Raw genomic sequence first — 57,671 nt, 5'->3', positions numbered from 1 at the left:
AGGAACGACAGCACGGCGTTGAAGAACGCCCCGTACAGGAACACGGAGTCATTGATCGTGAACTTCAGGGCGGCGAAGTTCGGCTGGCCGCCGATCGCCGCGATCAGCGGCGTGACGAGGCCCTTGACGAACGAGTTGACGACGGCGGTGAACGCGGCACCGATGACGACGGCCACGGCAAGGTCGACCACATTGCCGCGGAGGATGAAGGCGCGGAACTCCTTGAGCATGCTCGTGGCGTTCGCTACGAGCACACGAACCCCTCCGCCTCAGTATCCCTGGGTGAGGTTCACGGGCGCCAACAGTTCCTCGCCCGCGGCGTAGCGGCGCACGTTCTCCTGCACCCGCCTCGCCAGGTCGCGCGCCATCGTCGACGGCGGGTTGGCGACGTGCGGCGTGATCAGCGCATGCGGTGAGGCCCACAGCGGGTGGCCGTTGGGCAGCGGCTCGGGATCGGTGACGTCGAGCGCCGCGCCGCCGATGATCCGGCTCGCGAGCGCCTGGACGAGCGCCTCGGTGTCGATCAGCGAACCGCGGGCGATGTTGACGATCCAGGTGTGCGGCTTCATCACCCACAGCTCCGGCGCGCCGATCAGGTGCCTGGTGTCCTCGGTGGCGGGCGCGCAGACGACGAAATGGTCCGCCTGGCCCCAGATCTCGCCGATCCGCTCGACGGGGATCGTCCCGTCGCGCCCTGAGCGGGTGACGGCGAGGATCTTCACGTCGTGCGGCTCCAGCCGCTTGATCAGCTCGCGGCCGATCCCGCCCGCGCCGATCACCGCGACCGTCGAGCCCGAGAGCGTGCCGCTGTCCTGCGGGTCCCACGACCAGGCACGCGCGTATTGGTTGAAGTTGCGGATGCCGGCGATCAGCAGTCCGAGCGCGAGCTCGGCGACCTGCCCGGCGTAGGCGCCCGCGGCGGTCGTGAACTTCACGCCCGGCGTGGCGCGGATCCGCTCGACCCACGGCTCGATCCCCGCCGATTGCAGCTGCACCCACTTCACGGATGCGGGGAGCTCGGGGAGCGCGTCGGGATCGCCGACCCACACCACGGCCTCGGCCGCGTCGAGCTCCACGAGCTCGCCGCCGCCCTCCTGCACCGCGCGAACGAGGTGCTCCGGAGCCTCTGGGCCGATGTGAATCGCTGGTGCCATCTGGTGGATCGCGGTGCGGCTGGCTCGATTGCCGCCCGCACGGCGAGTCGCGACGCTAGCGGATATGCCGTCTGTTCCGCAGTTCGCCGCCCGTGGGCTGACCAAGTCCTTCGGCGGCCGATCGATCCTGCGCGGGGCCGATCTCGACGTCGAGGCGGGCTCGCGGATCGGCATCCTCGGCCCTAACGGCGGCGGGAAGTCGACCATGATGCGGATCCTCGCGGGGTTCGACGAGCCGGACGCCGGCAACGTCACCCGCCGGCGCGGCCTCGTCCTCGCGCACCTCCCGCAGATCGTCGACGGCGACGCCCGTGACCCGCTCCAGACCGTCCGCGCGGCGCGCCCCGAGCTGGCGATGCTCGAGGCCGACCTGCAGGCGGCCGAGCAGCGCCTGGCCGACCCGCAGCTCGCCTCCGACCTCGACAAGATGACCCGCGCGCTGGGCAACCACGAGCGGCTGCTGGAGCGCTGGACGCAGGCGGGCGGCGACCGGGCGGAGGGCGAGGCGCTCGGGCACCTGCGCGCGCTCGGGATCGACGGCGACAAGCTCCAGACGCCCACCCGCGAGCTCTCCGGCGGGCAGCGCAAGCTCGTGGCGCTCGCCGCCTGCCTCGCGCGCCGTCCCGACGTGCTCCTGCTCGACGAGCCCGAGGCTCACCTCGACATGTCCCGCCGCGAGCGCCTCGGCGCGCTGCTGGACGAGTTCGACGGCGCGGTGCTGATGATCTCCCACGACCGCCACCTGCTCGATGCGACGGTCTCGCAGATCGCCGAGCTCGACAAGGGCGTGATCCGGATGTGGCCGGGCAACTACAGCGCCTACGTCGTCGCCCGCCAGCTCGAGCTCGAGATCCAGCGCCAGCAGTACGTCACGCAGCAGAAGGAGATCGCGCGCCTCGAGGACGCGGTGCGCCGCTTCCGCCACTGGGCGCACATCCGCGTCAACGAGCGCGCGGCCCGTCAGGCGCGCGTCAAGCAGATGCAGATCGACCGCATGGAGAAGGTCGACCGGCCGGTGTTCGAGCGGCGCAAGATGGCGCTGGCGCTGCGCAGCTCCTCGCGCGGCGGGCAGCGCGTGCTGGCGCTCGACGGCGTCGACGTCGGCTATGGCGACGATCCCGTCCTGCTCGACGTCGAGCTCGTCGTCGCCCGCGGCGAGCGCGTCGGCGTCGTCGGCCCCAACGGCGGCGGCAAGACGACGCTGTTGCGGATCTTCACCGAGGAGCTCGAGCCCGTGGCCGGCACGCGCTGGGCGGGTGACGGCATCACGCTCGGCTACCTCTCCCAGGCCGCCGGGTCCCTGCGCGACGACGCGACGGTGCTCGACGCCCTGCGCGCGGGGCGCTCGCTCGCCGAGGACGCGGCCGTCCGGCTCCTGATGGCCTTCCTGTTCGACTACGAACAGTGCCGGCGCCCGGTCGGCACGCTCAGCGGCGGCGAGCGCACGCGGCTCGCGTTCCTGTGCCTGATGCAGGACGCGCCGAACTGCCTCGTCCTCGACGAGCCCACCAACCACCTCGACATCGACTCGATCGAAGCCCTGGAGGACGCCTTGGAACGCTATGACGGCACGGTCATCGCCGTGTCTCACGACCGCTACTTCCTGGATCGCATCGCCGATCGGATCGTGCTCGTCGCCGACGGGTCGGTCGAGGCGTTCGAGGGCGGCTGGTCCGCCAACGCCGACGTCGTCCGGGCGGCGGCATGATCGCCCGCTCCTGGCGCGGTGCGGTGCGTAGCGCCGACGCGGAGGCCTACGCGGCCTACATCGACGAGACCGGGATGCAGCACTACGCCCACACCCCCGGCAACCGCGGCGCCTGGATGCTCACCCGCGAGATCGGCGAGCTGACCGAGTTCATCACGTTCTCCCTGTGGGACTCCTACGACGCCGTGCGGGCGTTCGCCGGGGATGACTATGAGGTCGCGCGCTACTACCCGGAGGACGACCGCTACCTGGTCGAGCGCGATGATCGCTGCCACCACTGGGACGTGGTCCGAACCGCGGGTGGCTAGCATGGCGCGCCATGCCTGACGCCACCAACGGCGCGGGGCGGCCGCTGGTGAGCGTCGTCGTGCCCGTCTTCAACGAGGCTGCGACCGTGGGCCAGGTCGTCGACGAATTGCTCGCGCTCGACCTCCGGCTCGAGGTCCTGCTGGTCGACGACGGCTCCACCGACGAGTCGCCGCTGGAGCTCGTGCGGCTCGCCGAGCGCCACGGCGCGGTCAAGATCCTGACCCAGCCCCAGAACCGCGGCAAGGGCGCCGCGGTGCGCCGCGGGATCACCGAGTCCACGGGCGACATCCTGCTGATCCAGGACGCCGACCTGGAGTACTCGCCGTCGGACATCCCCGCGCTGATCGACCCGCTGCTGAGCGGCAAGGCCGACGCCGTCTTCGGCACCCGCCTGCGTGGTGGCGCCCACCCGCAGCGCGCCCATCTCTTCTGGCACTACGCCGGCAACCGCTTCCTGACGTTGCTCTCCAACGTCCTCTACAACACGACGATCTCCGACATGGAGGTCGGCTACAAGGCCTTCCGCGGCGACCTCGTGCGCGGGCTGACGCTGATCTCCGACGACTTCCGCATCGAGCCCGAGCTGACGGCCAAGGTGCTGCGCCTCGGCCCGGGCATCCGCCTCTACGAGGTGCCGATCTCCTACTACGGCCGCTCCTACGCCGAAGGCAAGAAGATCACATGGCGCGACGGCTTCGGCGCCGTCGGCGCACTGGTCCGCTTCCGCTTCTTCTAACGGCGGACTGACTCGCAGGAGTCGTTGACGAGCACGTCGTTCGGGTCGACCGAGACGACGTCGTAGCCGTCGCCGCAGTCGATGCGGTCGATCGAGCCGTCGACGGCGTCGATGCGGTCGTCGCCCGGGCCTCCGGAAACGCGGTCTTCGCCCTGGGTGCCCGAGATCGTGTCGTTGCCGTTGCCGCCGTCGACGTAGTCGTTGCCGAAGCCGCCCTCGATCTGGTCGTCGCCGTCGTTGCCGTAGACCTGGTCGTCGCCCTTGCGGCCGTAGACCTGGTCGTTGCCGTTGCCGCCCGCGACGTTGTCGTTGCCGTCCTCGCCGTCGACGTAGTCGTCGCCGTCGCCGCCGTAGAGCGTGTCGTCGCCGTCGGAGCCGAAGACCGAGTCCGGGCCAGGGGTCCCCATCAGGTTGTCGTTGCCGAACCCGCCGCGCACCACCGAGGGCGGCGGCTCGTCGGTGGACGCCTCCGGCGGGATCTTGAGCACGGTCTCGCAGGAGTCGAGCTGGTCGCGGTCCGGGGCGTCGTCCTCCACGTAGACCGTGTCCTTGCCGCGGCCGCAGAAGACGAAGTCGCGGCTCGTGTCGGCGACGCGGATCTGGTCGTCGCCGTCGCCGCCGAACACCTCGTCCTCGCCCGAGCCGCCGGTCAGCTGGTCGTCGCCGTCGCCGCCCGAGACGCGGTCGTCGTCGCCGCCGCCGTCCATGATGTCGTCGCCCTCGTGGCCGTACATCGTGTCCCGGCCCGCGTCGCCGCGGATCGTGTCGTCGCCGTCGTGGCCGAGCAGCACGTCGCCCGCGCGGCCGCCGACGATCGTGTCGTTGCCGTCCTGGCCGTCGAGCTTGTCGCCGCCGTTCTGGCCGTAGAGCTGGTCGTCGCCGGGCCCGCCGAGCACGAGCTTCTCGTTGCCGCGCCCGCCGTCGATCAGGTCGTTGCCCGGCCCGCCGTCGAGCAGGATGTCGTTGCCGAGGCCGGCCTCCTTGATGACGTCGTCGCCCTCGCCGCCGTAGATCGTGTCGTCGGCGTCGCCGCCGTCGAGCTTGTCGTTGCCCGGCCCGCCGTCGATCACGTCGTTGCTCAGCCCGCCGTTGGCGGTGTCGTTGCCGTCGCCCATCGCCATCCGGTCGTTGCCGGTCGAGCCGTAGCCGATGTCGTCGCCGTCGCCGGCGTCGATCAGGTCGTTGCCGCTCGAGCCGGAGAGCGTGTCGTTGCCCGGGCCGCCCTCCAGCCAGTCGTCGCCGCGCAGGCCGCGCAGGAGGTCGTTGCCGGCGAGGCCGATCAGGTGGTCGGCGCCGCGGGTGCCGTTGAGCGTGTCGTCGAGGTCGGTGCCGACCAGCAACGCCAGGCCGGGCTGCTCGACGACCTGGCCGGGCGTGCCGGCGATCGTCAGCGTGCGCAGGCGGTTGGCGGTCGCGGCGGACAGGATCGAGAGCGTCTTGCGGGTCGAGTCGGTGACGTAGAGGCGGGTGCCGTCGGGCGACCACGCCGCATGGCCGGGGCCGCCGCCGGTGGGCGGGCGGGCGAGGACGCGCTCGTGGGCGAGGTCGACGAGCGCGGCCTTGCGGTGGACGCCCTTGAGTTTCGCCCCGGGGGCGACGATGGCCTTCGTGGCGTCCGGCGAGATTCCGAGCCCGCCGCCGCCGTCGGTGCCGAGCGCGACCGAGCCGGAGATCCCGCCGTTGGCCGGATCGATCCGGATGAGCCGGCTCGCGGCCTTGCGCTTGCCCTTGCGCGGCGTCGTCGCCGACACCCACGCGTGGCCCTTGGAGTCCAGGCTCACGCCCGCGGCGCCCGCGATCTTCACGCGCCGCACCAACCGTCCCGTGGTGAGGTCGAGCACCGCGACCGCGCCGCCGGCCTGCACCTCGACCGCGCGCGTCGCCGTCACCACCAGCTCGATCGGCACGCCCGACAGCGGGCGCTCCCCCGACCGCTGCATGGTCGCGACGTCCATCGTCTCGATCCGGCCCTTGCGTGCGGCGTAGACCGTCCCGCCGTCGGGTGAGACGGCGAGCGCGACCGGCGAGCCGCTCATCAGCACGCTGCCCGCGCCGAGGCGCGAGTTGAGGTCGATCACCGAGATCGTCACGCCCGCCGCGACGAACGCGCGGCCGCCGTCGGGTGCCGCCGCGACGGCGCGGGTGCGGCCGGGCATGGCGACGGTCCCGGTGACGGTGTTGCTGCGGGTGTCCAGCAGGACGGCGTTCGGCGTGTTGGTCGCGACGACCACCACGCGCGCCTGGGCGGCGGCGACGGGAAGGGCGAGGAAAAGTGTGAGTCCGGCGAGGAGCGTGCGCACGAAACGGAATAACACCGTTGATTACGTGCAGTCGCGCAGTTTGTACACGATCATTTCCGGCCCGGGCCGGTGATACGCGCTCTCGACGTAGTTGAACGACTTGTCGACCTGGTAGTGCGGGAGCTTGTCGCCCTTGGCGACCGGGCTGACCTTGAAGGCGACCTTGGCCTGTTTGCGCAGCGCCTTGTAGTACTGAAGCGCTTCAGGGACGCGGTAGGACTCCACCCGCGCGCGGCCGTACTGCGACGATCCGGTGACCACCCAGCAGACGTGTTCGCGCCGGTAGACGTCGATCATCGCCGGGCTGAGCGTGCGTTCGTAGTTCTGGAAGTTCGCGGGATAGCGGGCGCCGCGGAAGTCCTTGCCCAGTTCGTCGATGATCGCCTGGCTGCGTTCGAAGCGCGTCCACTGACGCGCCGGGTCGGCCTTCGGGCCGCCGCCGGCCGTCACGCCGTACCACTCGGTGGGGGCGATCGGCTCGAACGCGACCTTGGTGCCCCGCGGCACGTTGGCCACCAGCCAGTCGCGGGTGAGCGTGCGGGTGTCCTCGCGACCGAGCACGAGCGCGTTGCGCACCACGAGGAACGTCGACGGCAGCAGCGCGAGCGCGACCAGCGCGCCGAACACCACTCGCTGGCGGATCTGCACGAGCGCGTAGGCGGCGAGGATCGCCAGCGCCGGGTACAGCGGCAGCATCCAGCGCGCGTAGAAGCGGCTCTGGCTGCCCATGTAGAGGTAGTAGAGGACGATCAGCGAGCCGAGCACGATCGCCTCGCGCCGCTTGCCCTTCACCAGCAGCGTGATGCCGCCGGCGAGCGCCAACAGACCGGGGACGACCCCGAAGGCCCAACTGCTGCTGCGCACGTAGTAGAACCAGCCGTTGCGCTCGGGCTGGCCGAGCAGCGGCGGCCCGGACGCGAACTTGCGCTGGCGGTCGAGGTCGTTCGTGAATGTCCCCCAGTCCGCGAAGATGTACGGGTTCGTGACGATCACGAACGCGCCGGCGATCAGCCCGGCGAAGACGAGGTGTTTGAACGCCTGCTTGAAGGTCAGCTCAGGGGAGAGAAGCGCCGCGGCGACGAGCGCGATCACGATCGCCCCGTCGGAGTACTTGAACGACGCCGCGGCACCGACCGCCGCCCCACCCGCCAGCAGCGCCTTCGTGCTGCCGGTCCGCAGCACGATCGCCGCGCACCACAGGGTCAGCGCGCACGGCAGCACCCCCGGCCCGTCGTTGAGCGCGAGCCGCGAGTAGAAGACCGGCATGAACGCGACGGCGATGATCGCGGCGGCCACGAGCCCCGCGGTCCGGCCGAACCAGGCCTTCCCGGCGGCGTAGGTGGCGGCGACGCTCGCCACCCCGAAGATCACCGAGACGGCGCGCGCGGCGAGGAACACGGCCTTCGGGTCGTTCGCGAACCAGCTCTCGACGCCGCCGAGGTGGATCACGCTCAGGTACGCGGCGAGGATGTACGTCAGCAGCGGCGGGTTGATGAAGTAGCCGGGATTGAGATCCCCGCCGGACATCGCCACCGCGTGCGGCACGAAGTGCGCCCGCTCGTCGAGGTTGTAGCTGTACGGCAGCCCGTGATCGAGGCTCCACACCCGCAGGACGGTCGCGAGGAGGAGGATCGCGCCGAGCCAGAGGGCGGTGGTGCGGCCGCGGCTCGGCACTTCGGCGGCTGCTGTGGCCGTGTCGTGCGTCGCGGTCAAAGCCGGGTCAAGGCTAGTAGGAGGCGAACGGGAATCACGCTCCGTGGTCGAACGTGCGCGTTTGCGGGCCAGATCGCGGGTTTCGATCAGGTTCGCACTGGTCGAATTGGCGCGCTGGTGGGGGTCCGTACGCTAAGTACGGTCAGGCCGCACTAGGAGTACGCACCCCCTTCGCGCATGACTTGTTGCTCGCCGAGACCGATCACCGAAAGCCCGGCGCGGATGGGGGTGTCAGTACCACGCCCGTAACTGTCGGTATACCGGCACGGCAATTCGGGCCAACAGAGCCGCGCACCGAGCGGGTCCACGGCAGCCCAGGACGAGTGGCACTGCCACTCCCTCCCCCCTCACCGGCGCAGTTGACGTTCAAGCACCTCGCCGATACGAGGTCTCCGCCACCACCGCTCCGTCGAACTCGACCCGCTGGCGCAACGACGAACCCGCCAGCGCGAACGTGGTCCGGTTCGTCCCCCGCGGCGACGTCCGCTCCAACACGAGCACGTCGCCGGAAAACCCACCCCGGGCGGGGATCTCCGGCGGGTAGCCGATGCTGTCGAACCAGTGCCACAACACCTCGTCGCCGCTGACGGAGAACACGCCGTGCCCCGTCAGCCCCGCGGAGCTCCGGTAGTCCTGCACGACCGCGAACCCGCCGGCGGCAAGGCCGAACGTCAGCGTCGCGGTGGCGGTTCCGCCCGCCGACCACGGCGAGGGAGCGAGCTCCTCGGTCCCTTCCCAAGTCCCCTCAAGAGCGGCGAGTCGTTCATGTAGCGCGTTCAATTCAGGCATGGTTGGAGCGTACCAACCATTGGTATGCTCCAACCATGCTCGAGGACCTGACCACCTACCTGCTGTCGATGAGCGGACGCGAGGCTCGCCGCCGCCTCGCCGACCAGGTCGCGCTGGACGAGTTCGCGCTCCTCGCGAGGCTCAAACAGCACGGTCCGTCCTCGCAAAAGGCGCTCGGCGAGCGGCTGCGCAAGGACCCGGCCGACATGGTCCGCCTGATCGACGCGGCCGAGTCGAACGGCGTGGTACGCCGCGATCTGGACCCGGCGGATCGCCGCCGCCGCGTGGTCTCCCTCACCCCGGAGGGCGAGAAGGCGCTGACCGCGGCGACCCAAACCGCACACCGCGTGCAGGACGAGCTGCTCGCGCCGCTGAGCGCGGCGGAGCGCCTCACCCTGCACGAGTTGCTAGAGCGGCTGCTCCGCTGACTTCGGCTTGTGGTCGCGCGGGCTCGGGTTCAGGAGCGTGCGCGCACCCACGACCGGGCCGAGGATCGCGGCCACCCACAGCCACGAGACGCCCCACGGGTCGGTGACGCTGGTGTCGGCGCCGAGGCAGATGGCGACCGAGATCAGCGGGTACAGCAGGAGCACGAGCGACTTCTTGGCGATCCCCGCCTTGCGCGCGCCGAGGACGACACCCACGTAGGAGGCGGCCGCCACGATCAGGCCGCCGTGGTCCTTGACCGCCCAGCGCTCGGCGAGCACCAGCACCCACGCGACACCGACGACCGCCCACACCATCAGGCGCGCCTTGTCACCGCGGGCCACCGTGTAGACCAACGCGAGGACGGTCGCGATGATCAGCAGGAGGTAGATGATCGAGCCGACGGCCGACGCGACCAGCCACGCGATCGCGGCGACGGCGCCCACGAGGATTCCCCCGCGCAGGGCGCCGTCGACGGTCTTGGCCGCCCGCGCACGGCGGCTCGGCTGTGAAGTGGTTCCGGTGAGGTCGGCGAGCGCTGCGGTGCCCATATGTCCAAGGTACACCGCAGGCGCCGAAAGTCACCTCTGGCTATCCCCCCAACCTATGCCGGGACCGCCACCCTCTCCTCCTCGCGCTCGAAGCGCAGCGAGCCGGACTCGGCGGCGACCTCGACGTCGATCGGGTCCGTGAGGTCGATCTCGCGCGGCGGCAGCTTCATCGCCGCGTAGCCGAGGCAGGTGACGGCGGCGAGGCCGTAGCCGAGGGCGATCTTCGGGTTCGAGAAGACGTGGACCTCGTCGGCGTGGATCAGCCCGACCAGCGTCAGGACGCCGCCGACGGTGCTGGCGATCGCCGCGTGGATGAACTTGCGGTCGATCAGGAAGACGCAGGTCGAGCCGAGGATCATGCCCACGAGCACCGAGCCGGCGCCGAGCGTGGCGAGCCCGCCGTAGAGCACGCCGCCGTTGGCCAGCGCGTCGACGCCGACCTTGTCGACGCTCGTGCCCGCGGCCAGTAGCGCGTCGTGGACCATGCCCGAGCCCCACTGCGCGAGCGACGGGATCGCGGCCAGCACGACCGCGGCGTAGTGAGCCTTGGGCACCGCACCGAACGCCTGCGAGCCGATGGCGAGGCCGATGAACAGCAGCACGGGGACGATCGCGGGGATCGGCAGCAGCGCGCCCAGCAGCGGGAACAGGCCGAAGATGCAGAGCAGGAAGATCAGGACCCCGGTGGCCAGCGAGTAGGAGATGCGACCGCCGGCGGCCTTCCAACCGGGCTGGCCGATGTAGACGGCGGGCGGGAACGGCGAGCCGAGGGCGGCGCCGACCACGGCACCGGTGCCGTCGGCCAGCAGCACGGCGCGCAGGTTGTAGTTGTCGCCCGCGGCGGCGGCCGACTCGACGTTGCTCATCGCCTCGGTGAAGTTGTAGATGCCGAGCGGGATCGCGGTCGCGAGCAGCGGTGAGATGCCGGACAGCCCGTCGGACAGCAGGTCGAGGTTCAGCGACGGGATGCCGACGGCGATCGCCTTCGCCGAGTCGGTGACCGTGGCGGTGTCCATGAAGCCGCCGATCCAGCCGATCGCCGTGCCGACCAGCAGCGCCGCAAGGCCGACCGGGAAGTTGCCCGGGAGTCGCACGCCGGCGATGAAGCCCGTGACGATGATGATGAAGACCGGCAGCGCGATCCACAGCGCGCCCCACATCTGCGCGCCCGGCCGCATCGAGATGAACGTGAGCGAGATGCCGGCGAGCGTGCCGAGCATCGCCGCGCGCGGCGTGAAATGGCGGATCGACGGGCCGATGAAGGCGCCGATCAGGATGATGCAGCCGATGATGAACGCCCACGCGAGGCCGGCGGTCCAGGCGGCCACCGGGTCCTTGGTCGCGAGGTACGTCGGCAGCATGATCACGAGCGTCACGATGAACATGTGCGGCACGCTCGGCCCGTAGGGCATCGCCGTGACCGTGTCGCGCCCCTCCTTCATCGCCAGCTTGCGCGCGAGGTAGAAGTAGAAGACGTTGCCGATCAGCAGCTCGACGCCGATCGCCGGCAGGACGACCTGGTAGACGTCGTCGGGCGCCATGTGCACCACGCCGATGCAGAGCCCGGCGAGCACCAGGACGTTGACCAGCATGTTGATCCCAAGGCCGAAGAAGGCGTTGAGATCACCGCGGGTCCAGAAGGGAACGGCCATGGTTGATCAGGCTCCTGCGGCGACGTTGACGGGAAGCATTTCCAGCAAGTCCGACGAGGTGCCGACCCAACCGAAGATCCCGCCCTGCGCGGCGATCATCCGCAGGGCGACCTCATGGAACTCGGGGAAGTAGGAGCCGCAGCAGTCCTCGAGGACGAGGCACTCGTAGCCGCGGTCGTTGGCCTCGCGCACGGTCGTGTGCACGCAGACCTCGGTGGTGACGCCGGTGACGATCAGCGACTTGATCCCCAGGTTGCGCAGGATCAGGTCGAGGTCGGTGGCGCAGAACGAGCCCTTGCCGGGCTTGTCCAGGACGATCTCTCCCGGCGCGGGCGCGAGCTCGTCGACGATGTCGTGGCCGTACTCGCCGCGGATCAGGATGCGGCCCTTCGGGCTGTCGGTGCCGATGAACTCGCCGCGCGCGAACTTCGCCGGCGGGCAATCGCTCATGTCGGGCCGGTGGCCCTCGCGGGTGTGGATGATCGTCATCCCGAGCTCGCGGGCGGTGGCCAACACCCGCTGCAGCGGCTCGACGGCACTCGACAGCAGCGAGACGTCGTTACCGAGCGCCGACCCGAAGCCGCCCGGTTCGAGGAAGTCGCGCTGCATGTCGATGATCACGAGCGCCGTGCTCTCGGGGTCGAACGCGTATGGGCCCGGCTTCGCGGGCACGAGCGTGGTCATGCGTCACCTTTCGTGAGGGCTGTCGCCAGAGCGATCAGCAGCGCCTCGCCACCCGGGCCCGCCACCAGTTGCAGACCCACGGGCAAGCCGTCGGTCGGGCACGGGATGGAGATCGCCGGAAAGCCGACGAAGCTCCAGAGGATCGCGTTGCGCGACAGGATCGTCAGGTACTCATCCGCCCGCTCGACCGCCGGCGCCAGGACGGGCGCGGTCGGCATCGCGAGCACGTGGTGCTCGCGGAACACCGCGAGCATCTCCTCCCTCAGCGACGCGCGGTAGCGCTGCGCGTCGATGTAGTCCGTGGCCAGGACGCCGTCGGCGGCGTTGAGCTGGTCGCGGACCTCCGCCCAGTACAGCGAGCGGTCCAGGCCCCGGGCGCGGTGGAACGTCGCCGCCTCGCAGCGCGAGACGAGCAGGCCCATCGCGTTGGCGCCGCCGAAATCGGCGGCGGTGGGGCGATCGGTCTCGCCCACCGAAGCGACGAGACCTCCCAGCTTGTCGATCTGGGCGGCGACCGCGGACTCGACCGCCGCCTCGGTGCCCTCCCACGCGGCGGTGGCGAGGCCGACGCGCAGGTGGCTGACGCGCCCGCCGGCGGCGGGGGCGATCGCGGTGCCGCCGGGGCGCAGTGCGTCGAGCGCGATCGCCGCGTCCTCCGCCGTGCCCGCCATCACCGCGACGTGGTCCATCGTCCAGCTCAGCGGCACGACGCCGCGGGTGGAGATCGTGCCGTAGGTCGGCTTCAGGCCCACCACGCCGCATAGGGCGGCGGGCACGCGGATCGAGGCCCGCGTGTCGGTGCCCAGCGACGCAAGACCCATGCCGGTCGCCACGGCGATGGCGCTTCCCCCGCTGGAGCCGCCCGGGATGCGGGTCGGATCGTGCGGGTTGCGCGCCTGCGGGCTCGTCACGCCGAGCGCGAACTCGTGCGTCGACGTCTTGCCGAGGATCACGGCTCCGGCCGCCCGCCAGAGGTCGACGCCGTCGGCGTCCTCCTCGGGCACGGCGTCGTAGGCGTCCGACCCGCAGCGGGTGTGGACGCCGCGGACGTTGATGACGTCCTTGACCGAGACCGGGATGCCGTGCAGCGGACCACGCCGCCGGCCCACCTTGAGCTCGGCGTCGCGCACGAGGGCCTCGGTCAGCGCGTCCTCGGCGCAGACCTCGACGAACGCGGTCCACTCATCGCCGGCGATCCGCTCCAACGCGCGCTCGGTGAGCTGGACGCAGGTGGTCTGACCGGCGTCGAGCGCGCGTGCCGCGGCGGCGATCGCCCCGGTCTTCGGCAACCCGCCGAGCGCCGGCAGGAACGCCGGAGGAGCGCCGAAGACGTCGTACGCCGGCCGCCGCTCGGGCGGGTCGACGACCTGCGCGCTCAACCGCTCCAGCGCCGACTCGAAAGCTGACGTGGCGATGCTCACGGGCGTTCCTCCTCGAACATGCGCGCGAGCAGGTCGCCCACTCTGCGCTCGACGACCTCCGCGCTGCGCTCGATGTGCACGCGCATCAGCGCGGCGGCGGCATCGGAGCGACCGGCGCGAACGGTCTCCAGGATCTCCAGGTGCTCTTCGATCGTCGCCTCGATCCGGTCCGGCGTCGTGAAGTCGTGGATGCGGATCAGCCGGATCCGCTCGTTGATGTCGCGGATGTAGCGCTCGGTGGCGCCGTTTCCGGACGCGCGGGCGATGCCCTCGTGAAAGGCCTCGTCGGCGTAGACGAAGTCGGGCGAGTCGTCGTGCTCGCCGCGCAGGTCCAGCCACTCGCTGATCAGCCCGTCGAGGTTGTCGGGGTTGGCGGTCCGCACCGCGAGGTCCTCGAGCACGACCCGCACGTCGTAGAGCTCGCGCATGGCCGACACCCGCGGCGGGTTGGGCCGCAGCCCGCCGGAGCGGTCGCGCACCACGTGCCCGTCGCCCTCCAGTCGCCGCAACGCCTCGCGGACCGGCGTGCGGCTGGTCGCGTAGCGCTCGGCGAGCTGTTCCTCGACGAGGCGCTGGCCGTACGGGTACTCGCCTCGCAGCAAGGCGGCGCGGAGCTCGCGGTGGACCTGTTCGGCGCGGGTCAACCGAGCGCCTCGACGGCCTCGTCGAACGCGTTCAGCGGCGGGTGGGTGATGCCGCCGCCGATCTGGCCGATGCCGGGCTGCTTGTGGGCGATGCCGGTGTGGACCGGCGGCGACAGCCGCGTGGCGGCGACTTTGCGCGCGTCGATCCCGAGGATCGACTCGCGGCCGTCCGGGAACTTGATGTCCGACGAGAAGCCCGCCGCGATCGAGCGGCACTCGGCGTCGATGCGCGCGACGTCCTCGGGCTTCAAGCCGACGGACGGGACGGAGAGCGGCGACGCGGCGACGGCCAGCGCGCCAAGGCCGTAGGTCTCGACGATCGCCGAGTCGCCCAGGTCCGGGTTCATGTCCCCGGGCGTGTAGTCGTCGTAGAGCTTCGCGGGGAACGGCCGTGCCGCGGGCCCGACGAACCAGCGGTCGCCGAGCCCGGAGACGCGGATCCCGACCTCGACCCCGTTGCGGGCGATCGCGGTCAGCATCGGCGAGCCCGGCACGTCCGCGGCGCAGTCCAGCGCGAGCTTGGAGAAGACCATCGCCAGGTTCAGGAAGAACTGGCCGTTGCCGGCGATGAAGGCGCGCACCTCGGGATGCTCGATCCCGAGCGCTGCAAGCGTGAGCGCGGTGCCTTCCTCGGTCCGGTGATGGGCCTCGTCCCCGAGCGCGAGCGAGCGCACGTGCAGGTCGAAGAGGTCGAGCGGCCCGCGCGCGGACAGCGCCGCCCTCAGCTCGGGCGCGAGCACGTCGCGCATCCACTTCAGGCGCTCGAGCACCTCCGGGCCGTCCGCGCCGTAGCGCAGGACCTTGCCCGATCCCTCGTTCAGCGGGCACCACGCGACCTTCCCGGTCGCCTCGTCGCGCGCCACCCACACCGGCATGCTCGGGTTCACGACGCCCGCCATCGGGCCGACGCCGCCGGTGTCGTGATTGGTCTTGAGCGGGATCTGCCCGTCCTCAACAAGCTTCAGCGCGTCGGCCGGGGACCCGGCGACGCCTTCGATGAAGAGCGCGGAGCCGAGCGCGGCGCGCATCGGCGGGCACATGCGCTCGGGCTCGATCGGCGGCCCGGCGTGCGTCACACCGCCGCCCGAGTGATGTTCGGAGATCTCCGAGGCCGGGACGACGTCGATCACCATCGGGCGCGCAGCGGCCAGCCGCGTCACCGCATCCGCTGCTGTATGCAGTGCTGCGTTCATAGTCGGCGACGCTAAATCGCCGGGCGCGCCCTGCAATCGGACCGCTGGTCACAACCGTCGCGACGAGCCTTGGACCGGCGGTACGAGGGAGTGGGTTCGGCCCACCCGTAGCCTCGAGCCATGGGCCTCTACGACCCTGCGTACGAGCACGACTCGTGTGGCGTCGCCTGTCTTGCTCGGCTCGACGGGCAGCCCGCGCACGAGACGATCTCGCGCGCCATCGAGACGCTCGGGAATCTGGAGCATCGCGGCGCTGAGGGTGCTGACGCCGAAACTGGCGACGGCGCCGGCATCCTCACGCAGCTCCCCGACGCGTTCTTGCGGGCGGAGGTCGAGTTCGCGCTGCCGGAAGCGGGTCGCTACGCCGTCGCGGTCTGCATGCTGCCGCCGGAGGTCGACCGGCGGTCCGCCGCCGAGACCGTGATCGAGCGGCTGGTCTCCGACGGTGGACAGCGGGTCCTGGGCTGGCGCGACGTGCCGGTCGACGCGCGCGTGCCCGGCTCAGGCGCTCGCGTGTCGATGCCCGTCATCCGCCAGCTCTTCATCGGGTCGCGCGAGGCCGGCCAGCTCGCGTTCGAGCGGCGGCTCTACGGCATCCGGCGCCGGGCGGAGCGAGGCCTGGGCGACGCCGTCGCGTTCCCGAGCTTCTCGTCGCGCACGATGGTCCTGAAAGGGATGCTCGGCGCGCCGCAGCTCCCGCGCTTCTACAAGGATCTCTGCGACCCGCGGTTCGCGAGCGCGCTGGCGATCGTCCACTCGCGCTTCTCGACCAACACGTTCCCGAGCTGGGCGCTCGCGCACCCGTTCCGCTTCATCGCCCACAACGGCGAGATCAACACGCTGCGCGGGAACGTCAACTGGATGCGGGCGCGGGAGCATTCGCTGGGCGAGTTCTCCGAGGTGCGGCCGGTGATCCCGTCCGGCGCGTCGGATTCCGCGTCCTTCGATGCCGTCCTGGAGTTGCTGGTGCTCGCGGGCCGCCCGCTCGCCCACGCGGTGATGATGATGGTGCCGGAGGCGTGGGAGGGCCGCGAAGACCTGCCCGAGCACCTTCGCGGGTTCTACGCCTACCACGAGAAGCTCATGGAGCCGTGGGACGGGCCGGCGTCGATCACCTTCTCCGACGGGCGGGTGCTCGGGGCGAAGCTGGATCGCAACGGGCTGCGGCCGGGGCGCTGGGCGCAGACCGACGACGGGTGGGTGGTTCTGGCGTCGGAGACCGGTGCGCTGCCGCTGGAGCCGGCGCGGGTGGTGCGGCGCGGGCGGCTGAAGCCGGGTGCGCTGTGGATCGTCGATCTGGATCGCGGCGCGCTGTTCGCCGACCGCGAGGTGGAGTGCGAGATCGCGTCGCGCAAGCCGTACGGGACGTGGGCGGCGGAGGCGACGATCCGGCTCGAGGATGTTGCGCCCGGCACGCCCCTCCCGCCCCCGGAGGAGTCCTTCGAAGCGCTGCGGATCGCCTTCGGCTACACCCGCGAGGACCTGGAGATCCTGATCGGCCCGATGGCCGAGGCCGGCAAGGAGCCGACGGGCTCGATGGGCGCGGATGCCGCGCTGCCGGCGCTCAGCGACATGGCGCCGCCGTTGTTCTCGTACTTCAAGCAGCGCTTCGCGCAGGTCACCAACCCGGCGATCGACTCGCTGCGCGAGGACCTCGTGATGAGCCTGACGACGTGGCTCGGGCGCGGGCCCGCGCTGCTGGACGACGTGCAGCCGACCGGCCGCCGCCTGCGGTTGGCCTCGCCGGTGCTGACGGGCGACGACCTGACGCGGGTGATCGCGTCGCCGCTGCCGTGGGTGCCGGTGGACATCACGTGGCCGGTGTCCCTGGGCGTCGCGGGCCTTGAAGCGGCGATCGAGCGGGTGGTGGGCGAGGCGTCGAGCGCCGCCGCTTCCGGGGCCGACATCCTCGTGCTCGGGGACCGGCGCGTCGGCCCGGGGCGCGCGCCGATCCCGTCGCTGCTGGCGGTCTCGGCCGTCCATCACTCCCTGGTCCGCGCCGGGCTGCGCACCCGCTGCTCCCTGGTCGTCGACTCCGGCGAGCCGCGCGAGGTGCACCACGTCGCCTGCCTCGTCGGCTACGGCGCGGACGCGGTCCACCCGTGGCTGGCGGGTGACGAGATCGTCCCCGCGCTCGGCAAGGGGTTGCTGAAGGTGATGTCCAAGATGGGCGTCTCGACCGTCAACGCCTACCGCGGCGCGCAGGTCTTCGAGGCGATCGGGCTCGGGCCGGAGCTGATCGAGCGCCACTTCGTCGGCACGCCGTCCAAGCTGGGCGGGATCGGGCTGCGTGGGCTCGCGCGCGAGGTGCTCGAACGCCACGCGCGGACGTATCTGCCGGCGGGTGGGCTGTACCGCTGGCGCCGCGACGGCGAGCGCCACGGCTGGAACCCGGACACGGTCGCCGCCCTGCAGCGCGGCGAGTGGCGGCGCTACGTCGAGGCCTCCGACGCCGCCGCCCGCCACGGCGCTTTGCGCGGCCAGCTCGCGTTCCGCGACACACCGTCGATCCCGCTGGAGGACGTCGAGCCGGCGACCGAGATCATGAAGCGCTTCGCCACGGGGGCGATGTCGCTCGGCTCGATCTCGCCCGAGGCGCACGAATCGCTCGCGCTGGCGATGAACGAGATCGGCGGGCGCTCGAACACGGGCGAGGGCGGCGAGGACCCGGCGCGGTTCGCCGATGCGCGGCGGTCCGCGATCAAGCAGGTCGCGTCCGCCCGCTTCGGCGTGACGGTCGAGTACCTGGTCAATGCCGACGAGCTGCAGATCAAGGTCGCCCAGGGCGCCAAGCCCGGTGAGGGCGGCCAGCTTCCGGGCCACAAGGTCGACGCGTTCATCGGCCGGCTGCGCCACGCCACGCCCGGCGTCGAGCTGATCTCGCCGCCGCCGCACCACGACATCTACTCGATCGAGGATCTCAAGCAGCTCATCCACGATCTGCGCTGCGCGAACCCATCGGCCCGCATCAGCGTCAAGCTCGCGGCCGAGGCGGGCGTGGGGACGGTGGCCGCGGGCGTCGTGAAGGCGCACGCCGACCACATCGTCATCGCCGGCCACGACGGCGGGACCGGCGCGTCGCCGCAGTCGTCGCTGGTCAGCACCGGCGTGCCGTGGGAGCTCGGGCTGGCGGAGACGCAGCAGACGTTGGTGCGCAACGGGCTGCGCTCGCGGGTCGTGCTACAGGCCGACGGCGGGATGCGCACGGGCCGCGACGTCGTCATCGCGGCGCTGCTCGGGGCCGAGGAGGTGGGCGCCTCGACGGCCCCGCTGGTCGCGCTCGGCTGCATCATGATGCGCGTCTGCCACCTCAATACGTGCCCGGTGGGGATCGCGACGCAGGATCCCGAGCTGCGGGAGCGCTTCGCCGGCAAGCCCGAGCACGTGGTGCGGTTCTTCACGCTGCTGGCCGAGGACGTGCGGGTGATCATGGCCTCGCTGGGCATCGCGCGGTTCGCCGACCTCGTCGGGCGCGTCGACCTGCTGCGGGTGGATCGCAACGAGAACTGGAAGGCCAGCGGGCTGGACCTGACGCCATTGCTCGCGGCCGGCGGCGACGGCGAGCGCTGCTCGCGCCCCGCGTCCTTCCGGCCGGACGCGCCGATCGACGAGCAGCTGATCGCGGCGTTGCCGGACGGGCGGGTGACGCTCCCGATCACCAACGTCGACCGCACGGTCGGCGGGATGCTCTCCGGCGAGATCGTCCGGCGCGGGATCGAGGTCGATCTCAAGGCCACGTTCCGCGGGTCGGCGGGGCAGAGCTTCGGGGCGTGGCTGACGAGCGGCGTCGAGCTCACCGTCTACGGCGACGTCAACGACTACGCGGGCAAGGGCCTCTCCGGCGGCGTGATCGCGGTCCGGCCGGACGCCGACGCCCGCGCCGGCGCGGAGGAGGACGTGATCGCCGGCAACACGACCCTGTACGGCGCGACGGCGGGCCGTGCGTTCTTCCGCGGGCTGGCGGGTGAGCGGTTCGCGGTCCGCAACAGCGGCGCGGACGCGGTGGTCGAGGGTGTCGGCGACCACTGCTGCGAGTACATGACCGGCGGACACGTCGTCGTGATCGGCCCGACGGGACGCAACTTCGCGGCGGGCATGAGCGGTGGGATCGCCTACGTGCTCGATGTCGACGGGGACTTCGCGACGCGCTGCAACCAGGGGCTCGTGGGGCTCGAGACACTCGACCCGGACGACACGCGGCTCGTGTACGGACTGCTGCTCGAGCATCGCCGGCGCACGGGCTCGCGGGCGGCCGCGAACCTGCTCGCGCACTTCGGGCTGGCGCCGTTCGTGAAGGTCATCCCGCACGACTACAAGCGCGCGCTGGAACGGTCCCACGCTCTGGCGGAGGCGGCGTAGATGGCCGATCCGCGGGGATTCCTCGAGGTCGAGCGCGTCGCGGCGCCGGAGCGCGACCCGCGCACCCGCACCGCCGACTCCCACGAGATCTTCGGCACGCTGCCGGCGGAGCAGTTGCGCGAACAGGGCCGCCGGTGCATGGACTGCGGCATCCCGTTCTGCCACCAGGGCTGCCCGCTCGGCAACCTGATCCCGGAGTGGAACGACCTCGTCCGCCGCGGCGAGTGGCAGCTCGCGCTGGAGCGCCTGCACGCGACCAACAACTTCCCCGAGTTCACCGGCCTGATCTGCCCGGCGCCGTGCGAGGCCGCGTGCGTGCTGGCGATCAATGACGACCCCGTGATGATCAAGTCGCTCGAGTGGGGGATCATCGAGCGCGGCTTCCGCGAAGGGTGGGTCGAGCCGAAGCGGCCGCTGGTGCGCAAGGGCTACTCGATCGGCGTGGTCGGCTCCGGGCCGGCGGGGCTGGCCGCGGCCGAGGAGCTCAACGCGCTGGGGCATCGTGTGGTCGTCTACGAGCGCGATGAAGGCCCCGGCGGGCTGATCCGCCTCGGCGTGCCGGACTTCAAGCTCGAGAAGTGGATCATCGACCGTCGCGTGGCGCTGCTCGAAGCGGCCGGGATCGCGTTCGAGTACGGCGTCGACGTGGGCTCCGGCGATCTCGGCATCGACGAACTGAACGCCCGCCACGACGCCGTCGTCCTCGCCCTCGGGTCGCGGATCGAGCGCGACGTCGCGCTGCCCGGGCGCGGGCTGGGCGGCATCCACTCCGCGATGACCTACCTGCTCCAGCGCAACCGCGACGTCTCAGGCTTTGCGGAGCCGGAGCTCACGGCGAGCGGCAAGCACGTGATCGTGATCGGCGGCGGCGATACCGCGGCCGATTGCGTGGCGTCCGCCCACCGCGAGCGCGCGGCCTCGGTGACCCAACTCGACATCTACCCGGCGCCCGCGGGGAAGAAGTTCTCCGAGCTGGCGCAGTGGCCGGACTTCCCGAAACGCCTCTGGTCGACCTACGCGCTCGACGAGGGCGGCGAGCGCAAGTCGGCCTTCAACGCCACCTCGTTCCTCGGCGACGGGCACGTGCGCTCGCTGCTCGGCGACCGCGTGGGTGATCCGCCGAACTTCGAACCGACCGGCGAGACCCACGAGCTGCCCGCCGACCTTGTCCTGATCGCGATCGGCTTCACCGGCGTCGAGCGTGGGCTGGTCGACCAACTCGGCGTCGACGTGGGCGAGCGCGGAGCGATCGCCTCGACCGAGTTCATGACCAGCGCCCACGGCGTCTTCGCGTGCGGCGACGCCCGCCGCGGCCAGTCCCTGATCGTCACCGCGATCGCGGAGGGCCGCCAGTGCGCGGCCGCGGTCGAGCGCTACCTGACCCGCGCGAGCTGAGCGACGACGTCGGCGGCGCTCGCGCCGCTGGCCCGCCACAGGTGGCCGGCGCCGTCCGCGAGCTCGCCACCACGTGTCTCCGCGCCGCGACCGTCGACGTTCTCGCGCTCTACTCGAGAAACTCGACGCTCGCCGAACGTGGCGACCATCCCGATCGCCCGATGGCCCGGCGCGAGCGCGACGTACGCGTCGTCCTCGCCTGGGTCGATCCGCAGCGCGTCGTGGAGGATCACGCCGTCTGGCCCCTCCACCCGCAGGACCGACTCGAGCCGCCCCGGTCCCTCGCCGGCACGGCCCAGCACCACGAGGTCGCGGACGATCGCGGACGCCCCGACGCCGAGCCGGATCGTCGTCGTCCGCAGCACGTCGGCACCCTCGGCGACGATCAGCGGTGCATCCTCGAGCACCAGTCGCGCCCCGTCGCCCACGGTCACGTCGAGCTCCAAGACGGTCCGCGCGAGCCCGGGGAGCGCGAGCGTCGCCGCGATCGGCTCGACGGTCAACACCCCGCTCTCCACGACGATCTCGACCCGGTCGTGATCCCCCGCGAGCGGCCCGGCCTGCGAGCGCAGCAGCGTGATCCGGCCAGGAGCGAGAACGCGCGGCGCGATCCGGGCCCCGCGCCGCAGCGTCGTGAACCCGGACTCAGTGGACGTGATCGTGGTGATGGTGATCCGGCACGCCTTCCATGCTCGAGTGAAGGTGGCCGTGATCGCGGAAGGCATCGAGCTTGCCGCGCACCCACCGCGCGACGGAGGTGACGTCCTCGCGGAGCGAGATCGCCGCCACCGGCAACCCGTCGCGGCGCTCGGACGCCTCGCGCACCATGCGCTCGACGTCTGAGCCGACGAACGGCGCCAGGTCGGTCTTGTTGATCACCAACAGGTCGGCGCGGGCGATCCCGGGGCCGCCCTTGCGCGGGATGTCGTCCCCTGCGGCGACGTCGATGACGAAGATCTGCACGTCCGCCAGGGCGGGGGAGAAGATCGCCGTCAGGTTGTCGCCGCCGCTCTCGACGAAGACGACGTCCAAGGGCCCGGTCGCCGCCTCGAGCTCCTCGACCGCCTCGAGGTTGGCGGAGATGTCGTCGCGGATCGCGGTGTGCGGGCAGCCGCCGGTCTGGACGGCGGCGATGCGCTCGACCGGCAGAACCCCGGTGGAGCGCAGGAACTCGGCGTCCTCGGTCGTGTAGATGTCGTTGGTCACGACGCCGAGGCGCGCCTCGGCCGACAGCGCGCCGCAGAGCGCGGCGATCAGGCTGCTCTTGCCGGACCCGACGGGGCCGCCGACACCGATCCGGAGTGCTCGTTCAACTGGCAAAGAGTCGCTCTCTCTGTTCGCGGTGGATGGGCGCCGCGAGCTCGATCGCGACCGCGGCGGCCGCCGGGAGCGGACCGCGGTCGAGCGCGACCGAGCGCGCCATCAGCGACAGCTGCGGGGCGAGGTCGGCGAGCCAGCGCGCGGTCACGGCAGGGTCGAGCGGCAGCAGCTTCAAAGCAGCGGACGCGACGGTCGCCGCGTCGTCGTACAACGCGAGCAGCGCGACGTCCTCGTCACCGAGGCCGGCGGCCGCGGCCACGACGCCCAGCGCGATCGGCCGCGGCGTCCCCGTCGACTCCACCCGGTAGCTCGCGATCACGCCCCCGGGCCACACCGCCGCCGCCGAGCGCAGCAGCTGCGCCCCCAGCCGCCGCGCACCCTCCCGCAGCACGGGACTCGGCGTCCGCGCCGCCCACTCGCGATCCAGCGCCCTTGTATCCCACATGTATACCGGGGTCTGACCCCGGTATACCGGTTGTATGCATGAGCGGCGGGCTTCGACGGCGAAGCGGGCGTCGGCCGCGGCGACGAGGCGCAGGCGGGCGCGGATGAAGGCCGGGACGTCGGTCAGGCCGTCGTTGACCGCCTGCTCGAGGCCGAGCGAGTGGGCGTAGGAGCCGGATGGGAAGCGGGAGTCCGCGAGCAGGAGGGCGAGCGGGTCCATCACTAAAAGAGCGAGTAGCGCTGGGCGAGCGGCAGTTCGGTCGCGGGGTCGGGGACGATCTCGTCGCCGTCGACCCAGACCTTGAAGGTGTCCGGCTCGACGCGGATCTCGGGGCAGGCGTCGTTGGCGACCATGTCGGCCTTGGTGATCGAGCGGGTGTCCTTGACGGCGACCACGCGGGATTGGAGTCCGAGGTCGTGCAGGGTCTCGACCGCGGTGTGGGAGACGAACGTCAGCGAGCAGCGCGCCGCCAGCCGCCCGCCGCCGGCGAACATCGGTCGCATGAGGACCGGTTGCGGCGTCGGGATCGAGGCGTTGGCGTCACCCATCGGCGCGTAGGCGATCGCGCCGCCCTTCAACACCAGGCGCGGCCGGATCGCGAAGTACGCCGGGTCCCACAGGACGAGGTCGGCGAGCTTGCCCACCTCGACGGACCCCACCTCGTCGGCGATCCCGTGCGCGATCGCGGGGTTGATCGTGTACTTGGCGACGTAGCGCTTCAAGCGCTCGTTGCCGTCACCCCCGCGTCGACGCGCCATCACGTGCGCGGTCTGCCACGTGCGGACGATCGTCTCGCCCACCCGCCCCATCGCCTGCGCGTCGGAGCCGATCATCGAGATCGCGCCCATGTCGTGCAGGACGTCCTCGGCGGCGATCGTCGTACCCCGCATGCGGCTCTCGGCGAACGCGAGGTCCTCCGGGATCCGCGGGTTGAGGTGGTGGCAGACGATCAGCATGTCGAGGTGCTCGTCGACGGTGTTGACCGTGTGCGGGCGCGTCGGGTTCGTCGAGGACGGCAGGACGTTCGGCACGCCGGCGACGGAGATGATGTCCGGCGCGTGCCCGCCGCCCGCGCCCTCGGTGTGGTAGCTGTGGATCGTCCGGCCGCCGATCGCCTCCAGCGTCGTCTCGACGTACCCCGCCTCGTTCAGCGTGTCGGTGTGGATCGCGACCTGCACGCCGGTCTCGTCGGCGATCCGCAGGCAGGCGTCGATCACGGCGGGCGTCGAGCCCCAGTCCTCGTGCAGCTTGAAGCCGCCGGCGCCGGCGCGGGCCTGCTCGCGCATCCCATCCAGCGACATCGTGTTGCCCTTGCCGAGCAGCAACACGTTGACCGGTAGCTCGTCCATCGCCAGCAGCATCTCCCGGATCGCCCACGGGGAGGGCGTGCAGGTCGTCGCCCGCGTGCCCTCCGCCGGCCCGGTGCCGCCGCCGATCAGCGTCGTCATCCCGGCCGCGACCGCCTCGTCGACGATCTGCGGGCAGATGAAGTGCACGTGCCCGTCGATCCCGCCCGCGGTGACGATCCGCCCCTCGCCGGCGATGATCTCGGTCGTCGGCCCGATCTCGAGGTCCGGGTGCACGCCGTCCATCACGTCGGGGTTGCCCGCCTTGCCCAGCGCCGTGATCCGCCCGGCCTTGATCCCGAGGTCGCACTTGACGATGCCCCAGTGATCGAGCACGACGACGTTCGTGATCACGGTGTCCGGGGCGCCGCCGGCCGACGTTCGCATGCCCTGGAGCATCGACTCGCGGATCGTCTTGCCGCCGCCGAAGACCGCCTCGTCGCCGCCCACGCAGCGGTCCTCCTCGACCTCGAGCCAGAGGTCGGTGTCCGCCAGGCGCAGCTTGTCGCCGACCGTCGGGCCGTACAAAGCCCCGTAGCGCTCGCGCGAGATCCTCATCGCAGGCCCGGCACCGTCTTGGACCCGCCGAGGGCGACGAGCGAGACGTCCTTCTCGGCACCCGGCTCGAACCGCACCGACGTGCCCGCCGGCACGTCGAGGCGGAAGCCGTCGGCGGCGCCGCGATCGAACGCCAGCGCCTCGTTGACCGCCGCGAAGTGAAAGTGCGAGCCGACCTGGATCGGCCGGTCGCCGGTGTTCATCACCCGCAGCGTCTTCGTCTCGCGCCCCGCGTTGAGCTCGAGCTCGCCCGGAGCTGTGACCAACTCACCAGGAATCATGCGATCGGCTCGTGCAGCGTCACGAGCTTGCGCCCGTCCGGGAACGTCGCCTCCACCTGCACCTCGTTCACAAGCTCCGGGACCCCCTGCATCACGTCGTCGCGCCCGAGCACCTCGCGCCCGGCGGACATCAGGTCCGCGACCGAGCGGCCCTCCCGGGCGCGCTCGATCACCCAGCACGAGAGCAGCGCGACCGCCTCGGGCTGATTGAGCTTCACGCCCCGCTCGCGCCGGTCGCGCGCGACCATGCCGGCGACGGCGAGCAGGAGCTTGGATTGGTCCGACGGCGACAGCTGCACTGAGCGCGCCACGCTAACCGCGGCCCCCGGACCACGCTATTGGACCGGGGGAGCAAATTCGGACCCGCGGCCTATACGGTCTGCAGCGACCGCCCGCGCTCGTGCGCCCACAGCCCGAGCAGGCCGCGGAAGTGGGCGAGGAACTTCTCCTGCTCGTGCACCGGGTAGGTCGTCTGGACGGTCTCGACCAGCAGCGCGTCGAACGCGGGTGAGGAGATCCAGTCGAGCATCAGCTCGTCGACGTCCTTCAGCGCCGTCGCGCAGAACTCCGTGTACTTGTCGACCTCGAAGTAGTGGTCGGCGATCTTGCGGTACTCGGCCAGCTTCTCCTCGTAGGAGAGATCCTCGCGGTCGCCGATCTCGAAGTACAGGTGCGGGTCGAAGTCGGCGGCGCGCGGCGGGCGCTCGGTGACGGTGCAGAAGATCGACCACTTCAACAGCGCGCTGATCGCCCACGGCCAGTAGTAGTGCAGCGAGGTCAGGGCGACGTCCGGCGACGCGTTGGCGTAGTCGATCGGATGCGCCTCGGTGCCGCGCACGAGCGTCTCGCAGGAGTTGAACTCCCAGCGGAAGAACGCGTTGATCAGGCGCGAGATCGTGAGGATCTCGTCGCCGGTCTCCGGGGTCAGGAAGTCGTGCGAGACCGCGTAGCGGTTGTGCATCGGCTCGTCCGGGCGGAAGTCCATGACCATCGTCTCGGCCCCGATGCTCAGAGACCGCGCGAAGTGGTCGAACCCCTCGACCGACGCCTGCAGGTGCATCAGGCGCTCGCCGGACTCGTCGTAGGTCTTGCGCAGCATCGCCTCGTCCTTGATGCGCGTCACGCCCACCCACTGCCCGCCGTCGTAGGGCTTCATGAACAGCGGGTAGCCGATCTTGGCCGCGATCTCCCCGAGGTCGAACGGCTTGTTGTACTTCGCCGCGGTGTACTCGAAGCGGGTGTTCTCCGGCGGGTTCTTGTGCGGGATGAGCACCGTCTCCGGCACCTTCAGGCCAAGGCGCAGCATCGCGCAGTACGCCGCGTGCTTCTCCATCGCCTGGAACGTGAACGGCGAGTTGAGCAGGTACACGTCGTTCATCAACGCGACCTTCTTCAGCCATTCGCGCGGGACGAAGTACCACCAGGCGAGCCGGTCGACGACGAGGTTGTAGCGCGGCTTGTCGCGCAGGTCGAACGGCTCGATCGTGATCCGCTCGGTCGTCAGGTTGTGCGTCGCGCCGTTGTACGTCACCGGCCCGATCCGCCCGAGCAGCGTCTCGAAGGCGCGCGGCCAGTCCTCCTCGGTGCCGAGCAGGAGGCCGATCAGATGGTCTGAAGACATCAGCAGAACCTCGGGAGATGGTGGGCGATCTGGGCGCGCCACGACTGCCAGTCGTGCGGGACGTCGTAGCCCCACAGGTCCAGTTCGTGACGGATGCCCTTCTCGGCGAGCAGGCCGGCCAGACGCTTGGTGGACTCCAGGGAGCCGGTGGTGTCCTCCCACTGCCCCTGCCCGCAGACGAGCAGCAGGCTGAGCCGGGAGCGGAGCCATTCGAGGTGGTCGCCCTCGAACTGGCCGACGTAGTCGAGCGGGTTGTTGAAGTAGGCCGCGTCTCCGCGCTCGCCCCACCCGTTCCAGGTCGACGGGTCGTAGTTGCCCGACATGCAGATCGCCAGCGGGAAGAGATCCGCCCGCTTGAGCGCGAAGTTGGCGGCGTGGAAGGCGCCGAGGCTGATCCCCGTGGTGATGATCTCGCCGCCGGCGTCGTGCTGGATGAACGGCACCACGTCGTCGACGATCCACGACTCGTAGCGCGCGTGGTGCCGCGCCCGCTCCTCGAGCGGGATCGACTGGTTCGACCAGGAGGTCGCGTCGAAGGAGTCGACGCAGTAGAGCTTCATCCGGCCGGCGTCGAGGAGCTCCGACAGCGCGCCGATCATCCCGTTGTCCTGCCAGTCGTACGCCCGCCCGCCCTCCGACGGGAAGGCGAGCACCGGCCGGCCGTAGTGGCCGTAGGCGACGACCGCGCCATGCGTGCCGATCGCGTGGGAGTACAGCTCGTGGTGGTGCGCGTTCATCGTCTCCAGGCTTTCTGCAGGAGCGCGGTCAGGTGCGGGTCCAAAGCATCCCGCCAACCGACGTAGTTGTGCAGGTCGGCCACCTCCTCCAAGGACACGTCGTACCCCTGCTCGGACAGCGCACGCGCCATCTCGCGATTGTTGTAGGCGTTCTCCTCCGCGCGGCCGACCGTGATCGCCGTCGGGACGGGCATGGCGTGCTGCCCGTCGTTGAGCGTCTCGCGGACGAAGCGGATGATCCGCGCGTAACGGCCGAAGCCGCTCTCCTGCGAGTCGAAGCGCGGGACGAAGAACGAGCCCGACTGCATGAACAGCGCGCCGAACGCCCGCGGAAAGCGCCGCTGCGCGTGCAGCATCGCCAGGCCGCCGAGGCTCGCGCCCATCGCCGCCGGCGTGCCGACCAGCCCGAACGCGTCGCGCAGCGCGGGCACGACGTCGTTGGCCAGCACCCGCGCGTAGACGGCCGAGGCCGAGTACCACTCGTTGCGGTCGCCGGGAGCGAGCAGGGCGACGCGGTGCTGCGGGAGCTCCCCCGCCGCGATCTTCGCCGCGCTGAAGCGCGTGAGCGACGCCATCGCGTCGTACTCCGGCCCGTCGTTGGCCAGCAACAGGCGCAGCGGCGTGCCGGGCGCGACGTCGGCCGGGCTCCACACCCGCATCCCGACCAGCGCCCCGAGTCCGCGGCCACGGATCACGAGCTCGTCGAAGCGGCCGGGCAGGGCCTCGGCGTCGAGCCACGCCGGCGGCGCGTAGCCCGGCAGCTCGATCACCGACTTCTCGCCGAACGCGCCCGGCGTGCGCTTCGGGTTGGCGGGGTCGAGGATCCACGCGTTGGTGCCGTCGCGGTGGAAGACCTCGAGCTTGTACTCGAGCCGCAGCACGTCCGCCAGTTCGAGCTCGAGCACCCAGTCGTCGCCCTCGCGTGTGAACGCAGCGCCCGAGATGTCGCTGGACAAGCGCACCGCGGTGTATTGCGCTTCGGGGTCGGACAGGCGGAACGCGGCGGACGGCAAGCGCCGGAACTTAGCCCTTCTTGGCGGTGAACTTCGCCGTGCCCGAGCAACTGCCGACCGACAGCTCGGCGATGCCGCCGCTGAGCTTGCGCTTGCCGATCTTCCCGCGCACCCGGATCGAGGTCGCCTCCTCCGGCACCGCCACGCCCACGAACGAGCCGTCGGGCGCGAGCCGGACCGTCTTCACCTTGGCCACGCCGATCTGGGTCGTGAACTGGCCGACCATCCCGGGCGTCGGGCAGAGCATCGCGACGCTCACGGTCAGAGAGCGCAGCTCGCGGCCGTGCTTGGCGACGGTGAACTTCGAGGAGCGCGAGCCCTTGTACGCGCCGTCGTCAGACGCCTTCGTCTTCCACGTCTTGGCCCTGAGCACCTTGACGCTCACCTCGGGGCTGACGACGGTCTGGGAGCCGAGCGTCACCTCCGCGGAGAGCTTCGTCGAGCCCGAGAGGGTCACCGTCGGCTGCGCGCTCTCGCTCGTCACCGTCCCCGCTCCGACCGTCGCCCCGCCGCTGCGCCGTACGGCCAGCGGCGTGAAGTTCGCCACGCCGGTGGCGGTCACCGGCAGGATGAACGGGTAGCCGGCGTAGATCGTCCTCGGCGGCTTGACCGCGAGCGTCGCGTTCGCCGTCAGCGTGAGCGTGCGGACCGGGCCGGTCTCGTAGCCGCTGGTGCACCCGCTGCAGAAGCGCCAGACCTGCCAGTAGTAGGTGCCGGGCGTCTCCTGCGGGCGCTGTGCGCCGCCCGCGGCGAGCACCCACGCGCACTGGTCGCCGCCCGGGGGCGGCGCCGAGCCGCCGCTGACGGTCGCTACGGGGTTCGTCAGCCGCCCGTCGGCGCCGAGCGCCGGCGCCGCCGACATCGAGAGCCCGTATTCCTTCGGCCCGCCGGGAAGCGTGAACTCGCCCGTCTTGTACTGCGTGTAGACGGGGCAGCCGAACGTCACCGGGATGCCGTCGGCGTTGACCGGCACCGACGCGCCGTCGGCGGGTGTGAGCGGCGCCGGTGGCGGCTCAGGCGGCAGGGCCTGGGCCGGCGCCGCCAGCCCGATCGTCAGCAGCAGGATCGAGACGCCCCAGCGCAGCATGGGGCGCATCCTGTCAAAGAACGATCAGCTTCAGCGTCGTATCGGCGCGGTAGAGCAGGACCGGGCCGGCGTTGAACGAGTTGGCCGAGACGGCCAGCGAGTTGACCTTCGCGCCCTGGGGCTCCAGCTCGCGGTCGCCCTTGCCATCGGTCAGGCGCAGGTTGCCGTTGCACGAGTACGCCATGCCGCCGTTCTTGTAGAAGACCGCGTCCTCGACGCCGCTGAAGTCCCCGATCGAGACCTCGTCGCAGGGCTTGGAGTTGCGCAGCGCGACGTGCTTGGAGGCATCCCACGTGCCCGCGGTCTGCGACTCGCTCGCGCCGCCCTCGAACTCGCGGATGATCCCGATGTAGCGCCCGCCGACGATCTCGATGTGGGCGCGCTCGATCAGGTCGAGCCCGAAGTCGCGCTGGAGGAAGAGCGTGAAGCGCCGGCCGGTGGTCGTCCAGCAGCCGTAGAGGCGGACGCGGCGGGTCTCGGAGTGCTGGGCCTTCTCCTTGACGGAGACGACGCGGGCGTTGCCGGACGCGGCGAGCAACGTGGCGCCGTCGCGCTGGCAGCTCGGCGCGGCGGCGTGGGCGGGAGCGGCGACGGCGAGAACGGCGATCAGGGAGCCGAGGGCGGCGATCGGGCGGAGCATGGCTTCGACGCTAAGGGCGCCACATGAGTGCTCGCCTCACCCTTGGGTGGTCTTCGCCTCCACCCGCTCGAGCCAGGCGACGACCGCGGCGAGCCCGAGCTCGAAGCCGAGGTCGTCGATGTCGTCGTCGCCGGCGGCGCGCAGGGCGCCCGCGAGGTGCGGGTAGTCGGGGTCGTAGGCGCCGGCGGGGCGGTCGAAGCCGCCCTTGAACGTCTCGATCGCCGAGCCGAGGACGAGGAAGTCGATCGCGGCCATCACGACGCTCGCGGTGTGGCCGTCCCAGCCGAAGCGCTCGAAGGCTGCGAACGCGCGGTCGTACGCGCGCAGTGCCACGTCGGTGCGGACCGCGCGGGCGCTGACGGTGGCGACGATGTGCGGGTGCGCGGCGAACGCGCGGCGGTAGGAGCGGGCGAACTCCACGAACCCGACGCGCCAGTCCTCGTGCTCGAGCGGCGCCGTGTCGATCTGCTCGCCGATCAGCGCGGTCATCTCGTCCAGCAGGTCCTCGCGGCCCGCCACGTGGTTGTAGAGCGACGGCCCTTCGACGCCGAGGCGCTTCGCGAGCTTGCGCGTCGTCAGCGCCTCGATGCCCTCCTCGTCGACCAGCGCGAGCGCTTCGACGGCGATCCCGCGGCGGGACAGAAGCGGCTTCGACGGGCGCGGCACCTTGACAAAACTAGCACTGTTAGTTCAGACTAGCGCCGCTAGTTTTCCCAAAGGAGAGACGATGGCGACCGTGACCGCAACTGAGACGTTCGATCCGCCCAGCGCAGACGGCGACGCGCGCCGCGTACAAGAGCTGGGCTACGAGCAGGAGCTCAAGCGGGGGATGGGGATCTTCGACTCGGTCGCGATGGGCTTCGCGACGATCTCGCCGGTCGTCGGGCTCTACGCGGTCGTGCTCGTCGGCATGGTCGTCGCAGGTGGAGCGTGGCTGTGGGTGCTGCCGGTCGCGCTCGCCGGCCAGTGCCTGCTCCTCAGCGTCTACTCCGAGCTGGCCGGCAAGTGGCCGCTCGCCAACGGCGCCTATCAGTGGACGCGCCGCCTGATCGGGCCGCGCTACGGCTGGTTCACCGGCTGGGTCGCGCTGTGTGCCTACGCCGTCGCCAACACGACGATCGCCTACCTCGGCGCGCCGTGGGCGCTGACGCTGCTCGGGATCACGCCGACGGCGCACGCGATCGTGATCACCGGCGCGCTGCTCGTCCTGCTGTGCTCGCTGGTGAACGCGGTGGGCGTGGATGCTTTGAAGCTCGCGCTGCGGATGGGCGTGGCGGCCGAGGCGATCGCGTCCGTGGGCATCGGTCTCGCGCTGCTGCTGGTCTTCCGCGAGCAGGGCTTCGGCACGCTCTTCGACACCTTCGGGGCGGAGTCGCTGAGCGGCGGCTCGACGTTCGCCGCGCTGCTCGCCGCGCTCGCCGTCGCCGGCTGGGCGTTCATCGGCTTCGACTCGACCGTGGCCGCCGCGGAGGAGACCAAGGGCGCAGCGAAGCACGTCCCGCGGGCGGTCTGGATGGCGCTGCTGAGCGTCGGCGCGCTCGTGATCCTCAACGCGTTCGCCACCACGCTCGCGCATCCCGATCCGGCCGCGGTGGTCGCGGGCAAGGACATCGACCCGGTCTCGACGGCGGTGGTGTCGAGCTTCGGCGACTGGTCGAGCAAGCCGTTCGCCGCGATCGTCCTGCTGGCGTTCATCGCCTGCGGCATGGCCGCGCAGGGCGGCACGGCGCGCGGGATCTACTCCGTCGCGCGCGACGGCGTGCTGCCGTTCTCGGGCTTCCTGCGCAAGGTCGACGCCCGCCAGGCGCCGATCGGCGGGATCGTCGCGACGACCCTCGTCGCCTGGCTCGGCCTCCTGCTCGGCCTCGAGGCGACCGCGATCGGGAGCCTGATCACGTTCGGCACCGCCGCGATCTACTGCGCGTTCCTGCTGGTCGCCGTCGCCGCGCTCGCCGGCCGCTACCAGGGCGTCCTCTCGCGCTCGAAGGCGCGTATCGTGCTCAATGTGCTGGCGGTGGCGTGGCTCGCGTTCGAGACGGTCAACGTCGCCTGGCCGCGCACGTCGCTCGCCCCGGTCGGCGCGCCGTGGTACCAGGTGTGGGCCGCGCCGATGGTCGTCACGCTGATCACGCTGGCCGGCCTCGCGTACCTCGCCGTCGCCAAGCCCGCGAAGGCGGTCTAGCGTGGCCGCCGAGATCGCGATCATCAACGCGCGGGTCCGCACGCTGGACCCCGCGCAACCCTTCGCCGACGCCGTCGCGATGCGCGACGGCACGATCGTCGCGGTCGGCGACACCGCCTCGGTGCGCGAGCACTGCGACGCCCGCACCGAGGTGCTGGACGCCCGCGGCAACGCGCTCATCCCGGGCCTGGTGGACTCGCACCTGCATCCGTTCTGGGGCGCCGAGCTCGCCCGCGGGACCGACCTGAGCCGCTGCCGGACGCGGGAGGAAGTGCTCGCCGCGCTGGCGGCGAGCGAGCCCCAGCGCGGGTGGCTGTTCGCCTGGGGGCTGGACTACGACGCGGCGCCCACGCCCGCGGAGATCGGCGAGGCCGTCGGCGGCGCGGCCGCGTTCGTGCGGCTCTCGGATATGCACACCGCGCTCGCCTCGCCGCGGGCGCTCCGGCTCGCCCAGGTCACCGGCCCGCACGCCTTCGGCGACAGCTCGGAGGTCGTCTGCGTCGACGGCGTCCCGACCGGCGAGCTGCACGAGACCGGCGCGCAGGACCTGGTGCTGCGCGCCGCGCCCGGGCTGCGCTGGCCGGAGCAGCGCGCTCGCCACGTCGAACAGCTCCAGCGCCTCAACGCGCTCGGCCTGACCGGCGCGCACGTGATGGACGGCGAGCCGGCGACCCACGACCTCCTGCGCGACCTCGAAGGGACCGAGGAGCTGACGCTGCGCCTGCGGGTGCCGCAGTGGCTGACGCCGGACATGAGCGACGAGGCGCTCGCCGCGCGAATCGCACTGCGCGACGCGCGCGGCCGGCTGTGGTGCGGCGGCGTCGCCAAGTTCTTCGCCGACGGCGTGATCGACGCCGGCACGGCGTGGCTCGAGGCGCCTGACACCCAGGGCGAAAGCACGGCGTCGTTCTGGCCCGACCCGGAGCGGATGGCGCGGGTGATGGAGCGCTTCGCGGCGGCGGGCTTCCAGCTCGCCACCCACACGATCGGCGACGCCGCGGCGCGCTTCACGCTCAACACCTACCTGCGCGCCCGCAACGGCACCCGCCATCGGCTCGAGCACCTCGAGACGCTCCCGGATGACCTCGTCGCCGCGATCGGGGCCAGCGGCGTGACGGCCTCGATGCAGCCCGTGCACCTCGCGGCCGTCAAGACCGACGGGAACTGGAGCACGCGGCTCGGGCCGGAGCGCGCCGCGCGGGCGTTCCGCATGCGCGATCTGATCGACGCCGGCGCCGTGCTGGCGCTCGGCTCGGACTGGCCGGTCGCCGACGCGGACCCGCGGCTCGGGCTCACCGCCGCCCAGTTGCGGCGGGTGGACGGCGAGCCGGTCGTCCCGGCGCAGGCGCTGACCGCGCACGAGGCGCTCGCGGGCTACACGCTCGCGCCCGCCCACGCGGCGGGTGAGGAGGGTGTGGCCGGGCGCATCCGCGTCGGGATGCGCGCCGACCTCACCGGTCTAGCGCTCGACCCGGTGGACGCGCCCGCCGCGGAGCTGCCGGAGAATCCGGTCTGGCTCACGGTCGTCGACGGGCGCGTGGTCCATCAGGGGGTGGTGGTGGACAGGGTGAACGTCAGCGTCTTGGCGTAGGCGCCGGTCCGCAGCGCGTCCGTCGCCTTCACCGGCTGCTTGAAGTTGACCGTCACCGCCTCGTTGGACGTGGGTCCGGTCCAGGTGGACTTGCTGAACGTCACCTGCAGCGGCTCCGGTAGCGCGAACGTGCCGTTCATCAGGTGGCCGGGGTCGGACACGGTCAGCGCGGCGTCGCCGGCGGTGGACGTCACGGTCGCGGTGGTCGCCGCCGTGTAGTCCTTCGCCACGCCCGGGGTGAACGGCCCGAAGGAGGCCGCGGCGCCCATCGTCAGCGCGAGCGTCGCCGGCACGGTGCCGCCGACGTCGCCGAAGGCCGCGCCGGTCGCCGCGGCGAACGCGGTGTTGCCACCCACGATCGGCAGCGAGACGTCACTGTGCGCGGTATCGACCGTCAGCTGCGTGCCGGGCGCCGGCCGCAGCGTGTGCTCGTTGTCGCTCGAGAGGATCATGAACGCCAGCCGGCGACCCGCCGGGATGACCATGTCCTTGGGCTGCAGGTCGAACGTCAGGTCGTAGAACGTGCCCGGCGTGATCGGGTCGCTGCGGTACATCGAGGCCCGGTTCTCGGGGTCCAGCCAGCCGCGCGACAGGATCGTCCCGTTGCCGCCCGTCGCCGGGTAGCTGATCAGGATGCCGGTCAGGTTCGCCTTCGCCTTGCTGAACGCGATCCGCAGGTTCAGCCACGGCGTGCCGCTGATCCGGACCGGCTGCGTGAGCGCGTTGGTCTGGTAGACGAGGCGCGTGCCGGACGTGGCGGCGTTCATCGACGTCGTCGCGGTGATCGACGCATTGTCGGTCAGCGTCTCGTTCGCGGCACCACCGGCCGTGAAGCTCAGGGCTCCCCGCCCGGGCGCGCCCGGGGTGAGCTTCTGAGTGACGGTCGCGGCCGTCGGGTCCGGCCACTCGGCGTAGGGCGTCGGGTTGGCGTTGCCGCACACGAGGTTCACGGTCGCCCCTTGCGCCACGGTGACCGCGCTGGCCAGCGTCAGCGTGTTGCCGGCGATGTTGGTGATCACGCGGGTGACGTTCCCGCTCGCCTGCGGGACCGTGAGCGTGAAGCCGAGCGGGAAGACGCTCGCGTCGGCGACGGTGATCGTGGTCGAGTTCGTCGCCGCGGCGGTGACGGTCGACTGCCGCGGCGGACAGGACGCGGCCTCGCGCACCACCCACGACTTCGGCAGCGTCTCGACGCCGTTGTTGACGCCGTAGAGGTACTTCGTGAACCAGCGGTTGACCATCACGTCGGGCGGCGCGCCGCCGTGGCCGCCCTGGTGGAAGAAGAACTGATGCGGGAGGCCCGCCTTCTTGACGGCGTCGTAGAACGCGGTGGCGTTCTTGGTCATCACGTTGTTGTCGTTGTTGCCGTGCGCGAGCAGGACCGCGGCGTGCATGTTCGGCACCAGCGCGTTCAGGTTGCGCTCGTCCCAGAAGGCGTTGCGGTTGCCGGAGACCCGGTCCTCGTCGCGGCCGATCTGCTCGATCAGCGGGCGGCAGATCATGCGCGGGTAGGTCTCGTCCTGGCGGGTGTAGACGACGTCGACGAGCACGTCGGAGTCCTCGCCCTGCCAGCCGCCCGGCCCGCGCACCATGCCGTTGGCGCGGTAGTACTCGTAGTAGTCGCTGACCGGGGAGATCGGGACGATCGCCTCGAGCCCCTGCACGCCGGTCGCGGCCGCGGCGATCGGCAGCGAGCCGTTGTAGGACGTGCCCATCATGCCGACCTTGCCGGTCGCCCAGTCGGCGACGATCGGCGTCGTGCCGGTGCGCGTCGTGAAGGCGGGAGCGCGGCCGTTGATCCAGTCGATCACGGCCTTCATCGCGTCGTTCTCGTTCGGCGCGCCGTCGGTCGGGCAGCCGTCGGAGTGCCCGGTGCCCGGGTTCTCGGCGTGCATCACCGCGAAGCCGCGCGGCAGCCACGCCGACTCGAACGTCGTCGCGATCTTCGGCGACGTGTTCTTGGTCGCGAAGTTCGGCTGGAACGGCCGCGTGGGCGGCTGCGCGCCGATCTCCAGGTCGACCGACCAGTTGCTGTTGGGCCCGAGGTTCGCGTAGTACGGGCTCGCCTCGAGGATCACCGGGACCTTGAGCCCGGTCGCTGTCTCCTTCGGCCGCGTGATGTCGAAGTGGATCCGATCCAGCTTCCCGTCGTGATCTGAGTCATACGTCGATTGGACCCAGCCCTCGCCGCGGATCCAGTCCGCGGTATTGGCCGAGAACACGTTCTGCGCGAGCCCGTTGACGAACGTCGGCTCCGCGGCCCCGGCCACCCCTACGCCGGTGGTCGCCACAATCGCGCTCAGCCCAGCGGCGAGCGCGCTCCATCCCCTCATCCTGCTTCCCCCTCTCGAAAGCTGACTGGTGGGAATCCAAGCGCCCTCAGCGGGGGCTCACCTCATGCAGATGTCTGAAGCTCCGCGAGTCTCATTTGCACGCGGGTGATGAGCTGGGACATGCCGCCGGCCTCGGCCTCGCGGAGCGTCTCCTGCAGCACCGCCGTCGCCCGTTCCCGCTCCCCGGCGGCCAGCAGGAACTCGGCGAACTCGCGCCGCATCAGCGCCACCACCGGGCGCAGCCCGCAGGCGGCGTTGCGCTCGAGCCCTTCGACGAAATGGGCCTCCGCGCGCGGGAGGTCGCCGGTCGCGGCGGCGAGCAGCGCGAGGAAGCGGTGGGTGGAACCGAGGCTCGCGGCCTGGCTGATCTGCACGAGCTTGGCCGCGTGCGGCTCGAGCAGGCGGTAGAGGACCGCGGCCTGCTCGGCGTCGCGCAGCAGCGCGCTCGTCTCGCCCAGCAGCGCGATCGCGGTGAACCAGAACATGTCGCGCGGGATCGCCGCGAACCGGTCTTGCGAGAGCGCCCGGAACTGCGCCACGCCGGCGGCCGTGTCACCCGCCATCAGGTGCGCCATCGGCAGGATCGCCCGCCACGCGCTCAACGCGGGGTTGCGTTCGACGTAGGCGGCGATCGTCGCGACGTGCTCCGAGAGCCCGTCTTCACGCCGGCGCAGGATCAGGTTCTGCGCCGTGAAGATCGTCTCGGCGTCGTGGGCGTGAGCGCGGACGCCGTATTCGAACGCCTCGCGCGCGAGCCGCTCCGCGTCCTCGACGCGGCCGGCCATCTGCGCCCACACGACCTCCCAGCCGAGCGCGAAGTGGTGATAGAGCGGCTGGCGCAGCGCCGCGGCGAGCGTGTTGAGCCGCCGATGGGCCGTGCGGGCGTCCTCGATCCGGCCGGCTTCCAGCAGGTCGTAGATGCGCCAGTGGTGACCGAGCGCTTCCAGCTCGGCCTCCTCCAGGCGCGTCGCCAGGTCGAGCAGCTCCTCGCCCAGGCGCAGCCGCTCGTCGAGGTGATCGACGTGCAACAGCGCGGCGTGCCGGGCTTCGAGCGCGACGAGGTGGGCGCGCGGGTCGCCCAGACGGTGCGCCATGGCCAGCGCGTCGGCGCTGAGCGCCTCGCGGTGCGTCTCCTCGTGCGAGAACTGCAGCGCTTCGACGAGCCGCGCCCGGAGCCGGACGGCGAGATAGCTGTCGTCGGGATAGGCGCTCAGCGCCTCCTCGAGCAGGGCGATGCCCTCGCGGTCGATCTCGCCCGCCGCCGCGTGGCGGCCGGAGTGCCCGAGCGCGGCCTCGGCGAGCGCGTCGCGGTCGCCCTGCTCGCGCGCCAGGCGCGCGGCGGCGGCGAACGTCTCGCGCGCCGCCGGGTCGCCGGCGCGGAGCTCGGCCGCGCCCAGGGCGAGGCGGGTGGCGAGATCGTCACCCGCGCGCCGGTAGTGCGCGGCCGCTTCCTCCCACGCGAGGGCGGCGGTCGCCTGCTCGGCGGCGGCGAGCGCGTACGCGACGGCCTCGCGCGCGTGGCCCTCGTGGAAGTGGTAGGCGAGCTCGGCGGGGTTGGCGGCGCCGCTGGCCTCCAGCGTCTCGCCGATCCGCCGGTGCAGCCGCACGCGGCGGCTCGTGCTCTGGCCTTCGTAGAGCGTCTCGCGCACGAGCGCGTGCGCGAAGGCGAACGTGTCGAGCTCGTCGGACTCGCGGATCAGGCCGCCCGCGACCGCCTCCTCCAGCGCGTCCAGGACGTCCCGGTCCAGGAGCGTCTCGAGCAGCGTGAGGTCGAATCGCCGCCCGACCACCGACGCGACGCCGAGCACCTGGTTGGCGGTCTCGGAGAGCTGCGCGAGCCGCCGGCCGATCAGCTCCTTGACGCCCTCGGGCACCGCGACCCGGCTGAGTGCGCGCTCCTGCAGCTCCGGCAGGCTGCGCAGCGTCTCCTCGATGAAGAACGGGTTGCCCTCGGTCTCATCGGCCAACCGCTGAACGAACCCGCTGGTGACGTCGTCGCGGGCGATCAGCGCGCGGGTCTCGTCCGCCGTCAGGCCGGTCAGCTCGAGCTTCTCGAACGCGCCCTGGCGGCGCAGGCGGGTGAGCAGCTCGCCCTCGAACGTCCGGGCCGTCCCGAGCACGAGCAGCCGCATCGGGGCGGCGTCCTGGAGCAGGTGGCCGAGCAGGAGCGTCGTGCTCGGATCGGCCCAGTGCAGGTCGTCGAGCAACAGCACGACCGGGCGCTCGCGCGCGGCGAAGGCCAGCAGGCGGGTGACGCCCTCGAAGAGCCGGTAGCGGCGCATCTCCGGCTCCTCCACGAGGGTCTGCTTGAGCTCAGGGACGTGCTTGCGCAGGCCGGGGACGAAGCGGGCGACCTCGGTCAGCTCCAGCGCCAGCTCGGGCGGCAGCCGCAGGTGCTCGCGGTGGGTGACGTAGTGGTCGAGCGCGGCGATGAACGGCTGGTAGGGGACGAGCGACTCGGGGTCGTTGCGGCCGTAGAGGACGGTCGCGCCGTCCTGGTGGGCGCGGCGGGCGAGCTCGGTCGCGAGGCGGGTCTTGCCGATCCCCGGCTCGCCCGCGAGGAGCACGAACTGGCGCGCGCCGCCCTGGGCGTCGGCGTAGCGGTTCGCGAGCACGTCGAGCAGCGCCTCGCGGCCGACGAACTTCCCGCTCCCGGTCTCGACCGCGAGTGCGGGCGGGAGCGGCGCGGACGGCTCCTGGTGCAGGATCGAGTCGGGCGCGGCGGCGCCGGCGGCGACGCTGCGCTCCTCGGCGCTGGTCCGGCGGTCCTGCGCGGCGGCGAGCGCGGAGCGGCCGAGGTCACCCGCCGACGGGTAGCGGTCGCGCGGGTCCTTCGCCATCGCCCGTCTTACGACCTCGCCGAGCAGCTCGCTCGCGTCGGGCAGGATCGAGAGGACGCTCGGGGGCGGCGAGTCGAGGTGGGCGAGCATCGTCGCCGCGGCGGTCTCGCGCGGGTAGGGGACCTTGCCCGTGAGCGCCTGGTAGAGCACGCCGCCGAGCGCGTAGACGTCGGTCCGCGCGTCGACCGGGCCCTCGTTGAGCTGCTCGGGCGCGAGGTAGTCGAAGGTGCCGATCACGCTGCCCGCCTGGGTGATCTGCGTCGTCGCCCGCAGGTCCTTCATCAGCCCGAAGTCGGTCAGCGTCGCGTGCATGCGGTCGCCGTCGACCTCGATCAGGACGTTGGCGGGCTTGACGTCGCGGTGGACGATGCCGTTCTTGTGGGCCGCGTCGAGCGCGTCCGCGACCTGGGCGATCAGATACGCGGCGGTGGTGGGCTCCAGCCGGCCCTCGGCCTGCAGGAAGCGGGCGAGGTCGGTGCCGTCGACGTAGCGCATCGTCACGTACAGCAGCCCGTCGTACTCGCCCGCGTGGTAGACCGGGATCACGTTCGGGTGCTGGATAGAGGCCGCCGCGCGGAACTCCCGCTGGAAGCGCTCGCGAAACTCGTGGTCGCGGGAGAACTCGTGCGCGATCACCTTCAGCGCGACCTCGCGATCGAGCGTGACGTGCGTCGCGCGGTACACCGTCCCCATGCCGCCACGGCCCGCGACGCCGCGGATCACGTGGTCGGCGAACTCGGTGCCGGGGGTGAGCTCAGACATCGCCCAGCCAGCGATCGACCTCGCGCGGGCTGCGCAGGCGCACGACGGGGAGTTGCGCCAGGCGCCGTGGATACTCGCGGCGCCGGCGTGGCTGCTGCGTCAGCGCGTAGCCGAACAGCGAGCGGCGGCCCCAGACCGCGTCGCGCAAGCTCTCCCGGTTGCCGTTCCAGAGCGTCTCGCCGCGCAGCATCCGCCGGCCGGTCCGGCGGACAAGCCGCGGGAACCACACGCGGGTCGACAGATCGAGCCACACGACCGTGTCCGCCGCGTCGAGCACGTAGGTGCCGAGTTTGTGGCCGTAGTCGCCGTCGATCACCCAGCCCTCCTCGCGCAGGATCGGCGCGAGCGTCGCCCGCAGCTCCTCGTCGGGCGTCTCGGTCCAGTTCGGACCGTGGACCAGCGCGTCGAGCTCGACGAAGCGCACTCCGAGCCGCGCCGCGACGGCCCGCCCGAGCGTGGTCTTGCCGTTGCCGCTGGCCGAGGCGATGATCGCGACGCGACGCACCGCGCGAGCGTACCTGTCAGCCGGTGCCGGTTCGCAGGGTCACGCTCGTGCACCCGCGATGGATCGCCAGGCGCTCAGCCTCGCCCGTGATGTCAGGCACCTCGCCGATTGCTTCGACCGTCACCTCGAGCCGCTCGCCCTTCTTGCGCGCCCGCCACAGCGCGACCGGCCGGCCGTCGGAGAGGACCACGCCCGCCCCGCCGATCGCTGCCCAGACCTTCTTGCGCAGCGCCGGATCGGCGATCAGCGCCTCGCGGTCGCGCCCGAGCAGGATCGGATCGCCCGGAGCGAGCAGGGCCACGTCGCGCGGCGGGACCGGCGCGGCGGTCTCGTCGGTGAGCGCCCACAACGCGCGGGCGTGCGCCTTCCCGATGCCCGCCCACACGGCGAAGTGGGTGTGGGTCGAACCGCCATACGTGCCGCGGTAGCGGCGGACGAGCTCCGCGCCCGCTGCCTCTCGCGGCGGCGCGTCCCAGCCCACGAGCTGGTCCGTGCGCGCGAACGCCGGCTGGCGCCCCGCGCGGCCCGCGATGCACAGCCGCCCGTGCAGCCCCGCCATCACCAGCAGCCCACGCCGCGCATGATGGCTCTTGCACCCGGGGCACCACGGCAGCAGATCGACCGGCAGCCGCTGCCGCAGCGCCTCGTGCAGGTCGTTGCGCGAGAGCGTGACGCCGTCCAGCGCGTCGGACACCGCATCCACCGCGAGCGCCACCGGCTCCGCGAACCCCTCGTCCTGCTCCGGCACCGCCGAGGAGACGATCGCCTTCAGCCCCGCGTCGTCAGCGGGCAGGAACGCCGTCCCGAACGCGGCGGCCTCCTCGGCGGGCACGAGCGCCGTCGCCGTGCGCGGGTTGTAGAGCGCAACCACGCTCCGCTCCTCATAGACCGCCCGGTCCAACCACCCCACCGGCACGTCCTCACAGCGCGCGACGAGCGCCGCCGTCGCCGCGCCCGGAGGCGAGTCCTGCACGCTCCACGAGCGCAACACATCCATCGGTTCAGGCACGCCGGCCCACGGTACCCACCTAAAGGGGACAGTCCCCTTTATCTTCAAACCGCGCCGCGGGCGGGCGCGTGGGGCCTCGTCAACCTAAAGGGGACAGGCCCCTTTAGGTTCGGGCCGGTTCGCGGACGCGGGCGAGGGCGAGGCCGGTGAGCGTCTCGCGGACGACGCGTTCGGCGACGAGGGCGGTGATGTCGCGGGAGCCGATGCGGTCCGGGAGCACCTCGACGATCTCGTGGCCCACGAGGTCGACCGCGCTGGCGATCTCGCGGCACGCCCACAGCAGCTCGCCGGAGGTCATCCCGCCCGGCTCGGGCGTGCCGGTGCCGGGGGCGAACGCGGGGTCGAGGACGTCGATGTCGACGCTGAGGAAGACCGGGCCGGCGCCGACGTGCTCGAGCGCGTCGGCGACGACGGCGCGGATGCCGCGGTCGCGGACGTCGTGCATGAAATGCGAGACGATCCCGCGCTCGGCCTGCCAGCCGAACTCCGTTTCGCCCGGCCAGTAGCCGCGCAGGCCGATCTGGACGTAGCGCGACGGGTCGATGTGGCCGGACTCGACGAGCCGGTACATGCAGGAGCCGTGCGAGAGCGTCGCGCCGAAGACCTCGCGGCCGGTGTCGGTGTGGGTGTCGAAGTGGATCAGGCCGACGGGACCGTGGACCTCCGCGACCGCGCGGATGTCGGGCTCGGCGATCGAGTGGTCGCCGCCGAGGATGACCGGGATCGCTCCCGCCGCGAGCACCTGCGCGACGGTCTCCTGGATCGCGATGTGCGAGCGGACCGGGTCGGCGGGGAGGATCGGGGCGTCGCCGAAGTCGACCACCCGCAGGACCTCGCGCAGCGCGTCGACACCCGCCTCCAAATGCCCGCCCGGCGCGCAGGACGCCGCGCGGATCGCCCGCGGGCCGAACCGCGTTCCCGGCGAGTCCGAGGTCAGCTCGTCCATCGGGGCGCCGACGATCGCCACGTCCGCGCCCTGCAGTTCGGCGGGGTCCTCGGTGTAGGGCAGGCCGGCGTACGTCATCAGGCCGGCGTAGTCGGGCTTCTCGCCGTAGGTGGCCCAGCGAGTCAGTGGATCGATCATGCGGTCTCTCCTTCCGGCCAGACGGCCAGCGCGATGAGGTAGACGGCGGCGGCGACGAGCGCCGAGCCGGCGAGCGAGAGGTCGACGCCGCCGGCGAGGTTCGCCAGCGGGCCGGTGTAGAGGTCGGTGGTGACGGCGAGCAGGCCGAACAGCGAACCCGCGGCCCAGGCGCCGACGGCGCGCAGGTTCCACCCGCGGGTGAACCAGTAGCGCCCGCCCCGCCGGCCTTCGTTGAACGCCTGCAGGTCGTGCGGGTCGTAGGTGCGGCGGCGGGCGACCAGGAACCCGAGCAGGTTGACGACGACCCACGGCGCGGCGACGCCGTTCAGGACGAGCGTCATCGCCGTGATCGAGTCGACCGCGTTCAGCGCGAAGGTGCCGAGGAAGACGAGCGCGATCGCCAGGACGCTCGTGATCAGCGTCGTGTGCACCCGCTTCGCGCCCGGCACGATCGCCGCCAGGTCGAGCCCCGAGGCATACATGTTCAGCACGCCCTGGCCGACGCCGCCCGCGAGCCCGATCAGCAGGATCGGCAGCACGTACCAGCCGGGCGCGGCGGCGACGAGATCGCCCACGTAGGAGTCGCCGAGGTTCGTCAGGCACAGCGCGGTGAACGCGCCGAACAGCGTGGTCGCCAGCAGGCCCCCGAAGACGCCGAGTCCGGCCGCGGCGAGCACGCGCCGGTCGCCGTGGGTCTCCGAGATGCGGCGTGAGTAGTCGCCCAGCGAGGGCGCGTAGGAGAGCGGGCCGGCGGCGGCGACGGTGACCGCGAGCGCCCAGGTCGGCCAGAAGCCGTCGAGGATGTACGCGTGCGAGCCGCCCGCCGAGAAGTGCGGGGCGAAGGCGACGATGCCGAGCAGGAGCAGCACGCCGACGACGGGCACGACGATCTTCTGCAGCGCGACCACGGTGCCGTGTCCGTACAGGGCGACGATGGCGATCTCGGCCGCGATCAGCGCGTAGCCGATCGCCAGCGCGCCGTCGTTGGACGGCGTCCCGAGCAGCCGGTGCGCACCCGCCACGAGCGCGTCCCCGGAGGTCCACACCGCGATCGCCGCGTAGGCGAGGGCGAAGGCGAGCGTCAGCGCCGAGCCCACGAGCCGGCCGGTGACGCCGAAGTGGGCGCCGCTGGCCACGGTGTTGTTGGTCCCGGTGCGCGGACCGAGCAGCGCCAGCGGCGCGGTGATCAGCGTTCCGAGCGCGAGGCCGAGTGCGGACGCCGTGACCGCGCTCCACCACCCGAGCCCGAACGTGATCGGCAGCCAGCCGAAGACGATCACCGAGAACGCGAGGTTCCCGCCGAAGAACACGGCCGCCAGGTTCGCCGGCCGCGAGTCCCGCTCGGCCTCGGGGATGTACGCCACCCCCGCCTCTTCGACCCTGCCCGGGCGGTCCACGACCGCCGTCTCTCCATACGTGATCGTCGCCATGACGCGGCAGAGTAGGTTAGATTGAAAATTCAGTCAAGATCGGGCGCACGATATGGTGCGCCGGTCCGAGATGGCTCCCGACCGCCGCAATCTCATCCTCGATTCCGCGATCACGGTGATCGCGCGGACGGGCGTGCGGGGCCTCCGCGTCGAGGTCGTCGCGGCGGAGGCGGGCGTCGCCGTCTCGCTGATCTACTACTACTTCGGCTCGCGCAAGGGGCTCGTGCGGGCGACGCTCGACCACGCCAACGAGCGCGCGGCGGACGCGGCGCCCTCGGGCGTGCGGGCGACGCTGCTGGCCGAGCTCGACGAGGCGGCGCGCGAGACCAGCGCCGTCTGGGGGGAGATCCAGGCGAGCGCGGTCTTCGACCCCGACCTGCGCGAGCAGGTGCGCGAGGCGACCGACGCGTGGGTGGCGCTGGTGGCCGGAGCGATCGCCGCCGAAGCGCCGGCCGTGGACGCCCAAGCCGCCGCGGAACGGCTCACCGCGCTCGTCGACGGCCTCTCGAACCGCTGGCTCGCCGGCTCGCTCGACCGCGAGCGCGCCCGTGCGCTGCTGGACGCCGCCATCGATCAGGAGCTGGCATGAACGCTGTGCAGTTCGGCGTGTTCATCACCCCGTCCAGCGATCAGCCCGACACGGTCGTCGAGCTCGCGGTGCTGGCCGACCAGGTCGGGCTCGACCTCGTCACCTTCCAGGACCACCCGTACCAACCGAAGCTGCTCGACGCCTGGACGCTGTTGTCGTACGTGGCCGGCAGGACGGAGCGGATCCGGCTCGCCCCGAACGTGCTCAATCTGCCGCTGCGCCCGCCCGCGGTGATGGCGCGCGCCGTCGCCGCGCTGGACCGCTTGAGCGGCGGGCGGGCGGAGCTGGGGATCGGCGCCGGCGGGTTCTGGGACGCGATCGAGCAGATGGGCGGTCGCCGGCTGACGCCCGGCCAGAGCGTGGACGCACTGGCGGAGGCGATCGACCTCATGCGCGCGCTGTGGGTGGGCGAGGGACGCGTGACGTTCGACGGCGACTACTACTCGCTCAAGCGCGCCTCACGCGGTCCGGCGCCGCTGCACCCGCCGGGCCTTTGGATCGGCGCGTACAAGCCGCGGATGCTCGCGCTGACCGGGCGCAAGGGCGATGGCTGGCTGCCGAGCCTGCCGTACCTCAAGGACGGCGACCTGGCGGCGGGCAATGCCGCGATCGACCGCGCGGCGCGCGAGGCGGGTCGCGATCCGGGCGAGATCCGGCGGATGCTCAACCTGCCGCTTCCGGAGGACCCGGTGGCGGAGCTCACCCGCCTCGCGCTCGAGGAGCGGGTCGACACGTTCATCGTCATGGCCGACGACCCGCGGGTGATCGAGGCGCTGGCGGAGATCGCGGTGGCGGTCCGCGACCGCGTGGCGGGAGCGGCGGCCGAACGTGAAGTGCCCGCCGCGCCCGACTCGGGCCTCGCCCTCACACCCACCCCCGACGACGGCACCCGCCTCAGCACACACCTCCCCTGGGACGAATCGACCCGCCCACACCGCGATCCCGACCCCGACACGACCTACACGCCGCGCGGTCGCGCCGCCGGCCAGCATCTGATCGACGTCCACGACATGCTCCGCCGCGAGCTGGACGAGCTGCGCGACCTCGTTCGACAAGTCCGCGCGGGGATCATGACCGCCGGCGCCGCCCGCTCCGAGCTGAACAAGATGGCCCTGCGCCAGAACGACTGGACGCTCGGCGCGTTCTGCTCGCGCTACTGCCGCGTCGTCGCCACCCACCACTCGCTCGAGGACGACTCGATCTTCCCCCACCTCGCCCGCGACCCCGGCTTGAAGCCGGTGATCGATCGCCTCACGGACGAGCACCACGTCATCCATGACGCGATCGAGGCGGTCGACCACGCGCTCGTCGCCCACCTCACCCACCCGGACGACTTCGAGCCGCTCCAAAACGCGATCGACCTGCTCACCGACACGCTGCTCTCGCACCTCTCCTACGAGGAGCGAGAGCTGGTCGAGCCGCTCGCCCGGCTCGGCTTCTACCCCGGTCAGCTCTAGCGCTTCTCGACGGTCAGCGCGTACTCCGCGTCGTAGCGGTCGGCCTTCGTGCTCGGCGCGTAGATGACCACGTAGGCCGTCGCCTTCTGGCTGCTCGAGTTGGTGAACGACAGCGTCTCCGTCTTGCTCTCGCCCTTGGTCGAGAGGCCGACGAGCCCGCGGCGCTTGTAGATCGAGGTGCCCTTGGAGCTGTAGACGCCGAGGTCGGGATCGGTGCCGCGCGCGGTCCGCAGCGTCACCTTGAAGCGCGAGCGGCGGGGCATCTGGATGCGGAAGACGTCGGCGGGGTCCTTCCATGTGTCCACGGCTCCGGTCGCCACCCCGCGGCGGGTGAAGCCCCGGTAGAGGTACGGGTCCGGCTTGTCGAAGCGCTTGCCATCGGTCCATTCGATGTCGTCGTTGACCTCGATGCCGTCGCTCGCGGGCCGCGGCTGCGCGATGGCCGCCGCGAGGTTGACCATGCCGTAGCCGGTGTCGGAGTCGTAGCCCGTCTCGCCCACGTCGGTGGCGCTGTAGCGCAGGATGTCGCCGACCTCGCGCCCGCTCAGCTCCGGCCGCAGCGTCTCCAGCCACGCCGCGACGCCGGCCACGATCGGCGAGGCGAAGCTCGTCCCGTCCAGCCGCATGTAGCCGTCCTGCACACCGTCGGTGGTGTCGAACGCCACGGGGACGGCGGTGAGGACCGACTCGCCGGGCGCGGAGACGTCGACGGCGCCGTTGGCGGTCGAGAAGTCGCTGCTCTTGCCCGACGGGCCGATGGCCGAGACCGAGAGCACGTGCGGGAAGGCCGCGGGGAAGACGACCGGGTTGGTCGTCCCGTCCGGGAGCGCGGTGTCGCGGTCGTTGCCGGCCGCGGCGACGGGGAGCACGCCCTGCGAGACGGCGTAGGCGATCTCGACGAACATCGCGAAGTTCGGGCTGGGCCCTCCCCAGCTCATGTTGATGATCTTGGCCTTGTTCTCGACGGCCATCGAGATGGCCTTGATCAGGTCAGAAGTCGCGAGGCCGGACCCGATCGAGAGCAGCGGCGTGCCCGGGAAGACGCCGACCATCCCGACGCCGTTGGCCTGGCCGGTGATCGTCGAGGCGACCGCGGTGCCGTGCAGGTCGGAGACCGCCGGGTCCCCGATCACCCTGATGCCCTGCAGGTCGGGGTGCGTCGTGTCGACCGCCGAGTCGATCACCGCGGTGAGCGGCGCGCTGGTGACGGGCGGGGGCACGAGGCTGCTGCCGAGCAGGAAGCCGCGCCAGTCGGTCGCGGCGAACTCGTCGTACGGGGGCGGCGGCGGGGGCGGCTCCTGCAACGAGCGCACGAGCGTGTCGGGCTCGGAGAAGCGATAGGCGCTGCTGCGTTTCAGCGCGCCCGCGAACGCGCGGGCCTGTGCGCGCGGCACCACGTAGGTCCCCCGCGGAGAGAGCAGTTGCGCGCCGTAGCGGTCCGCGATCGCGCGGGTGTCGGGCGTCAGGCGCGTGCCGACCAGCCAGCGCGCCGTTTCGGCGCGCGCCGCGGCGGCGCCCTTGCCGGGCAGCGCGTGCGGCGCGGTCATGCCCGGCGGCGCCGACCGAGGACTCCAGGCAAGAGCCGGCGTCGCGAACAGTGCGAGCACCGGGGCGGCCAGCGCGACGGCGAAGGTGATTGGGCGGGGAAGCAAGTGCAGGGCCTTTCGTTACCGGATGACGAACCGGTGGGGAGATCCGGTCACGTGGCCGACCCTATAGGGCCTCGAGACCGCGGTGGATCTTCTTGCGGCGGCGAGCGCACGCGCGAGTGGGTGCGGCGTCGGGATCGTGCGTGAGAGCGACCGTGGCGGCGGCGAGCCAGGAGGCGACGACGGTCGCCAGTGGGCCTCGCAGCCACACGGTTCGGGTGATCGAAAGCATGACCCGCATACTGCTCGCTCCCAGCCGCCCGCACATCAGGGATCACCCCTGGTTCTACCCCGGTCTTTTGCGCCAGGGGTACTAGGGGTCGCGACCAGGGTCACGTATCAGCGGCCCCGCGAAGCGGGTCTTTAAGGCGTAAGTGTCCCCCCGTTTCCAGGAGGAAACACCTTGGATACCGAAGACGTCGCGGCGCTGGAGGACCCGGCCGCCGACGACATCCCGGAGAACGAGCTCCCCGACGACGACGAGGAGTTCTCGTCCCCGCCGCCCGCGCTCGCCGCATCGCCGACGGAGGCGCCATGAAGACATCGCAGCACGGCATCGAGTTCATCGCCTCGTTCGAGGGGTTCATCGACCACCCGTACCAGGACGCCGTCGGCGTCTGGACGATCGGCTACGGGCACACCGGCCCGGGCACCCGCGGGATGGGCAAGATCTCCCGCACGCGCGGGATGGAACTGCTCGCCGCGGATGTCGGCATCGCCGAGGGCGCCGTCAACGCCCTGCGGCTGCAGCTCACCCAGGGACAGTTCGACGCGCTCGTCTCGATCGCGTTCAACTGCGGCGGCGGCATCCTGGCGGCGACGAGGTCGCTCGGCCAGGCTCTGCGCCAGCCCGGGATGGCCGGCGTCCCGGCCGCGTTCAGGCTCTACACCCACGCGGGCCCGCGGGAACTCCCCGGGCTCGTCCGCCGGCGCGAGGAGGAAGCGAAGATGTGGGGCACGGCGCAGCCCGCCGGTCCGGCCGCGTGGCTGACGCCAAGTGAGCTCCAGCGCTGCCGCGAGCTCGATCGCCTGCGCAAGGTCGAGCACCCGGACCCCGGCCAGCAGCGGCAGATCGCGGAGCTGGTCGGCACGCTCACCACGCAGCGCAAGCGCATCTGGCGCTCAGCCCAGGCGCGCCCGCGCGGCGACGGCCACGGGTGGGACTACCGCAACCGCCGCCAGCGCTACGAGTCGCTGCGCTCCCGCACCACCGCCTGACGAACACGCCCCTGACGGAGACCCCATGGATCCGACATCACCCCCGAAGGACGGCCCCTACGCGATGTGGGTCATCCTTGCCGGCCTCACCGCGATGACCGCGGTGACGCTCGGCGCCCTCATCCGCTACCCGAACCCGACCGCGATCGTGACCGCGCTCGGCCCGGTCACGGGCATCATCGGCACACTCATCGGCGCCTACTTCGGCATGCGCGGGTCCTCGCTCGCGCAGCAGAACGCCAACGCCGCCGAGGTCGCCCGGATCACCGCGTCGAACCCGGTCCCGGCGCCCGTGCCGGCGCCGGTGCCGGATGCCCCCGCGCTCACCGCGGTCACGCAGTACGACCCGACGGCCAACGGGAGCGGCAACGGCAACGGCACGCTGACGACGTCGATCATCGACCAGCTCCGGAAGCAGGACGGCGCCCACGACGGGGACGACGACCCCGGCATCGACCCGGCCGACATGCCCGAAGACGTCCCGCCCGAGGACGAAGGCGACGACCGCGAAGCGCACGGGGTGACGCCATGACGGCCGTCGCGGATGCCGCCATCACGCGCCGCTGGCACCAGCGGCTCGAGATCCGCCGGCACATGCTCGATGACGCGATCGAGGACCTCCACGCCGCGAAGACCCCGGTCGATCGAGCGGAGGCCCAGGCGCGCATCACCCTGCGTCACGAGCAGATCGCCGACGCCAAGGCGGTCCTCGCGCGCCACCGCGTCCCGAAGCTGACGGCGCGCGAGCGAGCGGTCCGCGCGGCGATGCTCGGCTGGACCAACCGCGACTCGATCCACTACACGCAGGACCCCGTCGCGCGCTGGGAGGGCATCGCCAGGAGCCTGCGGGCCGGCAAGGGCCAGTTCCCCACCCACGCGGACTGCTCCTCGTTCTCCACCTGGTGCCTGTGGGACGCGCTCGGCGGACCCGACGCGGGCCCCGACATCGTCAACGGCTCGCGCTGGACGGGCGGCTACACCGGCACCCAGACCGACCACGGCCACGAGGTCGCGATCAACCGGGCCCTCCCGGGCGACCTCGCCTTCTACGGCCCGACCCGCAACAGCATCAACCACGTGACGATCGTCGTCGCGCCGGGCCGCGTGATCTCCCACGGCCAGGAGAGCGGGCCACTCGCGCTCCCGATCGCCTACTCACGCCCAGGCGGCAGCCTGAAGTTCGTCCGTCGCTACCTCCCGTAGGACCCACCCCTCTCGGGCCGGCCGGTTCACGCCGCCGGCCCGAGGACGCGTCCCAGCAGCCGCGCGTGGCGCCCGGACGCATCGCGCGTGAGCTGCTCCGCCTCCGGATGGACGTCGGCGCACAGCCGCGCGAGGCGGCGATCGAGCTCCGCTGCGTAGGGCCGCTCCTGCGCGCCGGCGAGCAGCAGGAAGCCGGCTGGATCGGTGGCCGTGAGCGCGTGGCGCACCGTCGCCGCGCGCTGTCTCGCGTCGCCGAAGTCATGCAGCACGACGTCGTAGGGCGCCTCGGCCGCCCGCCGGTGGGCGTCCCACGTGACGACGCCGTCGTCGCGCAGACCCGTCGCCCGCAACGTCGCCCGCATCGCCTCGGCGTCGCCTTCGTCGCGGGCGACGGCATGCCAGGTGACGGCGCCGGAGCGCGCCGCGACCAGCGCACCCAGCCCGGCGCCCAGGGCCAGCACCCGGCGGGCGGCGACCAGCTCGCAGAGCGCCGCGAACAACGCGGCGGTCTCGAGCGAGAGCGGGGCTCCCGGCAACCGCGCGCGAAGCGGGCCGAGGTCGGCCTTGGCGCGCTCGAACGCGGCGCGCCAGCCCGCGTCACCTCGCGCGGTCACGGCGAACGCGTCGAGCGAGCGCCGTCCGCCGAGCCCGAACGCGCCGAGCGTGGCCAGCGCCGCGATGCCCGACACGCTTCCGCGCCCGTGGGCGATCCGCGACGAGTCGTTGCGGCCGTGGAACGTCACCAGGAACTGTCCGCGTTCGAGTTCCAGGGCCCGCGGACGCACGAGCGTGTGATCGGGCTCGCTCCAGCGCTCGCGCGACCGCAGTTCCGGGCCGTAGACGTGAGCGTAGAACGGGCTCGAGCGCGCCGGCCAGAGCCGCACCTCGCCCGTGCGCAGGTCACACGCGTAGCCGTGATTGAACTGAAAGAACTCGGGCGCGTCGGTGTGCTGCGCGAGCCGGCCGGCAACCCCCGGGGCGTAGAGGTCGTCCGAGTCCACGCGCGTCAGCAGGTAGCGGTCGCGCTCGGGCAGCGCGCGCAGCGCCGCCGGTGCCTCGTCGGCGTACACGAGCCGCACGCGCGGATCGCGGGCGCATCGCGCCAGCGGCTCGGTCTGCTCGCGGCCGGCCGGATCGCAGACGAGCCAGTACTCGAAGTCCTCGTGCTGCTGGGCGAGGATCGACGGCAGCGTGAACGCGAGCCACGTCCGCGCGCGGTCCTCGACCCAGCCGTCGGGCCTCGGTCGCGTGCCGCGACGGAGATCCAGCTGCGACCAGAAGACGAGGTGCGGCGCGGGCGCCGCGGCCCGGCGCGGGGGCGTCGGCCGGCGGCGATCGCCGCGCAGGATCGCCAGGCCGCGACGCTCCTCGCGCACGCTGCAGGTGAACGCGATGTGCTCGGCCCAGCGCGCGATGCACTCCCGCTCGTGCTCACGGCCGGCGTCGTCCAGCCACAGCTCCCACTCGGTCGCGAGGACGTCCTCGAGCGCGAACAACACGGCCCCGCGCCCGTGGCGCAGCGGCGGCGCGTCGGCGAACACGAAGTCGAATGGGCCGTCGAGGGCGGTGTCGTACCACGGGTGGGTGAGGCCGTCGGCGCACTCGCGGGCCAGCAGCGGGGCGACGCGCAGGTCGACCGCGTCCTGAAGGCCGAAGCGGGTGAGCAGCGCGCGAGTGCGCTCCGCGTACTCCGGGTCGTGCTCGAGCGAGGTGACCTGCATGCCGGTCCGCCGCGCTTCGGCGGCGAGCACGGCGGTCGAGATGCCGCTGCCGATCTCGAGCACGTGGCGCGGCGGCCGGTCGCGCAGACGCGCGATGAGGTCGGCGCCGAGCTCCGGCGTGATCGTCCAGCTGCTCCACGGCAGCCCGGAAGCGGCGAGGAGCGCCGTGGCGTCGGCCGTGGGCGCCGCCACGGCGCCGCGGGTGCGCTGCGGGCGGCGTTCGGCCGGTGGGCCCAGCAGGGGGGCGAGTCGCGCCGCCTCCTGCCCGAGCTCCGCGCGCTCGGCAGTCGCCACGCGCGCCTGGGCGAGGTCGCGGATCGTCGTCGTCAGCGTGGTGCGGTCGATGTGCCCCGCCTCGTGGCGGCGGAACGCGTGGTAGGCGAAGCGATACATCCGCTCGAGCTCGCGCCGCGCATGCATGCGACGCGACGAGCGCAGACCGGTGTCCAGCGCCGTCGTCAGCGACTCCGGGCGCATCCGCCAGTGGTAGAGCGGCGCGGGTTCGTCGATGATCCGGTCGGTCATCAGCAGCGCGTTGACCAGGAAGGTGTCGTAGCCGATCGTGAACCCGGCGTAGAAGCCGCCGAGCCCGCTGACGGCCTGCGCGCGGAACACGCCGACCTGATGCGCGCGGTGCTCGAAACGCGGCCCGATCCGGTGCGAGCGCACCCCGGGCACGACCCGCACCGGCGTGCCCGGGGCGAGGTGGCGGTAGGCGGCCGAGACGGCGAGCGCGCCGCCGTCCTCGCGCAGCCGGGCGACCAGCCGCTCGATCAGGTCCGGGTCACTCCAGTCGTCGGCGTCGTGGAGCATCAGGTACGGGCTGCGCGTCGCCTGCAGCACGACCTGGTCGGCGAAGTAGCGCCCGCGGTTGCGGGTGAGATCGAAGCGCACCAGCCGCGGGTCGTCGATGTCGGCCAGCACGTCCCAAGGCGGCTCGGGGTCGCCGTCGTTGGTCACGACGACGGTCAACTCGCGGTGCGTCTGGGCGAGCAGGCTCTCGACGCACTGGCGGACGTAGTCGCGGCAGCGGAAGTACGGGACGCTGACGGTGACGTGCTCGTCCTCGGGGCGGACGCGGGCTTGGAGCGCGCGACCGCTCGCCGCGGCGCGGTAGGCGGCGACGTCGTCGCCCATCAGGGCCTCGGCCTCGGCGGCGGGTACCTCCGTCCAACGGCGCCCGGCGGGCCGTTTAACGCTCGTGTTGCCCGGGTGCACGGTGGCGACGTAGAAGCGATGGTCGGCGTGGGCGTGCACGCGCAGCCCGCGCGCGGTCCACACGAAGCGGGTGTCCTCGCCGACGTCGAGCTCGGGGAAGGGGTGCCGTAGCCACGCCTCGCGCGTGAAGCACAGCGTCCCGCCCGCGACCCACGGCCGCTCGCCGCGCTCCGGATAGCGGTAGCGCCAGGCGCGGGGCTCGCCGGGCCGGAGGAAGTAGAGCTCGCGCAGGCCGGCGATGTCCGCATGGTGCTCGCGCAGGTCGCGCAACTGGTAGGAGATGCGCCAGGGCGCGGACCAGTCATCGTCGTCCCAGTGCACGAGCACCTCGCCCGCCGCGCGGCGGCACGCGAGGTTGCGCTTGGCGCCGAGTGTCAGCTTGCGGCTGACGCGCTCATAGGAGATCCGCGGGTGGTCGGGGATCAGGTCCGCGACCGGGTCGTCGCCGTCGTCGATGACGATCAGCTCGCGCTGGGCGTGGTCCTGGCGCAGGAAGCAGTCGATCGCCAGCGGGACGAACGGTCGCCGCCCGCTGGTGGGCATCAGGCAGGAGACAAGGGTCTCCCGGGTCACGCGGTCTCCGCCAGGAACGCGGTCGCGCGCGCCGCGTAGCTCCCGCCGCCCTCGGCGACGGACCGCATCAGCTCGCGTGCCTCGTCGTCGCGCCCGAGCTCACCCAGCGCCCCGGCGCGGTAGAACGTCGCCCGCTCGGTGGCCTCAACGGCCTCGAGCAGCGCCAGCGCGGCGGCCGCGTCCCCGCAGGAGAGCCGCAGGACGCCGAGGTCCATCCGGGCTTCGTCGTGCGCCGCGTCGAGCGACAGGACGCGCTCGAGCTCGAGCGCGGCCTCGTCGCGGCGCCCGCGGGCCAGCAGCGCGGTCGCCAGGTGCCGGCGGGCGCCGGTGTCGTCGGGTGCCAGGAGCAGCGCGCGGCGCAGCGCGTCCTCGGCCGAGCCGAGGTCCGAGCGCAGCAGGAGCACGATGCCGAGCCGGCTCCATCCGCTCGCCTCGGTCGGGTCGAGGTCGACGGCTCGGCGCAGGATCGCCGCCGCCTCGCCGAGCCGCTGCCGAGCGGCCACCGCGGTGCCGAGCGACACGAGCAGCGAGGCGTCCAGCGGCGCCAGCGCGGCTGCCCGGCGCCAGGCGTGCTCGGCCTGCTCGACGTCGCCGGTCAGCAGCAGGACCGTCGCGAGGCTGTCCCACGCGAGCACGCTGTCCGCGTCGAGCTCGATCGCCGCCGCGAGGTGCTCGAGACCGCGCTCCGTGTCACCGGTGGCGACGAGCGTGTTGCCGAGGTTGGTGCGGGCGGCGGCGCTCGTCCCGTCCAGCTCGACCGACCGCTCGCAGAGCGCCAGCGCCTCCTCGTGGCGCCCGCGCTGGGCGAACAGGAAGCCGAGGTTGTTGAGCGCGGTCGCGTTCGCGGGGTCGAGCCGGAGGGCTTCCTCGTACTCGCGCTGGGCGCCCTCGGCGTCGCCCGCGTAGTGGCGCAGCGCGCCGCGATCGGAGTGCTCGCGGCTCGGCGAGTCGCCCGCCGGGGCCTCGAGGAACTGGGTCGGTCCGGTGGACATTGCTGACTCCTCTCAGACGATCGACTTCACGAGGCCCTTGAGCAGGTCCCCGGCGTCGATCTGCGGGTACTCGAACTCGACGTCGCTGAGCGCGACGTCGAAGGCCTTGCCCTCCTCGTAGTGCACGGGGAACTTGACGCCGAAGCGCAAGTTGGACCCGTACTCGAACTGCGCGAGCTTCCAGCGCTCGTCGTACAGCGTCGAGGTGCCGAAGAGGTAGTCGACGGTCACGTTCGCGTACGCGGTCAGGTCGAACACGAACTTCGGTTGCACGAACGTGCTCAGCGACGCGTCGAGCACGAGGCCCTTGCCCGGCGTCCAGTCGATCTGCAGGTTGCTCTGCATGGCGGCGTCGAGGCCGAGCGCCGCGCCCACCTCCAGGCCCACCTCCGCGCTGACGATCGGGATGCCGGCGCCCACCCCGCCCTTCACGAACAGCCGCAGGCCCGCGTGGGCGGGGATGTAGAGCTCCGCGGCGCCGGTGACGTGCGTCGCCGCCTCGTCGTCCGGGTTGTAGGTCACGCCCAGCTCGGCCTTCCGGATCTGACCCGGGCCGATCGACGCCTCCGCGTCGAGCCCGCCGCCGATGGTGGCGAAGATGCCCACCCGCTGGCCGAGCACGCTGAATCCGACGATCGGGATGTCGATCCCGATCGAGAAGATGCGCTTGCTGAGCTTCTTCTCGTCGAAGATGTCCAGCGTCGACGGCAGCCCGATCTTCCCGCTGACGATCAGCTCGCCCTTCGGCGTGACCTGCATCCCGACCGTGCCCTGCAGCCACTTGGCCAGCCGGACGGTGACCTCGCCCTTGCCGAAGGCGGTCAGCTTGTTCGTCGGCTCGCCCGCGGGCTTTCCGTCGTCGCCCACCGGACGGTTGGTCGCACCGATGCCGACCGAGCCCTTGAGCATCCCGCGCTCGTACGCGGCGGTGCCGAAGACCTCGAACGCCCCGTCCTCGTAGCGCCCGGTGACGGTCGCCGTGATGCCGGGGATCCCGGCGGTCGCCTCGATCTCGCCGCTGACCTTCCACGCGCCCTCGGGCGCCTTGTTGACCTTGACGCCGATCGTCCCGCTCTTGAGCGCGGGGATGCTGTTGGAGAGCTGGAGCTTCCCGGCGATCTCGAGCCCGGTCGTCTTGTCGTAGACGAGGCTCACCGCGCCGCGCTCGACGCCGGGGATGTCCATCACGACGTCGCCCGCGGCCTCGATGCGGTCCTCGTCGATCGCGGCGGTGATCGTGGCCGACTTGACGCCCTTGAGTTTCTTCGGGCCGATGACCAGCTTGCCCGCACCGCTGAACTTCCCGTTCTTGTAGCCGACGGTGATCATCGCCTCGTCGAACAGCTCGCTGTCGAGATTGAGCGTCCCGATGAGCTCGAAGACCGGGGCCTCGCCCTTCGATGCCGCCGAGGCCTCAATGAGGCCTGTACCGAGGCCTTCGATCACGAACGGCACGCGGCCGATCAACGCGAACCCGTGCGTGCCGAACTGCACCTCGAGCGAGGAGCCCGTGACCTTGACCGGCCCTGGGAACGCCAGCTCACCGCCGCTGAAGACCCGGCTCAGGTAGACGCCCTTGCCGTCGATCTTCAGGTCGAGCCCGAGCTTGTCGATCAACGGCACCGACGGCGTCAGCTTGCCCGCCGCGACGATCCCCTGGTCCCAGTCGAACGCGATCTCGTCGATCGTGATCGGGCTCATCGGCGGAACCTTCAGCTGCTGGACCAACGCGTTGTGTATCGCGGTGGGATTCACGTAGCCGCCGAACGCCACGCCCTCCATCGGGCCGATCTCGATGTTGTCGACGGGGAACTTCTCGACGCCTTTGGAGTTGGCGAAGAGCCTCGCCTTGACGAACTTCGCGCTCGACGTGTACGTGACGCCGAGGATCTCGACGGTCTTGCTGATCTCGGGATGCTTGAGCGTGCCGACGCCGTTGGCGTTGATCGGCACCGCCCGGTGCTTGCCGCCCTCCTTGCGCTCGAAGAGCGAGATCTCCTGCTCTGAGCCGCTCAGCCGAGCCGCCTCGTCGCCTGCGTCCTCGAGCGCCGCGAGCGACTTCCCCGTCTCGATGTCGGTCTTCTCGTAGTTCTTCTTCGGGTTGCCGTCGTAGTTCTTGGCCGGGACGAGCTTCTCGACGGAGATCGACTTGTACGAGTCGCGCACCTCCTCGGCCTCCGGCTTGTTGCGCAGATTGTCCGGCGCCGCATTCACGAGCTTGGCGATCGAGGCTTTCACCTCGTCCTTGATGACGCGCCCGGAGGACTGATTGGCCTCGGACTGCAGGAGCCAGAGGTTGGAGACCTCGCGATCCGGGCCGCCGATCTGGTACTCCCATCTGTGATCGACGTCGAACGACGTCGGCTGGCCGTTGATGTCCCAGCTCGGACGGCGCGCGCGTCGGAGCACCGTCTTTTCCGGGCCGATGACGTACGTGTTCGTCCCGTTCTTCGGCTTCAGGTAGTAGATCGGCTCGGCGACATCCTTCATCTTGCGCGGCTTCGCCTTGAGGTAGGAGATGTCCGGGCCTTCGCCGAAGCTGCCTTCCCAGTCCTCGCGCTGCTTGTCGGCCCTCGGCGGCCGGCGCTTGAGCTCGACCAACGTGGCGTCGGTCAGCTTCGCCTTGAAGTCGGGGACCTTGAGGGAGGACAGCCGCATGGTCTGGGCGGCGGGATCGATCGAGCCCGGCCCCTTCGCCGTCGGCTGCTCAGGCCATTTGTCGATGAGCGGGCCTTCGACTTTCTTCTTCGCCGGCGCGTCCTTCTTTGGCGCGCGGGCGACGGAATCCGATTGCTGGGCGACGTGGGTGGCTTCGTGGGCCATCAGGCCGACGTCGTGGTCGCTCTCGCCGTGGCCGAGCCAGATGTCGGATCCGTGGGTGAAGGCGCGGGCGTCGATCGAGCGGGCGGCGTCCTGGGCGGCGGCGTCGTCGTGGACGCGCACGCCGCGCAGGTCGACCGGCATGCGGCGCTCGATCGACTCGCGCGTCTGGGGAGCGAGTGGGCGGCCTTGGCCGGGGGAGGCGATCGCGTCGGTCACCGGGGAGGGTGCGGCGCGGGGCGGAGAGTCGGCGCCGGTGGCGGCGCGGGCGACCGGCTTCGTCGTCGCGGCGGGCTTGGCGGCCGGCTTGGGCTCGCCGGCGGCGGGCTTGGCGGCGCGGGCGACCGGCTTGGCGGCCGGTTTCGGCTCGCCGGCGGCGGGCTTGGCGGCGCGCGCGACCGGCTTGGCGGCCG

At 71.9% G+C, this 57,671-nt stretch carries 48 protein-coding genes (1 of these 48 running past the window's edge); 14 read left to right on the top strand and 34 right to left on the bottom strand.

What is annotated here, in order from left to right; genetic code table 11:
• Positions 1-254 carry the 5' portion of a large conductance mechanosensitive channel protein MscL gene (gene mscL / locus OM076_RS36630; RefSeq protein ID WP_270045132.1) on the bottom strand. The gene continues 154 nt to the left of window position 1, outside the view, so only the first 254 of its 408 coding nucleotides appear in the window; the start codon lies at positions 252-254; the stop codon falls past the left edge of the window.
• A gap of 15 nt (positions 255-269) precedes the next feature.
• Positions 270-1,154, bottom strand: a complete 885-nt coding sequence (locus OM076_RS36625; protein WP_270045131.1) for a D-isomer specific 2-hydroxyacid dehydrogenase family protein — start codon at positions 1,152-1,154, stop codon at positions 270-272.
• A 64-nt stretch (positions 1,155-1,218) separates the two neighbouring features.
• On the opposite strand from OM076_RS36625, the gene abc-f reads away from it, so the two are divergent.
• The 3 genes from abc-f to OM076_RS36610 are packed head-to-tail and all read left to right on the top strand — an operon-like array spanning position 1,219 to position 3,907.
• Positions 1,219-2,862, top strand: a complete 1,644-nt coding sequence (abc-f, locus tag OM076_RS36620) for a ribosomal protection-like ABC-F family protein (protein WP_270045130.1) — start codon at positions 1,219-1,221, stop codon at positions 2,860-2,862.
• Complete coding sequence (locus OM076_RS36615) at positions 2,859-3,170, top strand: hypothetical protein (protein WP_270045129.1); 312 nt, start codon at positions 2,859-2,861, stop codon at positions 3,168-3,170. The genes abc-f and OM076_RS36615 overlap by 4 nt, the downstream gene beginning before the upstream one ends.
• A gap of 11 nt (positions 3,171-3,181) precedes the next feature.
• Entirely contained in the window at positions 3,182-3,907 is a 726-nt protein-coding gene (locus tag OM076_RS36610; RefSeq protein WP_270045128.1) for a glycosyltransferase family 2 protein, read from the top strand.
• On the opposite strand, the gene OM076_RS36605 is transcribed toward OM076_RS36610, so the two are convergent.
• From OM076_RS36605 to OM076_RS36595, 3 genes are all read right to left on the bottom strand, one after another.
• Positions 3,904-6,207 carry a hypothetical protein gene (locus OM076_RS36605; protein WP_270045127.1) on the bottom strand — a complete coding sequence of 768 codons (2,304 nt, stop codon included), beginning with the start codon at positions 6,205-6,207 and terminating at the stop codon, positions 3,904-3,906. The two genes, OM076_RS36610 and OM076_RS36605, sit on opposite strands and share 4 nt — an antisense overlap.
• Positions 6,208-6,228: 21 nt before the next feature.
• Positions 6,229-7,920, bottom strand: coding sequence for an ArnT family glycosyltransferase (locus tag OM076_RS36600; RefSeq protein ID WP_270045126.1), 1,692 nt, complete (start codon positions 7,918-7,920; stop codon positions 6,229-6,231).
• Between the two features lie 366 nt (positions 7,921-8,286).
• Positions 8,287-8,709: a hypothetical protein gene (locus tag OM076_RS36595; protein ID WP_270045125.1), complete on the bottom strand. Its 423-nt coding sequence runs from the start codon at positions 8,707-8,709 to the stop codon at positions 8,287-8,289.
• Positions 8,710-8,744: 35 nt separating this feature from the next.
• Here OM076_RS36595 and OM076_RS36590 point away from each other — a divergent pair, with 35 nt between their 5' ends.
• On the top strand, positions 8,745-9,137 hold the full coding sequence (locus tag OM076_RS36590; protein ID WP_270045124.1) for a MarR family transcriptional regulator: 393 nt from the start codon (positions 8,745-8,747) through the stop codon (positions 9,135-9,137).
• Here the strand turns inward: OM076_RS36590 and OM076_RS36585 are convergent.
• The 6 genes from OM076_RS36585 to OM076_RS36560 are packed head-to-tail and all read right to left on the bottom strand — an operon-like array spanning position 9,117 to position 15,280.
• The gene (locus OM076_RS36585) at positions 9,117-9,686 is read right to left on the bottom strand and encodes a hypothetical protein (RefSeq protein ID WP_270045123.1); all 570 of its coding nucleotides are present in this window, start codon (positions 9,684-9,686) and stop codon (positions 9,117-9,119) included. The two genes, OM076_RS36590 and OM076_RS36585, sit on opposite strands and share 21 nt — an antisense overlap.
• Before the next feature lie 53 nt (positions 9,687-9,739).
• Positions 9,740-11,338, bottom strand: a complete 1,599-nt coding sequence (locus OM076_RS36580) for a SulP family inorganic anion transporter (protein WP_270045122.1) — start codon at positions 11,336-11,338, stop codon at positions 9,740-9,742.
• A gap of 6 nt (positions 11,339-11,344) precedes the next feature.
• Positions 11,345-12,022 carry a cysteine hydrolase family protein gene (locus tag OM076_RS36575; RefSeq protein ID WP_270045121.1) on the bottom strand — a complete coding sequence of 226 codons (678 nt, stop codon included), beginning with the start codon at positions 12,020-12,022 and terminating at the stop codon, positions 11,345-11,347.
• Entirely contained in the window at positions 12,019-13,443 is a 1,425-nt protein-coding gene (locus OM076_RS36570) for an amidase (protein ID WP_270045120.1), read from the bottom strand. Before OM076_RS36570 ends, OM076_RS36575 begins: the two co-directional genes overlap by 4 nt.
• The gene (locus OM076_RS36565; protein WP_270045119.1) at positions 13,440-14,087 is read right to left on the bottom strand and encodes a GntR family transcriptional regulator; all 648 of its coding nucleotides are present in this window, start codon (positions 14,085-14,087) and stop codon (positions 13,440-13,442) included. The genes OM076_RS36570 and OM076_RS36565 overlap by 4 nt, the downstream gene beginning before the upstream one ends.
• Positions 14,084-15,280, bottom strand: coding sequence for a YlbE family protein (locus OM076_RS36560; RefSeq protein WP_270045118.1), 1,197 nt, complete (start codon positions 15,278-15,280; stop codon positions 14,084-14,086). Before OM076_RS36560 ends, OM076_RS36565 begins: the two co-directional genes overlap by 4 nt.
• Positions 15,281-15,400: 120 nt before the next feature.
• Between OM076_RS36560 and gltB the strand changes: the two genes are divergently transcribed.
• A complete protein-coding gene (gltB, locus tag OM076_RS36555) occupies positions 15,401-19,639 on the top strand; it encodes a glutamate synthase large subunit (protein WP_270045117.1) in 4,239 nt (1,412 codons plus the stop codon).
• On the top strand, positions 19,640-21,034 hold the full coding sequence (locus OM076_RS36550) for a glutamate synthase subunit beta (protein WP_270045116.1): 1,395 nt from the start codon (positions 19,640-19,642) through the stop codon (positions 21,032-21,034).
• On the opposite strand, the gene OM076_RS36545 is transcribed toward OM076_RS36550, so the two are convergent.
• From OM076_RS36545 to OM076_RS36490, 12 genes are all read right to left on the bottom strand, one after another.
• Positions 21,013-21,759: an urease accessory protein UreD gene (locus OM076_RS36545; protein ID WP_270045115.1), complete on the bottom strand. Its 747-nt coding sequence runs from the start codon at positions 21,757-21,759 to the stop codon at positions 21,013-21,015. The two genes, OM076_RS36550 and OM076_RS36545, sit on opposite strands and share 22 nt — an antisense overlap.
• Positions 21,680-22,354, bottom strand: coding sequence for an urease accessory protein UreG (gene ureG, locus OM076_RS36540; protein WP_308214367.1), 675 nt, complete (start codon positions 22,352-22,354; stop codon positions 21,680-21,682). Before ureG ends, OM076_RS36545 begins: the two co-directional genes overlap by 80 nt.
• Positions 22,344-23,018 carry an urease accessory protein UreF gene (locus OM076_RS36535; protein WP_270045114.1) on the bottom strand — a complete coding sequence of 225 codons (675 nt, stop codon included), beginning with the start codon at positions 23,016-23,018 and terminating at the stop codon, positions 22,344-22,346. The genes ureG and OM076_RS36535 overlap by 11 nt, the downstream gene beginning before the upstream one ends.
• Before the next feature lie 2 nt (positions 23,019-23,020).
• On the bottom strand, positions 23,021-24,703 hold the full coding sequence (locus OM076_RS36530; protein ID WP_270045113.1) for an urease subunit alpha: 1,683 nt from the start codon (positions 24,701-24,703) through the stop codon (positions 23,021-23,023).
• A complete protein-coding gene (locus OM076_RS36525) occupies positions 24,700-24,984 on the bottom strand; it encodes an urease subunit beta (protein WP_372518126.1) in 285 nt (94 codons plus the stop codon). The genes OM076_RS36530 and OM076_RS36525 overlap by 4 nt, the downstream gene beginning before the upstream one ends.
• On the bottom strand, positions 24,981-25,283 hold the full coding sequence (locus OM076_RS36520) for an urease subunit gamma (protein ID WP_308214366.1): 303 nt from the start codon (positions 25,281-25,283) through the stop codon (positions 24,981-24,983). Before OM076_RS36520 ends, OM076_RS36525 begins: the two co-directional genes overlap by 4 nt.
• A 71-nt stretch (positions 25,284-25,354) precedes the next feature.
• Positions 25,355-26,605, bottom strand: a complete 1,251-nt coding sequence (locus OM076_RS36515; RefSeq protein WP_270045111.1) for an ATP-grasp domain-containing protein — start codon at positions 26,603-26,605, stop codon at positions 25,355-25,357.
• Positions 26,605-27,342, bottom strand: coding sequence for an esterase family protein (locus tag OM076_RS36510; protein ID WP_270045110.1), 738 nt, complete (start codon positions 27,340-27,342; stop codon positions 26,605-26,607). Before OM076_RS36510 ends, OM076_RS36515 begins: the two co-directional genes overlap by 1 nt.
• Positions 27,339-28,355 carry an alpha/beta hydrolase gene (locus tag OM076_RS36505; RefSeq protein ID WP_270045109.1) on the bottom strand — a complete coding sequence of 339 codons (1,017 nt, stop codon included), beginning with the start codon at positions 28,353-28,355 and terminating at the stop codon, positions 27,339-27,341. Before OM076_RS36505 ends, OM076_RS36510 begins: the two co-directional genes overlap by 4 nt.
• Positions 28,356-28,365: 10 nt before the next feature.
• Positions 28,366-29,442, bottom strand: a complete 1,077-nt coding sequence (locus tag OM076_RS36500; RefSeq protein ID WP_270045108.1) for a hypothetical protein — start codon at positions 29,440-29,442, stop codon at positions 28,366-28,368.
• Between the two features lie 13 nt (positions 29,443-29,455).
• Positions 29,456-30,082: a hypothetical protein gene (locus tag OM076_RS36495; RefSeq protein WP_270045107.1), complete on the bottom strand. Its 627-nt coding sequence runs from the start codon at positions 30,080-30,082 to the stop codon at positions 29,456-29,458.
• Positions 30,083-30,118: 36 nt separating this feature from the next.
• Entirely contained in the window at positions 30,119-30,748 is a 630-nt protein-coding gene (locus OM076_RS36490) for a TetR family transcriptional regulator (protein ID WP_308214365.1), read from the bottom strand.
• 61 nt (positions 30,749-30,809) lie between these two features.
• Between OM076_RS36490 and OM076_RS36480 the strand changes: the two genes are divergently transcribed.
• Entirely contained in the window at positions 30,810-32,264 is a 1,455-nt protein-coding gene (locus tag OM076_RS36480; protein ID WP_372518125.1) for an APC family permease, read from the top strand.
• 1 nt (position 32,265) lies between these two features.
• Positions 32,266-33,855 (top strand): amidohydrolase, encoded by a 1,590-nt coding sequence (locus tag OM076_RS36475; protein ID WP_270045105.1) that lies wholly within the window; start codon positions 32,266-32,268, stop codon positions 33,853-33,855.
• Here the strand turns inward: OM076_RS36475 and OM076_RS36470 are convergent.
• From OM076_RS36470 to OM076_RS36445, 6 genes are all read right to left on the bottom strand, one after another.
• On the bottom strand, positions 33,810-36,188 hold the full coding sequence (locus tag OM076_RS36470; protein ID WP_270045104.1) for a Xaa-Pro dipeptidyl-peptidase: 2,379 nt from the start codon (positions 36,186-36,188) through the stop codon (positions 33,810-33,812). The genes OM076_RS36475 and OM076_RS36470 overlap by 46 nt on opposite strands.
• A 62-nt stretch (positions 36,189-36,250) precedes the next feature.
• Positions 36,251-39,790: a serine/threonine-protein kinase gene (locus tag OM076_RS36465; RefSeq protein ID WP_270045103.1), complete on the bottom strand. Its 3,540-nt coding sequence runs from the start codon at positions 39,788-39,790 to the stop codon at positions 36,251-36,253.
• On the bottom strand, positions 39,783-40,295 hold the full coding sequence (locus OM076_RS36460; RefSeq protein WP_270045102.1) for a P-loop NTPase family protein: 513 nt from the start codon (positions 40,293-40,295) through the stop codon (positions 39,783-39,785). Before OM076_RS36460 ends, OM076_RS36465 begins: the two co-directional genes overlap by 8 nt.
• A 16-nt stretch (positions 40,296-40,311) precedes the next feature.
• Positions 40,312-41,304 carry a DNA glycosylase AlkZ-like family protein gene (locus tag OM076_RS36455; protein ID WP_270045101.1) on the bottom strand — a complete coding sequence of 331 codons (993 nt, stop codon included), beginning with the start codon at positions 41,302-41,304 and terminating at the stop codon, positions 40,312-40,314.
• Positions 41,305-41,407: 103 nt separating this feature from the next.
• On the bottom strand, positions 41,408-42,388 hold the full coding sequence (gene speB, locus OM076_RS36450) for an agmatinase (protein ID WP_270045100.1): 981 nt from the start codon (positions 42,386-42,388) through the stop codon (positions 41,408-41,410).
• Positions 42,385-43,818 carry a purine-cytosine permease family protein gene (locus OM076_RS36445; protein WP_270045099.1) on the bottom strand — a complete coding sequence of 478 codons (1,434 nt, stop codon included), beginning with the start codon at positions 43,816-43,818 and terminating at the stop codon, positions 42,385-42,387. The genes speB and OM076_RS36445 overlap by 4 nt, the downstream gene beginning before the upstream one ends.
• A 70-nt stretch (positions 43,819-43,888) precedes the next feature.
• Here OM076_RS36445 and OM076_RS36440 point away from each other — a divergent pair, with 70 nt between their 5' ends.
• Both OM076_RS36440 and OM076_RS36435 read left to right on the top strand, forming a co-directional pair.
• Complete coding sequence (locus tag OM076_RS36440; protein WP_270045098.1) at positions 43,889-44,407, top strand: TetR family transcriptional regulator C-terminal domain-containing protein; 519 nt, start codon at positions 43,889-43,891, stop codon at positions 44,405-44,407.
• A complete protein-coding gene (locus OM076_RS36435) occupies positions 44,404-45,864 on the top strand; it encodes an LLM class flavin-dependent oxidoreductase (RefSeq protein WP_270045097.1) in 1,461 nt (486 codons plus the stop codon). The genes OM076_RS36440 and OM076_RS36435 overlap by 4 nt, the downstream gene beginning before the upstream one ends.
• Here the strand turns inward: OM076_RS36435 and OM076_RS36430 are convergent.
• Together OM076_RS36430 and OM076_RS36425 are read right to left on the bottom strand one after the other, a co-directional pair.
• Positions 45,861-47,516: a S8 family peptidase gene (locus OM076_RS36430; RefSeq protein WP_270045096.1), complete on the bottom strand. Its 1,656-nt coding sequence runs from the start codon at positions 47,514-47,516 to the stop codon at positions 45,861-45,863. The genes OM076_RS36435 and OM076_RS36430 overlap by 4 nt on opposite strands.
• 61 nt (positions 47,517-47,577) lie before the next feature.
• Positions 47,578-47,745 (bottom strand): hypothetical protein, encoded by a 168-nt coding sequence (locus OM076_RS36425; protein WP_270045095.1) that lies wholly within the window; start codon positions 47,743-47,745, stop codon positions 47,578-47,580.
• A 171-nt stretch (positions 47,746-47,916) separates the two neighbouring features.
• On the opposite strand from OM076_RS36425, the gene OM076_RS36420 reads away from it, so the two are divergent.
• From OM076_RS36420 to OM076_RS36405, 4 genes are read left to right on the top strand one after another with little or no spacing between them, the layout of a single operon-like run.
• The gene (locus OM076_RS36420; protein WP_270045094.1) at positions 47,917-48,051 is read left to right on the top strand and encodes a hypothetical protein; all 135 of its coding nucleotides are present in this window, start codon (positions 47,917-47,919) and stop codon (positions 48,049-48,051) included.
• On the top strand, positions 48,048-48,731 hold the full coding sequence (locus OM076_RS36415; RefSeq protein WP_270045093.1) for a lysozyme: 684 nt from the start codon (positions 48,048-48,050) through the stop codon (positions 48,729-48,731). Before OM076_RS36420 ends, OM076_RS36415 begins: the two co-directional genes overlap by 4 nt.
• 25 nt (positions 48,732-48,756) lie before the next feature.
• Positions 48,757-49,263 carry a hypothetical protein gene (locus OM076_RS36410; protein WP_270045092.1) on the top strand — a complete coding sequence of 169 codons (507 nt, stop codon included), beginning with the start codon at positions 48,757-48,759 and terminating at the stop codon, positions 49,261-49,263.
• On the top strand, positions 49,260-49,934 hold the full coding sequence (locus OM076_RS36405; protein WP_270045091.1) for an NlpC/P60 family protein: 675 nt from the start codon (positions 49,260-49,262) through the stop codon (positions 49,932-49,934). The genes OM076_RS36410 and OM076_RS36405 overlap by 4 nt, the downstream gene beginning before the upstream one ends.
• A 26-nt stretch (positions 49,935-49,960) precedes the next feature.
• Here the strand turns inward: OM076_RS36405 and OM076_RS36400 are convergent, their stop codons facing one another.
• The 3 genes from OM076_RS36400 to OM076_RS36390 form a co-directional block, all read right to left on the bottom strand.
• Positions 49,961-53,446, bottom strand: a complete 3,486-nt coding sequence (locus OM076_RS36400; protein WP_270045090.1) for a glycosyltransferase — start codon at positions 53,444-53,446, stop codon at positions 49,961-49,963.
• Entirely contained in the window at positions 53,443-54,438 is a 996-nt protein-coding gene (locus OM076_RS36395) for a tetratricopeptide repeat protein (RefSeq protein WP_270045089.1), read from the bottom strand. Before OM076_RS36395 ends, OM076_RS36400 begins: the two co-directional genes overlap by 4 nt.
• Before the next feature lie 12 nt (positions 54,439-54,450).
• Positions 54,451-57,671 (bottom strand): eCIS core domain-containing protein (locus OM076_RS36390; protein ID WP_270045088.1); only part of this gene is annotated, 3,221 nt, incomplete at its 5' end.

It is taken from the genome of Solirubrobacter ginsenosidimutans, from assembly GCF_027587205.1.
The sequence above is the reverse complement of the archived record's forward strand: the minus strand, read 5'-3'. Positions and strand labels throughout refer to the sequence as shown.

Bases quoted from the DNA above. Each gene is read 5' to 3' on its own strand.
- OM076_RS36610 (WP_270045128.1), top strand. From the start codon at position 3,182: ATGCCTGACGCCACCAACGGCGCGGGGCGGCCGCTGGTGAGCGTCGTC.
- OM076_RS36435 (WP_270045097.1), top strand. From the start codon at position 44,404: ATGAACGCTGTGCAGTTCGGCGTGTTCATCACCCCGTCCAGCGATCAG.
- OM076_RS36530 (WP_270045113.1), bottom strand. From the start codon at position 24,703: ATGAGGATCTCGCGCGAGCGCTACGGGGCTTTGTACGGCCCGACGGTC.
- OM076_RS36550 (WP_270045116.1), top strand. From the start codon at position 19,640: ATGGCCGATCCGCGGGGATTCCTCGAGGTCGAGCGCGTCGCGGCGCCG.
- OM076_RS36480 (WP_372518125.1), top strand. From the start codon at position 30,810: ATGGCGACCGTGACCGCAACTGAGACGTTCGATCCGCCCAGCGCAGAC.
- OM076_RS36585 (WP_270045123.1), bottom strand. From the start codon at position 9,686: ATGGGCACCGCAGCGCTCGCCGACCTCACCGGAACCACTTCACAGCCG.
- speB (WP_270045100.1), bottom strand. From the start codon at position 42,388: ATGATCGATCCACTGACTCGCTGGGCCACCTACGGCGAGAAGCCCGAC.
- OM076_RS36445 (WP_270045099.1), bottom strand. From the start codon at position 43,818: ATGGCGACGATCACGTATGGAGAGACGGCGGTCGTGGACCGCCCGGGC.
- OM076_RS36405 (WP_270045091.1), top strand. From the start codon at position 49,260: ATGACGGCCGTCGCGGATGCCGCCATCACGCGCCGCTGGCACCAGCGG.
- OM076_RS36535 (WP_270045114.1), bottom strand. From the start codon at position 23,018: ATGGACCCGCTCGCCCTCCTGCTCGCGGACTCCCGCTTCCCATCCGGC.
- OM076_RS36500 (WP_270045108.1), bottom strand. From the start codon at position 29,442: ATGCTGCGCTGGGGCGTCTCGATCCTGCTGCTGACGATCGGGCTGGCG.
- OM076_RS36595 (WP_270045125.1), bottom strand. From the start codon at position 8,709: ATGCCTGAATTGAACGCGCTACATGAACGACTCGCCGCTCTTGAGGGG.
- gltB (WP_270045117.1), top strand. From the start codon at position 15,401: ATGGGCCTCTACGACCCTGCGTACGAGCACGACTCGTGTGGCGTCGCC.
- OM076_RS36560 (WP_270045118.1), bottom strand. From the start codon at position 15,280: ATGAACGCAGCACTGCATACAGCAGCGGATGCGGTGACGCGGCTGGCC.
- OM076_RS36465 (WP_270045103.1), bottom strand. From the start codon at position 39,790: ATGTCTGAGCTCACCCCCGGCACCGAGTTCGCCGACCACGTGATCCGC.
- abc-f (WP_270045130.1), top strand. From the start codon at position 1,219: ATGCCGTCTGTTCCGCAGTTCGCCGCCCGTGGGCTGACCAAGTCCTTC.
- OM076_RS36590 (WP_270045124.1), top strand. From the start codon at position 8,745: ATGCTCGAGGACCTGACCACCTACCTGCTGTCGATGAGCGGACGCGAG.
- OM076_RS36415 (WP_270045093.1), top strand. From the start codon at position 48,048: ATGAAGACATCGCAGCACGGCATCGAGTTCATCGCCTCGTTCGAGGGG.
- OM076_RS36510 (WP_270045110.1), bottom strand. From the start codon at position 27,342: ATGAACGCGCACCACCACGAGCTGTACTCCCACGCGATCGGCACGCAT.
- OM076_RS36440 (WP_270045098.1), top strand. From the start codon at position 43,889: ATGGCTCCCGACCGCCGCAATCTCATCCTCGATTCCGCGATCACGGTG.
- OM076_RS36515 (WP_270045111.1), bottom strand. From the start codon at position 26,605: ATGTCTTCAGACCATCTGATCGGCCTCCTGCTCGGCACCGAGGAGGAC.
- OM076_RS36580 (WP_270045122.1), bottom strand. From the start codon at position 11,338: ATGGCCGTTCCCTTCTGGACCCGCGGTGATCTCAACGCCTTCTTCGGC.
- OM076_RS36470 (WP_270045104.1), bottom strand. From the start codon at position 36,188: ATGAGGGGATGGAGCGCGCTCGCCGCTGGGCTGAGCGCGATTGTGGCG.
- OM076_RS36425 (WP_270045095.1), bottom strand. From the start codon at position 47,745: ATGCTTTCGATCACCCGAACCGTGTGGCTGCGAGGCCCACTGGCGACC.
- OM076_RS36410 (WP_270045092.1), top strand. From the start codon at position 48,757: ATGGATCCGACATCACCCCCGAAGGACGGCCCCTACGCGATGTGGGTC.
- OM076_RS36545 (WP_270045115.1), bottom strand. From the start codon at position 21,759: ATGCCTTCCGCGATCACGGCCACCTTCACTCGAGCATGGAAGGCGTGC.
- OM076_RS36395 (WP_270045089.1), bottom strand. From the start codon at position 54,438: ATGTCCACCGGACCGACCCAGTTCCTCGAGGCCCCGGCGGGCGACTCG.
- OM076_RS36575 (WP_270045121.1), bottom strand. From the start codon at position 12,022: ATGACCACGCTCGTGCCCGCGAAGCCGGGCCCATACGCGTTCGACCCC.
- OM076_RS36495 (WP_270045107.1), bottom strand. From the start codon at position 30,082: ATGCTCCGCCCGATCGCCGCCCTCGGCTCCCTGATCGCCGTTCTCGCC.
- OM076_RS36615 (WP_270045129.1), top strand. From the start codon at position 2,859: ATGATCGCCCGCTCCTGGCGCGGTGCGGTGCGTAGCGCCGACGCGGAG.
- OM076_RS36625 (WP_270045131.1), bottom strand. From the start codon at position 1,154: ATGGCACCAGCGATTCACATCGGCCCAGAGGCTCCGGAGCACCTCGTT.
- OM076_RS36525 (WP_372518126.1), bottom strand. From the start codon at position 24,984: ATGATTCCTGGTGAGTTGGTCACAGCTCCGGGCGAGCTCGAGCTCAAC.